Origin of the sequence: Salipiger mucosus DSM 16094 (assembly GCF_000442255.1) — a bacterium.
GTDB lineage: Bacteria > Pseudomonadota > Alphaproteobacteria > Rhodobacterales > Rhodobacteraceae > Salipiger > Salipiger mucosus.
On sequence record NZ_KE557279.1, the window covers coordinates 1 to 54,869 of the forward strand.

The window sequence follows — 54,869 nt, forward strand, 5'->3', positions numbered from 1 at the left end:
CGGGCGTCTCGGGGGGCGTCTCCGGCGCCGCAGGCTCGGGCGTCTCCGGCGCCTCGGGCGGGCTCGCCGGGGCGGGCTCGGCCTCGGGGGCCGGGACCTCGGGCGGCTCGTCCCCGGTGCCGCCCTCCTGCACGATGGCATCGAGGCCCTCGTCGAGCTTCGAGGAGGATTTGAAGAGCTTGCTCTTGAGCTTGCCGAAGAAGGACATGCGCCGGACCTTTCGCTGCGTTGCCCTTGACGTAATACGTCCGCGCCGCGCTTGAAAGTGTGAGTTGACGACGGACGGGGCCCGGGTGTTGATGACGGCCATGTTGAGGGTTGCCCTGCTTTGCGGACTGATGGCGCTGGCGGTGCCGGTCCCGGCCGGCGCCCTGCCGCCGGGGGCGGCGCCCGGCACGATGTGCTCGGCCGGCGCCTTCGGCCCGGTGCAGTGCATCCGCCCCGCCCACGTCGTGCACGACACCTGCCAGGCCATCGCCCATTTCGCCGACCGCCACGGCCTCGACCGGGGCTTCTTCGCGCGGCTGCTCTGGCAGGAAAGCCGCTTCGACCCCAACGCGCGCAGCCACGCCAACGCCCAGGGCATCGCGCAGTTCATCCCCTCGACGGCGGCGCTGCGCGGGCTGGCGGATGCCTACAACCCCGCCGAGGCGCTGGAATACTCCGCGCAGTACCTGGGCGAGCTCACCCGGCGCTACGGCAACCAGGGGCTGGCGGCGGTGGCCTACAACGGCGGCGAGCGCCGCGCCGACGGGCTGGTCGCGGGCACCGGGGGGCTCGCGCGGGAAACCATCAACTACGTGCGCATCATCACCGGCCTCAGCGCCGAGACCTGGCGCGACGCCCCGCCCGAGGACCCCGACTTCCGCCTGCAGGAGGACAAGCCCTTCGACGAGGCCTGCACCGAGCTGGCGCGCGACCGCCGCCTGACGGCCTACCCCGAGCCCGAGCCGAAGCTCTCGCCCTGGGGCATCCAGGTCGCCTATGGCACCACGCAGGACCGCGCGCTCGCGCAGTTCCGCGACCGCGCCCGCAGCTGCCGCGCCGTGGTGGGCGACGAGACGCCCGAGCTGGTCTGGCAGAAGAGCCGCGCCAGCCCGCGCGGCGGCTACTGGATGGCGCGCCTCGGCCGCCGGGACCGCGACGGCGCCTGGAGGGACTGCGCCCGCCTCAAGCGCGCCGGCTGCGCCTGCGCGGTCTACGCCAACCGCTGACCCCGCGCCCCGNGTCGTGCACGACACCTGCCAGGCCATCGCCCATTTCGCCGACCGCCACGGCCTCGACCGGGGCTTCTTCGCGCGGCTGCTCTGGCAGGAAAGCCGCTTCGACCCCAACGCGCGCAGCCACGCCAACGCCCAGGGCATCGCGCAGTTCATCCCCTCGACGGCGGCGCTGCGCGGGCTGGCGGATGCCTACAACCCCGCCGAGGCGCTGGAATACTCCGCGCAGTACCTGGGCGAGCTCACCCGGCGCTACGGCAACCAGGGGCTGGCGGCGGTGGCCTACAACGGCGGCGAGCGCCGCGCCGACGGGCTGGTCGCGGGCACCGGGGGGCTCGCGCGGGAAACCATCAACTACGTGCGCATCATCACCGGCCTCAGCGCCGAGACCTGGCGCGACGCCCCGCCCGAGGACCCCGACTTCCGCCTGCAGGAGGACAAGCCCTTCGACGAGGCCTGCACCGAGCTGGCGCGCGACCGCCGCCTGACGGCCTACCCCGAGCCCGAGCCGAAGCTCTCGCCCTGGGGCATCCAGGTCGCCTATGGCACCACGCAGGACCGCGCGCTCGCGCAGTTCCGCGACCGCGCCCGCAGCTGCCGCGCCGTGGTGGGCGACGAGACGCCCGAGCTGGTCTGGCAGAAGAGCCGCGCCAGCCCGCGCGGCGGCTACTGGATGGCGCGCCTCGGCCGCCGGGACCGCGACGGCGCCTGGAGGGACTGCGCCCGCCTCAAGCGCGCCGGCTGCGCCTGCGCGGTCTACGCCAACCGCTGACCCCGCGCCCCGTCCTTCATCTTTCTCCAAATACGCAAACCCCGTCCCCGTCCCGGCACCCCGCCCCAAGAGATGCCCGGAATCGCCCCCGTCCCGCCCCGCGCGTGACGCAAAGCCCGCGTAGTGCTACGCCCCCGAAGACCCCCGGAGACCGCCATGGCACGCTTCGTGATCGCGACATCGGGCATGGTCGCCCTGCTGGCCCTCGCGCTTGTCGCGGGGGGCGTCTTCGCGTGGCTGGCGCTGCTCTACATCACGGTCGTCACCTATGTCCTAGACCGCATCGCGGCGCTGGCCGCGCCCGACCATCCCGAGCGCGAGTTTCCGGCGGGTGAAAGGCTCTCGGTGGCGCTGGGGCTGGCGCATTTTCCGCTGCTCCACGCGGGCGCCGCGGTGGTCGCGGGCGCCGGGGATCACGGCGCGGCCACACGGGGTGTGCTCTTCTTCGCGCTGGCGCTCTTCCTGGGGCAGGTGAGCAATTCCAACGCGCACGAGCTGATCCACCGCTCGGACCGGTGGCTGCGGCGGCTGGGGATGGCGGTCTATGCCTCGATGCTTTTCGGGCACCATGTCTCGGCGCATCTGCGGGTGCACCACGTTCATGCCGCGACCGCGCGCGATCCGAACTCGGCGCCGCTGGGGCGCAGTTTCTGGGCCTTCGCGCCGCGTGCCTGGATCGGGAGTTTCCGCGCGGGCCTGCGGGCCGAGACCGCGCTGCGCCGGCGCGGCCGCGCGCGCGGGATGCACCCCTACCTGGTCTACGCGCTGGGGTCCGCGGCCTCGCTGGCGCTGGCGGGGGCGCTGGCGGGCTGGGCGGGACTGGCGGCGCTGCTGGGGCTCGCGCTCTACGCGCAGGCGCAGCTGCTGCTGTCGGACTACGTCCAGCACTACGGGCTGCGCCGGAGGCTGCGCGCGGACGGCCGGCCCGAGCCGGTGGGGCCGCAGCACAGCTGGAACGCGCCGCGGGGGTTCTCCTCGGCGCTGATGCTGAACGCGCCGCGCCATTCGGACCACCACGCGCATCCGGGCCGCCCCTACCCGGGGCTGGACATCGACCGCGCAGCGATGCCGATCCTGCCGCAGTCGCTGCCGGTCATGGCGGTGCTGGCGCTGGTGCCGCCCGCCTGGCACCGGCTGATGGACCGCCGCGCCGCGCGTTGGCAGGCGCGCTGAGACATGTCGCACGCCGCTCCGTGCCGGGCGGTGTGGCGGTGCATGCCCCTTCCCTCGCGGCGCGCGCTCTGGCAGGCTCGGGCCATGAGACGCCTGTTCGCCCTGCTCCTGGTCCTTGCCGCCGCGCCGCTCGCGGCGGCGCAGCCGATGAGCGGCGCCGAGTTCCAGTCCTACGTCGAGGGCAAGACGCTCTACTTCGGGCAGAACGGCGAGGCCTACGGGGTCGAGGAATACCTGCCGGACCGGCAGGTGCGCTGGTCCTTCCTGGACGGCAAGTGCAAGGAGGGGTTCTGGTACGAGCAGTCGGAGATGATCTGCTTCGTCTACGAGGACCAGGAGACGCCGCAGTGCTGGAGCTTCTTCCGCGAGGGCAGCAAGCTGCGCGCGGTCTTCCGGAACGATCCTTCGAGCACGGTACTCTACGAGGCCAAGCAGGACGACGAGCCGATGGTCTGCCTCGGGCCGGAGGTCGGCGTCTGAAGCGCTTTTCCTGTAAGGGTTCAGAGGGCTCTGCCCTCTCTTGCCCCTGCGGGGCAATTCACTCCCGGGATATTTGAGGCCAGAAGATGCTTCGGGGGCGCGCGGTCCCGCGCGGCTGCGTCAGAAGAGGCTGCCCTGTTCGGGGGGCTTTGAGGGCGTCTTCTTGGCACGTGTGGGGGTGCCGGCGCTGCCGCCGAGGCGGAAATGGCCGTCGGCGAATTCGATCTCGAGACCGCTGGCGGCTTCGGCCTGGACCTTGCGGGTCAGGACCTGGCCCTCGCCGCTGCGCACGACGGCGTAGCCGCGGTCGAGCGTGCCCTTGTAGCTGAGCGTTTCCAGCAGGCGGCCGGCGCCTTCGAGCCGCTGGCGGGGGGTGTCGACGCGGCGGGTGCCGGCCTCGGCGAGGCGGCGGGTGAGCGCGTCCAGCGCCTCGCGGCCGCGGGTGAGTTCGCGGCGGATGGGGTGCAGGCTGAGGCGGTCGGCGCGGCGGCCGAGCGATTCGCGGCGATGCGCGATGGCGCGGGTGAGCAGCGAGGGACGCAGGGCGCCCGCGCCCTCGGAGAGCGCCACGCGGCGGGTCTGCACGCCCCGGATCAGCGCCTGCGGCAGGCGCTCGGACTGCAGATCGAGGCGCTGGCGGGGGCCGTCGAGCAGGGTCTCGGCGCGCGGCAGGCTGCGGGCGAGGTCGCGCAGGCGCTGGCCGCGCGTCTCAATGCGCTGGCCCATGGCGCGGGTCATGCGCGACTGCGCCTCGCCCGTCCAGGAGAGCAGCTCCATGCGCACCGGCACGGCGATCTCGGCCGCCGCCGTGGGCGTGGGCGCGCGCTTGTCGGAGACGAAGTCGATGAGCGTAGTGTCGGTCTCGTGCCCCACGGCGGAGATCAGCGGGATCTGCGAGGCGGCGGCGGCGCGGGCGACCGCTTCCTCGTTGAAGCCCCAGAGGTCCTCGACCGAGCCGCCGCCTCGGGCGACGATGAGCAGGTCGGGGCGCGGCAGCGCGCCGCCGGGGGTGAGGCGGTTGAAGCCCTCGATGGCGCGGGCGACCTCGGGCGCGCAGGCGGCGCCCTGCACCGCGACGGGCCAGATCAGCACCTTGCGCGGGAAGCGTTCGCGCAGGCGGTGCAGGATGTCGCGGATCACCGCGCCCGAGGGCGAGGTGACGACGCCGATCACCTCGGGCAGCCAGGGCAGCTCCTGCTTGCGCTCGGGGGCGAAGAGGCCCTCGGCGCGGAGCTGTTCCTTGCGCTTTTCCAGCATCGCCATGAGCGCGCCGAGGCCCGCCGGGCGGATGTCGTCGATGACGATCTGGTACTTGGACTGGCCGGGATAGGTGGTGAGCCGGCCGGTGGCGACGACCTCCATGCCCTCCTCGGGCTGGGTCCGGAGCTGGGCGGCCTTGCCCTTCCACATGACGCCGGAGATGACGGCGCGGTCGTCCTTGAGGTCGAGGTAGATGTGCCCCGAGCGCGGGCGCGAGACGCGGCCGACCTCGCCGCGGATGCGGACGTGGCCGAACTCGCCCTCGATCATGCGCTTGACCGCCCCCGAGAGCTCGGAGACGGAGAATTCGGGGGTGTTGCCGGCGTCGTCGTCGATGAGGTCCATGACGCGCAGACTAGCCGGGCGCGCGGGGGAGCGAAAGGCGTGGCGTGACCCGGGATGCGCCTGCGCGGCGGCCGCGCGGGCGGCGTGCGTTCCATGGCTTGCGCGGGACGGGGCGCGCGGCTAGGACACCGGCATTCTCGGAAAGGGGCGCGGACATGAACATCCTCATTCTCGGCGGCGGCGGGCGCGAACATGCGCTGGCCTGGGCGGTCATGCAGAACCCCAAGTGCGACAAGCTGATCGTCGCGCCGGGCAACGCGGGCATCGCGCAGATCGCCGAATGCGCCCGGCTCGACATCGAGGACGGCGGCGCGGTGGCCGAGTTCGCCGGCGAGAACGCCATCGACCTGGTGATCGTGGGCCCCGAGGCGCCGCTGGCCGCGGGCGTGGCCGACCGGCTGCGCGACGCGGGCCTGCTGGTCTTCGGGCCCTCGGAGGCGGCGGCGCGGCTCGAGGTCTCGAAGAGCTTCACCAAGGAGATCTGCGACGCGGCAGGCGCGCCGACCGCGGCCTACGCGCATTTCACCGAAGCGGAACCCGCGAAGGACTACGTGCGGGCGCAGGGCGCGCCGCTGGTGGTCAAGGCCGACGGGCTGGCCGCCGGCAAGGGGGTGATCCTCTGCGACACGGTGGAACAGGCGGAGGCGGCACTCGACGGGATGTTCGGCGGCGCCTTCGGCGGGGCCGGCGCCGAGGTGGTGATCGAGGAGTTCATGACCGGCGAGGAGGCCTCGTTCTTCGTGCTGGTCGACGGCGAGGACGTGCTGCCCGTGGGCACCGCGCAGGACCACAAGCGCGTGGGCGACGGCGACACCGGGCCCAACACCGGCGGGATGGGGGCCTATTCCCCTGCCCCGATCATGGACGCGGCGGTGACGCGCAAGGCGCTGGACGAGATCGTGCGGCCGACCATGGCCGAGATGGCGCGGCGCGGGACGCCCTATTCCGGCGTGCTCTACGTCGGGCTGATGATCGAGAACGGCCAGCCGCGGCTGGTGGAATACAACGTGCGCTTCGGCGACCCGGAATGCCAGGTGCTGATGATGCGGCTGGGCGCGCAGGCGCTGGACCTGATCCATGCCTGCGCCGAGGGGCGGCTGTCGGAGGCGCAGGTGAACTGGGGCGACGATCACGCCATGACGGTGGTCATGGCGGCGGCGGGCTATCCCGGGGCCTACGAGAAGGGCTCGGTCATCGGGGGGCTGGAGGCGCTGCCCGAGGACAGTTTCCACCAGGTCTTCCATGCCGGGACCGCCGAGCGCGACGGGCGCATCGTTGCGAGCGGCGGGCGCGTCCTGAACGCCACGGCGCGCGGCGCGACGCTGGCCGAGGCGCGCGCGCGCGCCTATGCGCTGGTCGACGGGGTGGACTGGCCCGAGGGGTTCTGCCGGCGGGACATCGGCTGGCGGGCGCTCTGAACGGGCGGTTCGCTTGCGGAGCGCGCCTGCGGCGCGCGCGGGTGTGATTGCGCTCGGGCCGCGCAGGCCCCGGGGCGCTGCCCCGGACCCCGGCGTACTTGGCCACAAGAAGAAGCTCAGGACGGGGTGATGACCTCGGTCTCGGTCACGATCAGGTCGAGCGGCTGGTCGGTGGGCTCCATCGGCAGCTCGGGCGCCTCCTGCGCGGCATAGGCGAAGCCCACGGCCCAGGTGGGGCGGCGGGCGCGGAGCTGTTCGAGCGTGCGGTCGTAGAAGCCGCCGCCGTAGCCCAGCCGGGCGCCCGCGCGGGTGAAGGCCACCAGCGGGACGATCAGCAGCTCGGGTTCGATCCAGTCCGGCGTCTCGGGGATGCGGGCGCCGAAGGGGCCCTCGATGAGCGGCATGTCCGGCTCCCACCGGGCGAAGCGCAGCGGCGCGCCCTTGGCCTCGATCACCGGCAGGCCCACGGGGCCGTGGGCCGCGGCCTCGGCCATGGCCGGGAGCGGGTCGATCTCGGAGCGGATCGGCATGTAGCCCGAGAGCGGCACGCCCCGGTGGCCCGCCAGCACCTCGGAGAGGCGCCCGGCGCCGGTGCCGGGGTCGGCGGCATGGGCCGCGGCGCGGCGGGCGAAGGCGGCCTTGCGGGCGGCGGACTTGTCGATGCCGCTCACAGCAGCACCAGCTGGGCGAGGCCGAGGAAGGCGAAGAAGCCCACCACGTCGGTCACCGTGGTCACGAAGGTGCCGGAGGCGAGCGCGGGGTCGACCTTGAGCTTGTCGAGCACCACCGGGATCGCGATGCCGGCGAGGCCGGCCACCGCGAGGTTGATGACCATCGCCGCAGCGATCACCAGGGCCAGCACCATCGAGCCGAACCAGACGTATTCCAGCACCCCCATGACCAGCGCGAAGGTGCCGCCGTTCACCAGCCCGACCGCGAGCTCGCGGCCGATGACGCGCCAGAGGTTGGACGAGGTGAGGTCCTTGGTGGCGAGCGCGCGCACTGCAACGGTCAGCGACTGGGTGCCGGCGTTGCCGCCCATGGAGGCCACGATGGGCATCAGCACGGCGAGCGCCACGACCTGGGCAATGACCTCCTCGAACTGGGAGATCACGAGGCTTGCCAGCACCGCCGTCAGAAGATTCACCGCCAGCCACGGCAGGCGGCGGCGCGTGGTTTCGAGCACCGTGTCGGAGATGCGGCTCTCGTCGCCCACGCCGGCGAGGCGGAGGATGTCCTCCTCGTGTTCCTCGTCGAGCACGGCCATGGCGTCGTCGATGGTGATGACGCCGACGAGGCGTTCGTTCTCGTCCACGACGGGCGCCGAGATCAGGTGGTACTGGTTGAAGGCATAGGCCACCTCGCCCTCGTAGCGGGTGACCGGGATGACGTGGAAGGTATCCGAGGCGATGGACTGCAGCATGACCTCGCGGCGCGAGGCCATGAGCCGGCCCAGCGCGACGTTGGCCACCGGGCGCAGCCTGGGGTCGACCAGCACGATGTGGTAGAACTGCTCCGGCAGGTTCTCGGTCGCGCGGAGGTAGTCGATGGCCTCGCCCACGTTCCAGTGCTCGGGGGCCATGACCACCTCGCGCTGCATCAGGCGGCCGGCGGAATACTCCGGGTAGGTGAGCGATTTCTCGACCGCGATCCGGTCGCTGTCTTCCAGAACCTCGAGGATGGCGTCCTGCTGGCGCTTGTCGAGATCCTCGAGCAGGTCGACCACGTCGTCGGATTCGAGGTCGCGGACCGCGTCGGCCAGCACCTGCGGGTGCAGGACGTGGATGATCTCCTCGCGGATGGTCTCGTCGAGCTCCGACAGGATGTCGCCGTCGAACTCGCGGTCGTAGAGCTTGACCAGACGCATCCGGTCGAAGGCGTTGATCTGCTCGAGCAGGTCGGCGATGTCGGCCGCGTGCAGCGGCTCCATGAGTTCGATGAGCTTGTCGCGATCACCGGTGTCGACGGCGTAGAGAATCGATGCGACGGCCTTGCGGTCGAGCGCATAGGCGTCGTCTTCGGGTGTCTCTTCCGGTGCTGTGATCTGCTCTGGTTCGCTCATGCCTGTTCCCGATGTCTGCGCGTTGCACAGAAGGTAGGACAATGCGCCGACAGGCAACAGGGCGCATTGCCTTGTCGGGCCCGCGTCCGCATTCTCCGCCCGTCATGACGAGGAGACAGGCACGATGGCCGAACTGCACCTGGGACAGGTCCTGAGTTTCACCGCCTCCCCCTTCGAGGCGGGCCCCGGGGCGGTGCGCCACGAGGCCGAGGGCGCGGTGCTGGTCGAGGACGGGCGGTTCGCCGCGCTGGGAACGGCGCAGGCGCTGCGCGCGGCGCATCCCGGCGCACGGGTGGTGGATCACGGCGGCGGGCTGATCGTGCCGGGATTCGTCGATGCCCATGCGCATTACCCGCAGACCGCGATGATCGCGAGTTGGGGCAAGCGGCTGATCGACTGGCTGAACGCCTATACCTTTCCCGAGGAGATGCGCTTTGCCGATCCCGCCCATGCCGCCGAGGTGGCCGGGCGCTATCTCGACCTGCTGCTGGCGCATGGCACCACGAGCGTGTGCAGCTTCTGCACGATCCATCCCGCCTCGGTCGAGGCGCTTTTCGAGGCGGCCGAGGCGCGGGGGATGCGCGTCTTTGCGGGCAAGACCTGCATGGACCGCGACACCGCGCCCGAGGGCCTGCGCGATACCGCGCAGGCGGCCTACGACGACAGCCGCGCGCTGCTGGCGCGCTGGCACGGGCGGGGGCGCGCGGAATACGTCATCACGCCGCGGTTCTCGCCCACCTCGACGCCGGGACAGCTCGAGGCGCTGGGGGCGCTCTGGGCCGAGAACCCGGGCTGCCTGATGCAGACCCACCTGAGCGAGCAGACCGACGAGATCGCCTGGGTGAAATCGCTTTACCCGGAGGCGCGCGACTACCTCGACACCTACGAGGCGCACGGGCTGCTGGGCGCCGGCGGGCTCTACGGCCACGCGATCCACCTGGAGCCGCGCGAGCGCGCGCGGTTGCGCGAGGTGGGCGCGGGGCTGGTGCATTGCCCGACGTCCAACACCTTCATCGGATCGGGGCTCTTCGACATGGAGGGGCTGAGCCGCGAGGGGCAGATCATCGGGCTGGCGACCGACACCGGGGGCGGGTCGTCGTTCTCCATGCTGCGGACCATGGCGGCGGCCTACGAGATCGGACAGCTGCGGCACCGGGCGCTGCATGCCTCGGAACTTCTGTGGCTGGCGACGCAGGGCTCGGCGCGGGCGCTGCGGGCGGAGGACCGGATCGGCAACATCGCCCCGGGGCTGGAGGCGGATTTCACCGTGCTCGACCTGGCCTCGACCCCCGCCATCGCGCAGCGCGTGGCGCAGGCGGACGACATCTGGGAGGCGCTGTTCCCGACGATCATGATGGGCGACGACCGGGCCGTGAGCGGCACCTGGGTCGCGGGGCGGCGCGCGGGCGCGGCCTGACGCCCGTGACGGGGGCGGCTCCGGCGCTAGCTCTCGCGGAAAGACCACGAGGAGTTTCACCATGTCCCGCATCCTGCTGATCGGCGCCACCGGCGGTGTCGGCCACCGCCTGCTGCCCATGCTCATCGCCGGGGGCCACGCCGTCACCGCGCTGCACCGCAAGCCCGAGCAGGCCGAGGGCCTGCGCGCGGCGGGGGCGGACCCGGTGCAGGCCGACCTGATGGAGATCACCGCCGAGGAGATGGCGCAGGCGGCGCGCGGTCACGACGCCATCGTCTTCTCGGCCGGCGCCGCGGGCAGCGGCATGGACCGCACGGCCGAGATCGACGGGCGCGGGCCGGTCAAGATGGTCGAGGCGGCGTGGGCCAACGGGATCTCGCGCGCCTACCTCGTCTCGGCCTTTCCCGAGTCCCGGCGCGATGCCGAGCCGAGCGAGGGCTTCGAATTCTACATGAAGACCAAGAAGGAGGCCGACGTGGCGCTGGCGGGCCGTGGCTGGACTACGTGATCCTGCGCCCCGGCACGCTGCTGTCCGAGGAAGCCAACGGGCAGGTCGCCCTGTCGCGCGCCCTGCCCTACGGCTCGGTCAGGCGCGGCAACGTGGCCGCCGTGCTGGCGGCGCTGATCGCGCGGCCGGAGATCCGTCAGGAGATTCTCGAGCTCACCGACGGCGAGACGCCGGTGGCCGATGCGGTGGCGGCGCTGGCGCGCTGAGACGGGGTTACTTCGGCCGGCCGACCACCAGTGCCCAGTAGTCGCCCGAGCGCGCGATGCCGTATTGCGTGACGTTGCGCTTGAGCATGTTGGCGCGGTGGCCGGAGGAGTTGTTCCAGACCTCCATCACCGTGGGAAAGCCGCGCGGGGTCCAGGCGACGTTCTCGGCCACGGTGGCGTAGTCGTAGCCCTGCGCGCGGGCGCGGTCGCCGACGCTGCTGCCGTTGGCGCCCTCGTGGGTGAGCTGGTCCATGCGGGCCATGTCACGCGCCTGTGCGGCGGCGGCGGCGGTCAGCTGGCTCGACCGCGCGAGGCGCGGCAGGCCGTTGGCGGCGCGGTAATCGTTGAAGGCCTGGCCCGGGTTCACCTGCGCGTCCGGGGCGGCGCCCTGCTCGCGGTAGAGGTATTCGGCGTGGGCCGATTCGCTCGAGGACACGGCGGGACGGGAAGAGCTGCCTGTCGGCGCGTCGTCGCGGACGTCGACCTCGACGCAGGCGGCGAGGGGGATCATCACGAGGGCGGCAAGGGCGAGGCGCATCGTCAGGTCTCCTCCGGGGTGGCATGAACGGGCCGGTTGCGTGCCCTCCGGTTTAGCAGAGCGCGGGCGCCGCGCCAGCGTCGCGGCGGCGGTCGGCGGGGACCCGCCCGTGCGCGGGGCGACTGGCGCCCTGCCCTGTCGGTTCTGTCAGGTCGCCTCGGAGAGCGCGCGGGCCAGCCGCGCCTGGTGGGCGACGGTGCCGGGCAGATCCACGGTGGTCAGGTGCCCGTCGCGCACCACCTGCCGGCCCTCGACGAAGAGGTCCCGCACCCGGCGCGGGCCCGCGAGCAGCAGCGCCGCCGGGTCCCAGCTGCCGGCGCTTTCGACGCCCGAGACATCCCAGAGCGCCAGGTCCGCCCGCATGCCGACAGCCACCTGTCCGCAGTCGTGGCGCCCCAGCACCTCGGCCCCGCCGCGGGTGGCGAGGCGCAGCGCCTCGCGCGCGCTCATGGCGTCGGCGCCGCGGGTGACGCGCTGCAGGAGCATGGCCTGCCGCGCCTCCTCGACCAGGTTCGAGCCGTCGTTGCTGGCCGAACCGTCGACGCCAAGGCCCACCGGCACGCCCGCGTCGAGCATCGCCCGCATCGGCGCGATGCCCGAGCCGAGGCGGCAGTTGGAGCAGGGGCAATGGGCGACGCCGGTGCGCGAGGCGGCGAAAAGGTCGATCTCGGCGCCGTCGAGTTTCACGCAATGGGCGTGCCAGACGTCGGGGCCGGTCCAGCCCAGCTCCTCGGCATACTGTCCGGGGCGGCAGCCGAACTGCGCCTCGGAATAGGCGATGTCCTCGGCGTTCTCGGCAAGGTGGGTGTGCAGCATCACGCCCTTGTCGCGGGCGAGGATGGCCGCGTCGCGCATCAGCTCGCGGCTGACCGAGAAGGGCGAACAGGGGGCCACACCCACGCGGATCATGGCGCCCTCGCGCGGGTCGTGGAAGGCGTCGATCACGCGGATGCAGTCCTCGAGGATCGCGGCCTCGCGCTCGACGAGGGAATCGGGCGGCAGGCCACCGTCGGTTTCGCCGATGCTCATGGCGCCGCGCGTGGCGTGGAACCGCAGCCCGATCTCGCGCGCGGCGTCGATGGTATCGTCGAGCCGCGCGCCATTGGGAAAGACGTAGAGGTGATCCGAGGTCAGCGTGCAGCCCGAGAGCGCCAGCTCGGCGAGGCCCGTGAGGGCCGAGACGCGGATCTCCTCGGGGCCGAAGCGGGCCCAGATCGGGTAGAGCGTCTTGAGCCAGCCGAAGAGCAGCGCGTCCTGCGCGGCGGGCACCGCGCGGGTGAGCGTCTGGTAGAGGTGGTGATGGGTGTTCACCAGCCCGGGCGTCACGATGCAGTTCGCGGCCTCGACGACCTCGCCCGAGGTCTCGAGCCCCGGGCCGATGGCGGCGATGACGCCGTCCCGCAGGAGGATGTCGGCGCCTGCCAGCTCGTCGAACGCGTCATTCATCGTCAGCACGCGGCGCGGCGCGCGCAGCAGGGTCTCGCTCATGGTCCCGTCCCTTTTCCGGCTCCGCGCAGTCTTGCCCGGAGTTCACCGCGAAGGGAAGGCGCACCCGAGGGCGCGGGGTGTCGTTTCAGCCGTTGAGGCGTTCGAGCGCTTGGCGATGCAGTTCGGGCGAGCCCGCCGCGATGGCGCGGCCGCCCTCGTGGGCCGGGCCGCCCTGCCAGTCGGTGACGACGCCGCCCGCCGCCTCGATGGCCGCGATGGGCGCCTGGATGTCGTAGGCGTGCAGCCCGGCCTCGATCACGAGGTCGATCTGCCCCGCCGCCAGCAGCGCGTAGGCGTAGCAGTCCATGCCGTAGCGGGTGAGCCGGGCGGTCTGCGAGACGCGCTCGAAGGCGGCGCGGTCGTCGGGGGTTCCGACCTCTGGAAAGGTGGTGAAGAGGATCGCCTGGTCGAGCGGCACGTTCCGGCGCGTGCGCATCGGGCGTTGGCCCAGCGGGCCGGTCCAGTCGGAGCGGCCGAGCCCGCCGCAGAAACGCTCGCCGGTGTAGGGCTGGTCGATGAGGCCCAGCAGCGGGCCTTCGGGGCCGGTCCAGGCGACGAGCACGCCCCATGTCGGAGTGCCGCTGACAAAGCCGCGCGTGCCGTCGATGGGGTCGAGCACCCAGGAATATCCGCTGTCGCCCGCCCGGTCGGCCAGCTCCTCGCCGAGAATGGCATCGGAGGGGCGGCGGGCGGCGATGATCTCGCGCATGGCGGCTTCGGCAGCACGATCGGCCACCGTGACGGGATCGAATCCCTCGGCGGCCTTGTTGTCGGCGCTCAGCGTCTCGCTGCGAAAGTGCGGCAGGATGGCCGCGCGTGCCGCATCTGCCACGGCCTCGGCCGTGGTCCAGATCTCGTCTGCCAAATCCTGGGTAATCCGTGACATCCTGCCTCCGCTGCCGCCCGTGTCAGGCGGCTATCGCAGAGGCGGGAGCGACTCAAGCCACGTCGGACAGGACGCGGGCGAGTTCGAAGAGGCGGCGGCGCTGATTCTCGGGGATGGCGTAGTAGGACCGCACGAGATCGAGCGCTTCCTTGTCGCCGAGAAGGTCGGCCGGAACGGAGGCGGCCTGCTCGGGCGCTTCGACGGGTTCGCTGCCCTGCTCGGCCTCGATGCCTTCGAAGAAGAAGCTGACGGGAACGTCCAGTGCATCCGCGATGTCCCAGAGCCGCGAGGCGCTGACGCGGTTGGCGCCGGTCTCGTATTTCTGGATCTGCTGAAACTTGATCCCAACACTCTCGGCGAGTTGCTGCTGGGTCATGCCCACGAGCCAACGGCGATGGCGAATGCGTTTGCCCACGTGGACATCAACCGGATGCGTCATTCCTCGTTCCTTCTTCATCGCCCCGACACAGGACCCAATCTCCGCGTGCAGGTCACACGCGCCTAATCAACCTAGCCTCGTATGTGGCAGAAAGTACTTCCAGTCCAAGTGCCTAATCAAGATGTTTTTTCACCACACGCTGAACGTCCGCCAGATGACACAGCTCTAAGTTGCATTCATCATGAATAATTTGGCGATTTGGCGTGGAATTTCCGAGGGTTCCGTAATGGACCTGACCTGTCGATATCCATATGTTTACTCAAGCACAGGTTCTGTTCCGGAGGACACATGCGCGCATACCGAGTCGAATCCACCGAGGCGAAGCCGGCCCTGCAGGATATTCCCGTTTCCGAGCCCGGACTTGGCCAGGTGAGGCTGCGGATCGAGGCCTGCGGCCTGAACTTCGCGGATCTCCTCATGATGAAGGGCACCTACCAGGAAACGCCCCCTGCCCCCTTCACCCTGGGCATGGAAGTCGCCGGCGAGATCGACGCTGTCGGCCCCGGCGTCGAGGGATTCGCCCGCGGCGACCGGGTGGCAGTCTACGGCGGACAAGGCGGGCTGGCCGAGTACGGCGTCTTCGACGCGAAGCGCGCGGTGAAGCTGCCCGAGGGCACGGACCCGGTTGCGGCGGCGGGCTTCCAGATCGCCTATGGCACCAGCCACCTCGCGCTCGATCACCGCGCCCGGCTGCAGCCGGGCGAGACGCTGCTCGTGCTGGGCGCGGCCGGCGGCGTGGGGCTGACGGCGGTGGAGATCGGCCGTTTGATGGGCGCGCGCGTGATCGCCTGCGCGCGAGGGGCCGACAAGCTCGAGACCGCGCGGGCGGCCGGGGCCGACCACCTGATCGACGCCGAGACGCAGGATATACGCGAGGAGGTCAAGGCGCTGGGAGGCGCCGATGTCGTCTACGATCCGGTGGGCGGCGAGCAGTTCACCGCGGCCTTCCGGGCCTGCCGCCCCGAGGCGCGCATCCTGACCATCGGCTTCGCCAGCGGCGAGGTGCCGCAGATCAAGGCCAATCACCTGCTGGTCAAGAATCTCACGGTCATGGGCCTCTACTGGGGCGGATACCTGGGCTTCCGCCCCGAGGTGCTGACCGGATCGCTCGACCGGCTGCTGGGCTGGCTCGCCGAGGGCCGGATCAAGCCCCATGTCAGCCATGTCCTGTCGCTGGACGAGGTGGACGAGGGGCTCGAGCTGCTGCGCAGCCGACGCTCGACCGGCAAGGTGGTGATCCGCATCGGCGGGTGACGCCAAGTCGCACCGCCCTGTTCACAAGCTGGCGAAACAGCCCGTTTCGGCCCGTTAGTGACTTGAATTGCGGGCCCGCTCTGCCAATATCTGACACTAATTGTGAATGACCCCACGGGACTTCTTGGAGGCTTGAATGGCAGAATACAGAACGATCCGGACCGCCGGCGCAGCCGGCGCCCGCGCGGGCCAGGTTGACGAGGGCCTGCGCGCCCACATGAACAAGGTCTACGGCACCATGTCCATCGGCATGCTGCTGACCTTCCTGGTGGCATGGGCCGTCGGCACGAGCCCCGAGCTCCTGGCCGTCTTCCGCGACCCCGCAACGCTGCAGCCCAACATCCTGGGCTGGATCGTGATGTTCGCGCCGCTGATCATGGTTTTCGCCTTCGGCGCCATGATCAACAAGCTGTCGGCCTCGGGCGCACAGCTGTTCTTCTATGGCTTCGCGGCGGTCATGGGCCTGTCGCTGAGCTGGATCTTCGTGGCCTTCACCGGCTACTCGATCGCGCAGGTCTTCCTGGTGACCTCGATCGCCTTCGCGGGCCTGTCGCTCTGGGGCTACACCACGAAGAAGGACATCTCGGGCTGGGGCTCGTTCCTGATCATGGGCGTGATCGGCATCCTCGTGGCGTCGATCATCAACATCTTCCTGCAGTCGCCGGCCATCATGTTCGCGATCTCGATCCTGGGCGTGCTGATCTTCGCAGGTCTCACCGCCTACGACACGCAGCAGATCAAGAACGAGTACATCGAGCATGCGCGCCACGCGGACACCGAGTGGCTGGGCAAGTCGGCGATCATGGGGGCCCTGCGCCTCTACCTCGACTTCATCAACATGTTCATGTTCCTGCTCCAGCTGCTGGGCAACCGCGAGTAAGCACCGGACATCCGGACAAGACAAAGGCCGCCCCTCGGGGCGGCCTTTTTCGTTGGGCGTGGCGCTTGCGCTCAGTTCAGCGCGAGCTGCGTGCGGGTGCGCGCGGCGGTCACGGTCACGGCATCGGCCTCGCGCGAGAAGCGGTACTCGGTGCCGCGCTTGCCCGGCAGGCCGAAGACGACGTTGTCGCCATCGTTCAGCAGCATGACGAGGCGCTGGGGCGCCGCGTCGCCCGGCTCGGCGTAGTGGGCGACGACCTTGTGGGCCTCGCCCTCGGGCTGCCAGAAGACCGACATGTCGACGGTGCCGCCGTGCACGGTGCCGCCGGCCAGCGGCGTCTCGAGGGTCAGGCTGTCGGCCAGCGCGGCCACGGGGGCGGCGGCCAGGAGGGTTGCGAGCGTGAGGGCTTTCATCGGGATATCTCCGGTTCGAATGCATTGGCGGGCGCCCGGACGGCACCCGTTTCTGCAGTGCAGCATTTCATGCCTGCCGGTGCGATGGAATCACCGATCCGGCATACCGGCCATGCAACAAGTGCAGAAAATCAAAGGGTTAACTGAATACCACGGTACACGATATGCCGGCCCGCCCGGTGGCGCGCGGTGCAAACCCTTGGCCCCAAACGTGAAAAGACCGCCCGGGCGTCGCCCGAACGGTCAATCACTGTCCCGTCGAAGGAAGGCTTACTTGATCTTGCCTTCCTTGTATTCGACGTGCTTCCGCGCGACCGGGTCGTATTTACGAACGGTCATTTTCTCGGTCATCGTGCGGGCGTTCTTCTTGGTCACGTAGAAGTGGCCGGTGCCCGCGGTCGAGTTCAGGCGGATCTTGATGGTGGTCGGCTTCGCCATTGTACGTCTCCTGCACCGGAGGCGCGGGCCTCCGTGAAATCTCTCGGAGCCCGCCTTTTACTCATGCGGGCGTGGGAGTCAACCGGCTCCGGGCCGGAAAAGCGCGCGGAGGGCCTGTAAGCCGGATTCTGTTGCCGGACGAGTTGCCCCGCCCGACAGGCGACCATTCATCTCGGCCCGCGGTCGCCCGCGGGCTCATGCTGCCAACCCGGATCCCTCGGGCCGAAGCGGCCCTGCGGCGATATCGCCGAAGCGATCAATCCCGCGCGGGATCCCTATTTGGCATTGCTCCCGGTGGGGCTTGCCATGCGGCGACGGTTGCCCGCCCCCCGGTGGGCCCTTACCCCACCGTTTCACCCTGACTCCGGACGCATCCGGAGCGGTCTGTTCTCTGTGGCGCTTTCCGTCAGGTTGCCCTGCCCGGGCGTTACCCGGCACCGGCGCTTCGGCGAGTCCGGACTTTCCTCTGCCCTTGCAGGCAGCGGCCGCCCGGCCCTCCGCGCCGGATGCACATAGGCGCCGCGCGCGGGCGCGTCAACGGTGGGACTAGCGCAGCAGCATCGGGGTTGCGAGCCACTCGTGCAGGGCCTCGTTCACCGCCTCGGGGGCCTCAAGCACCGGCAGGTGCCCGGCCTCGTCGATGACGCGCAGCACGCCGCCCGGGATCAGCTCGGCCGTGACCTCCTGCCGCTTGACCGGGTGCAGCGTGTCCTCGGCGCCGCAGAGCACCGTGGCGGGCACGCGCAGCTTGCGCATCGCCGCCTGCTGGTCGCGCCGCTTCTGGAGGGCGCGGACCTGGCGCACGAAGACCTCGGGGCCCAGCCCCGCCGCCATCTCCTGCACCAGCGCCTGGATCTCGGCGCGGTAGGGCCCGGGCGCGAGGCTGTCGGGCGGCAGCAGCGCATCGACCGCATCCGAGAGCCGCCCGGCGCGGGCCTTGATGATGAGCGTATCGCGCTCGGCGGCCTGCTGGGGCGTGTCGGCCAGCGGCGAGCTGCCCATGAGCATGATCCGCAGCACGCGGTCGGGCGCGCGGCGTTGCAGCTCCATGGCGACCATGCCGCCCAGCCCCATACCGGCCAGGGCGAATCGCCGCGGCAGGCCGTCGAGCAGGGACGAGGCGACCTCTTCGATCCGCTCACCAAGGTGCACGGGCGCGGCAACGACCATGCGCTCACGCGAGAATTCCGCGATCTGCGGGCCGAAGAGCCGCGCATCGCACATCGCTTCGGGAAGAAGCACGAGCGGTTCAGTCATGCCTTGTGCCGTGCCCGGACGTCTTGGCTTCGCCCCCTGCGGGATGCGCCATGGTCCGCCTCTGCTGATTTGTCTGCCTCGGCGCGAAGCCTATCAAAGCGGCCGGCGAGCGAAAGGCCTGTGTCGGGGCACCGGCATGGCTCCGCCGGCCGGATCAGACGGCGGCCAGCTCGGGCCCCCGGTGGCGGCTTCGGACGGCATGCGCGCCGGTGTGGCGGTGGATCTGCATCCAGATGGCTGCCTCGTCGAATAGCGTCCATTCGCGCCGAAGGCCCTCGGGGCCGAACTCGGCATGGGTGAAGCCCATGACGTGCAGCGGCGCGCCGGTGGGGCGGCCGAAGGGCCCCCAGCCCTCGTGCCGCCCGGTGAGCGACCAGCGTAGCGCGGCGCGGGGCGGCATCAGCCGGTCCTCGGCGCCGATGCGGTGGTGGATCGCGAAGACCCCCGAAGGCAACGCCGCGCGCAGCCCCAGCCAGAAACGTTCCGCCGCGCCCGGCCCCTGCCCCGCGACGCCGCCCGGGTAGGCCAGCCGCGCGCAGGGGTCGTACTGCGCCGGGATCTCGGAGTGTTCGCCCGCCATGACCTGCGACAGCAGGGCCGCCAGCGCCTCGCCCCACTGGTTGCTGTTGCCCTGCCCGGTATAGGGGCCGGGCGTGTCGATCTCGGGGCGGAAGGGCGCGGCCTCGGGGTCGGAGAGCGAGAGCCGGTCACGCGCCCAGTCCGAGACGCGCAGGCCCAGCTGGCGCAGGAGCGCGCCGCTGTCGATCACCGCCCAGCCGTCGCTGATGCGGTTGTCCTTGGCGTAGAGCTCGGCCATGGCGCGCAGTCGCACGGGACGGCCGGTCGGGGTGCCATAGGGTCCCGCCCCCTCGTGGACGCCGCGCAGGTGCAGACGCTGCGCGCCCAGGAAGCCGACCGGCGGGGCGCCCGAGGCCAGGATGTCCTCGCTCACCGCGCGGAGCGAGGGCAGCGCGACGGCAAGCTCGGAAACCTCGGCGCGCAGCGCCTCGGGGCCGTGGTCGATGCCGGCGGCGCGGCGCAGCACGAGGCCGGGATGCCCGAAGCGCCGCAGCGTGGTGGCGGCGCCGCGCTGGTTCCAGATCGCCTCGGTCGCCGCGCGCAGATAGTCGGGATAGCTCCGGAAGCCGGGCTCGAATCCCCTCATGTCAGGCCCTCCGCTTTCGGGCAGGCTGCGCGAAAGCGGTTAGCGAAAGGTTGAGAGGCACGGGGACCGATACGCGCATGAGCGAAGGTGCCGCCTTTTCAGCGGCTTGCCGTCGCGCGCTCAGGTCTTGGGGAAAGAGACGGCCCGCGGGTCGGAGCCGGGCGAAGAGCGCCCGGCAGGCCATTGGCGACAAAGGTGCTTTGCGCTCGAACTCAGCCGAGAATGCCGGTGATCGCGTCCTCGATCATCGCGAGGTTCGCGGGCTCGGAAAAGCGGTGGTCGGCGCCCTTCACGAAGCTCAGCCGGACGTCCGGTCCCTCGATGTGGTCGAGCAGGCGCAGCGCGGTCTCGCGGGTGACGGCCTCGTCCTCGGTGCCCTGCATCAGGCGCACCGGGTAGGGCATCGGCAGCGGCGACCGCAGCACGAGGTTCTCGCGCCCGTCCTCGATCAGGCGGCGGGTGACGGCGTAGGGATCGCCGTAGGCGGAGGGGAGATAGATCACGCCCTCCTCCATGACCTTGCGCTTTTCCTCGTCCGAGAAACCGGCCCAGAAGCCGTCCTCGGTGAAATCGGGGGCCGCGGCGATGCCGACGAAGCCCACGACCTGTTGCAGCCGCCGGGTCAGGATGCAGCCGATCCAGCCGCCCATCGACGACCCGACGAGCAGCACCGGGCCGTCGGTCACATGCTCGATCACCGCCTGCGCGTCAGCCGCCCAGTCGCCGATGCAGCCGTCCTCGAAGGCGCCGCCCGATTGGCCGTGCCCGGCGTAGTCGAGCCGCAGGAAGGCCCGGCCGCGCGCCTGCGCCCAGGCCTCGAGGTGCACGGCCTTGGTGCCCTCCATGTCGGACTTGTAGCCCGGCAGGAAGACCACCAGCGGCCCCTCGCCCGGCGTGTGGGCATAGGCCAGCCGGGCGCGCGGGCCGTCGAGAAACGCGACCCCGGCCATCAGAGCTGGGCCATGACCTCGTCCGAGGCCTCGAAGTTGGTGGTGACGCGCTGCACGTCGTCGTCGTCCTCGAGCGCGTCCACCAGCTTCATCAGCGACTGCATGGAGTCGAGGTCGAGCTCGGTGGTCGTCGTGGGCTTCCAGATGAGCTTGGTCGACTCGGATTCGCCCAGCTGCTCCTCGAGCGCGTTGGAGACGTCGTTGAGGTCGGTGTCGGCGCAGTAGACGACGTGGCCCTCCTCGGAGCTTTCCACGTCCTCGGCGCCCGCCTCGATCGCGGCCATCATGACGTCGTCGGCATCGCCCGCGTCGGCGGGATAGACGATCTCGCCCTTGCGCTCGAACATGAAGGCGACCGAGCCGGTCTCGCCCATGTTTCCGCCGTTCTTGGTGAAGGTCGAGCGCACGTTCGAGGCGGTGCGGTTGCGGTTGTCGGTCATCGCCTCGACCATCACCGCCACGCCGTTGGGGCCGTAGCCTTCGTAGCGGATTTCCTCGTAGTCCTCGCCGTCACCGCCGGTCGCCTTGGCGATGGCGCGCTGGATGTTGTCCTTGGGCATGGACTGGCTCTTGGCTTCCTTGACCGCCAGCCTCAGGCGCGGGTTCTTCTCGGGATCGGGGTCGCCCATCTTGGCGGCGACGGTGATCTCCTTGGAGAGCTTCGAGAAGATCTTCGCCCGGAGCTTGTCCTGGCGGCCCTTTCGGTGCTGGATGTTTGCCCATTTGGAATGGCCGGCCATGGCTGCCTCTTGCCTCGTCTGTCGGTGAAAGTCTGGAGGTGTCCATAGCCCAGCCCCGGCCCTGCCCGCAAGTCTGCGCGGGCGGGTCCGGGGGCCGCGCGGGGCGCGGGGCCTATTCCCAGCAGCTCACCTTGACGGTCATGGCCGAGGCCGAGGCCGTCAGGTCGGCGGGGTCCATCGCGCCTTCGCCGCGCGTCTCGGAGACCTGCACCCCGGCACCGCGCAGGAAATCGAGGATCGGCGCCGCGTTGGCGGCAAAACTCACGTCCTCGGGCAACTGGCGGCCGTCCTGCTCACGCGGGAGGAGCATGCCCAGCACCGCGCCGCCCGTGTCGAGCACAGGGCCGCCCGCATCGCCGGGCTCGGAGGCGAGCGCGAGGCGCTTGAGCCCCTCCTCGCCCGAAAGCCCGCGCACGTCCTCGAGCGAGCCGAAGGTCAGGGTGGGCGCCGGAAGCACGCCGCCGAAGGGGTAGCCGGCGACGGCCACCTCGGACTTGATGCGCGGCGGGTCGGCGCGGAAACTGGCCACGGCGCGCGGGGCGACGCGATCGGTCGCGCGCAGCACGGCGAGGCCGAGCTCGGCGTCGGTGGCCACGATCTCGGCCTCGTGCACCTCGTCGAGCGTGACGCGGCCGCAGCTTTCCACGGCAGGTGCCGAGGTCAGCACCGCGCCGCGGTCATCGACGAAGAAGCCCGAGACGCTGGCGATGGGTTCCCGGATCTGGAGCCCCGAAACGAGGTCGACCGCCTGCCCTGCATCGCTGATCTGCGCCGGGTCGAGCACGCCCGCGACGGGGCGGAAGCTGGCCTGCATTTCCTGCAGCACGCGCGAGCGGCGCTCCTCGTCCCCGGCGGGCCAGATCAGGGTGAAGCCCTTGATACGGCCCTCGCGCAGGGTGACCTCGGTGTGACTGGCGATGCGGGCGTTCTCGCCGGTCAGGGTAAAGCCGTCGCGGCGCCGCTCGCGCGGGCCCTCGAGCGGCACGATCTCGAGCGTCTGCATGATCTCGTAGAGCCCGCCCAGCGTCTGGCGGTCGCCGGGCTGGCTGATGAGCAGAACGCGCGCGCCAAGGTCGGTGGTCGGCTCGTAGATCGAGAACGGCGCCTCGACGCGATCCTGCGCGACCACGCCGGTGGGCATCTCGATCTCGATGCCGGCGCGGGTGTCGGTGACCAGCTGCATGTCGAGGCCATCCAGCACGGCGTTGTACTGGTCGAGCAGCGCGCCGCGCTGCGTCGTGGTCAGCACGCCGGTCGGCTGGAAGCCGTTGGCGCTCTGCCAGTCGGCCATGGCCGCGCGGGTGCCGCGGCCGAAGGCGCCGTCGATGGCGGCGCCGTAGTGGCCGGCCCACTGCAGGGCGATCTGAAGCTGCTCGCGCTCGGCGCGCGAGAGCTGCCGCTCGTTTCGGCGGGCCTCGGCCGGGGTCTCCTGGGTGACCTGCGGCTCGGGCTCGGGCTGCGTTTCGGCCTCGCCGGTGGGCTGTTGTTCGGTCTGCGGCGCGGGCACGGTGACGGTATCGCCCTCGCCCAGCTCGGCGCCCACGGGCCAGAACTGGCGGCCGTATTCGTCCTCGGCCACGAGGTAGGCGTCGCGCGGCACGCGGCCCTCGCGGCGCAGGTCGCGCAGCAGCTCGGTGGCGTTCAGCGGCGAATAGGGCCCGAGCGCGATGGCGTACCAGCCTCCGCCCAGCGAGAAGCCGTTCACGTTGGCCAGTCGCCCGGCGTAGCCGCGCAGGCTCCGTTCTGCGGATGTCAGGCTGGGTTGCGCCTCGATCTGAATATAGACGATGTCGTCGCCGGATTGTGCCAGCGCCGCGCCGGTCAGGGCCAGCGCCGCGACGCCGGCCAAGAGAAATTTGCGCACCATACCTGTCCTTGCCTTGCGGGCCTCGTGTCCGCCGGGCTTTTGCGCCCGGTCCGCCTGATGTTCTAGCATGCGACCGCCGCCGGTCACGCCAAAATTGCCGTGAGGCGCGATTGACCCCCGTGGCTGTGGCGCATAATCAAGCCTCGATCGTCACACGGGGCTCTCGCATGACCGAACACCGCAGCAAACCGCGCAGTTTCCAGGAGATCATCCTGCGGCTTCAGACCTACTGGGCCGGCAAGGGGTGCGCCGTGCTGCAGCCCTACGACATGGAAGTGGGGGCCGGGACCTTCCACCCCGCGACCACGCTGCGCGCGCTGGGATCGAAGCCCTGGGCCGCGGCCTACGTCCAGCCCTCGCGCCGGCCGACCGACGGGCGCTACGGCGAGAACCCCAACCGGCTGCAGCACTACTACCAGTTCCAGGTGCTCATCAAACCCTCGCCGCCGGACCTGCAGGCGCTCTACCTGGGCTCGCTCGAGGCCATCGGCATCGACATGGCCATGCACGACGTGCGCTTCGTCGAGGACGACTGGGAAAGCCCGACGCTGGGCGCCTGGGGGCTGGGCTGGGAGGTCTGGTGCGACGGCATGGAAGTGTCGCAGTTCACCTACTTCCAGCAGGTCGGCGGGCACGACTGCAACCCGGTCTCGGGCGAGCTGACCTACGGCCTCGAGCGGCTGGCGATGTACGTTCTGGGCATCGACCACGTGATGGAGATGCCGTTCAACGATCCGGGCAGCCCGCAGCCGCTGACCTACGGCGAGGTCTTCCGCCAGACCGAGGAAGAGTATTCGCGCTTCAACTTCGACATGGCGAACACCGAGGTCCTGCTGCGCCACTTCGAGGAGGCCGAGGCCGAATGCGCCGCGATCCTCGATGCGCCCGAGATCGACGCCAAGACCGGCCGCCGCATCGTCATGGCGCATCCCGCCTACGACCAGTGCATCAAGGCCAGCCACATCTTCAACCTGCTGGACGCGCGCGGCGTGATCTCGGTCACGGAGCGGCAGGCCTACATCGGCCGCGTCCGCGCGCTGGCCAAGCGCTGCGCCGACGCCTTCGTGCAGACCGAGGCCGGGGGCGGCGCCGTCTGATGGCAAGGCGCGACACGCCCCTCCGCCGGCTGAAATACCGCCTGCTGTCGCGCCTACCCGGCCAGGCCGGGCTGAACTACGCCCGCAAGCTTCGCAAGCTCGACGCGCCCCGGGCCGAGGCGCAGATGCGCGCCGCGCTCGAGGCCTCCGCGGGCGGGATCTGCATCGACCTTGGCGCCAACATGGGCGTTCACAGCCGCACGATGGCGGCGCGGGCCGGCAAGGTCTACGCCTTCGAGCCCGACCCCTGGACCGCCGCCCGCCTGCGCGAGAACCTGTCGGACCTGCCGAACGTGGAAGTCATCGAAGCGGCCGCCGGCCCCGAGGCGGGCACGGTGCACCTTTACCGCACGCCGGATTTCGACAGCGACCGCGAGACGCAGTCGCAGTCCTCCTCGCTGCTGGCCGAGAAGCGCAACATCGACAGGGAACACGCGATCGACGTCGAGATGGTGGATTTCCCCGCCTTCCTGGAAGGGCTGGAGGGCGAGATCTCCGTCATCAAGATGGATATCGAGGGCGCGGAGGTGGCGCTGATGGAAGCGCTGCTCGACCACCCCGTTCTGGAGCGCATCGGCCATATCTTCGTCGAGACGCATGAAAGCCGCATCCCCGAACTGGCCCCCCGCACCGAGGCGTTGCGCGCCCGCGCGCGCGGCCTGAGCCGTCCCGTCATCAACCTGGACTGGAAGTGATCCGATGAGCGGCAAGATCCTGGCCATCGCCATCGTTGCCGTCGCGCTGATCTTCGGCGCGGTGGTCTACTACGCGCAGGTCTACTACTATTACACCGAGGTGCCGGCGGCAGAAGCGCAGGTCGTGCTGACGCCCGAGGACGGCGGCGCGCCGCGGCCCATCGAGTTTTCCGACTACCAGGGCATCGACGCGACCTCCTCGCCCATCCGCTACCGCGCCTGCTTCAGCACGCCCGAACGTCCCGAGACGCTGAACGGCCGCTTCGAGCGCTACGAGGGCGCGGAGCCGCGCAACGCGCCCTTCTGGTTCGGCTGCTTCGACGCCGAGGCCATCGGCGAGGCCATCGCGGCCGGAGAGGCCGTGGTCTATACCGCCCGCCGCAACTTCGAGTTCGGCATCGACCGCGTGGTCGCCGTCACCCGCGACGGACGGGGCTACGTCTGGCAGGAGGTCAACGACTGCGGCGACAAGGCCTACGACGGCACGCCGCTGGGCGATCACTGCCCGCCGCGCGACCAGTAGCCGCCCTGCCCTTCGGCGGCATCCGCCGTCAGGCCAGCCCGTTATCCGACAGGAACCTGCGCAGCGTGCCCTGCTGCGCCTCGGTCAGCGGCCATGCCGAGGGCGGGCGCGTCGGACCGCAGTCCTGCCCCAGCGCATGAAGCGCGGCCTTCACGCCGGTGACGTTGGTGCCGTTGAGCTCCTCCGCGCGGATCTCCTCGAAGGGGCGCATCTCGGCGATGAGCGCGTTGGCGCGGGCGAAGTCGCCCTTGGCCAGCGCGCCGTGGATCGCCATGGAGCGCTCCGGCCAGACGTTGATCAGCCCCGAGGTGAAGCCCCGCGCGCCGACCGCGTAGAGCGGCGGCGCCCAGACCTCGGCCAGCCCGGCGACCCAGACGATCGAAGGATCGCAGGCCTCGATCGCCGCGGCGAGCTTCAGCGGGTTGGGCGTGGCCCATTTCACGCCCTTCACACCGGGGATGTCGCAGAGCGCCTTGATCCCCGCCGTGCCGATGGCGTCGTTGCGCAGGTAGAGCATGATCGGCAGGCCGCCGCCCGCCTCGCTGACCGCCTCGACGTAGTCGACCGTGCCGCGCGGCGACACGAAGGGATCGGGCGGTTGGTGGATCATCAGCGCCGTGGCCCCCGCCTCGGCCGAGGCGCGGGCGAGCGTGCAGGCGTCGCGGATGCCGCGGCCCACGCCCGCGAGCAGCGGGGCCCGGCCGTCGACCAGCCCCGCGACCTCGCGCACCATGGTGCAGGCCTCGTCGGTGGTCAGCGCGTAGAACTCGCCGGTGTTGCTGTTGACCACCGGCATGTGCATGCCGGCGCCGAGCGCGCGGTCGAGGATCGGTGCCAGCTTGGCGGGCGCGATCTCGCCCGCCTCGTCGTAGGGCGTGACGAGGATGCCCGAGATGCCCGTGAGCGCGGTATCGAGGTCGAGAGCCATGAAGCCTCCGTTCAGAAGATGTCGGGTTCGCCCGCCGCCGGGCCGAAGCTGCGCTGCAGGTAGTCGAAGTCGCAGCCGGTATCGGCCTGGCCCACGTGGCGCGAGAACATCCAGCCCCAGCCGCGCTGGAAGCGCGGTTCCGGCGGCGTCCAGGCCTTGCGGCGGCGTTCGATCTCGTCCTCGTCGACCAGCATGTCGAGCCGCCGGCCCGCGAGGTCGAGCCGCACGATGTCGCCGGTCTGCAGCAGCGCGAGCGGCCCGCCCACGAAGCTCTCGGGGGCGACGTGCAGCACGCAGGCGCCGTAGGAGGTGCCCGACATGCGCGCGTCCGAGATGCGCAGCATGTCGCGGTGGCCTTGCCGTACCAACGCAGTCGGGATCGGCAGCATGCCCCACTCGGGGAAGCCGGGCCCGCCCTGCGGGCCTGCGTTGCGCAGCACCATGACGTGGTCCGGCGTCACCTCGAGGTCGGGATCGTCGACCGCCTTCTTCATCTCGGGGTAGCTGTCGAAGACCAGCGCCGGCCCTTCGTGGTTGTAGAACTTCGGATCGCAGGCGGCGGGCTTGATGACCGCGCCCGAGGGGCAGAGGTTGCCCTTGAGCACCGCGAGCGACCCCTCGTGGTAAACGGGGTTGTCGATCGGGCGGATCACGTCGTCGTTGTAGACCTCGGCCCCCTCGAGGTTCTCGCCCAGCGTCTTGCCGGTGACGGTGACGCAGGAGGTGTCCAGCCGGTCTTCCATCTGCTTCATCAGCCCGCGCAGCCCGCCGGCGTAGAAGAAGTCCTCCATCAGGTAGTCCTTGCCGGAGGGCCGGACGTTGGCCACGAGCGGCGTGGTGCGGCCCAGTGCGTCGAGATCCTCGAGCGTGAGGTCGACCCCTGCCCTGCGCGCCATGGCAATGAGGTGGACGACGGCATTGGTCGAGCAGCCGGTCGCCATGGCGACGATGGCGGCGTTCTGAACCGAGGCATCGGTGATGATCCGGTCGGGGGTCAGGTCCTCCCAGACCATCTCGACGATGCGGCGGCCGCATTCCGAGCCCATGCGCTGGTGGCCCGAATCCGCCGCCGGGATCGACGATGCGCCGGGCAGCGTGAGGCCCAGCGCGTCGGTGATCGCGGTCATGGTCGAGGCCGTGCCCATGGTCATGCAGGTGCCCGCCGAGCGTGCGATGCCGCCCTGCACGCCGAGCCACTCCTCATCGGTGATGTTGCCGGCGCGGCGCTCGTCCCAGTATTTCCAGGCGTCCGAGCCGGAGCCGAGGATCTTGCCCGCGTAGTGACCGCGCAGCATCGGACCCGCCGGCAGGTAGATGAAGGGCACGCCCGCCGTGATCGCCCCCATCACGAGACCCGGCGTGGTCTTGTCGCAGCCGCCCATGAGCACCACCCCGTCGAGCGGGTGCGAGCGGATGATCTCCTCGGTCTCCATGGCCAGCAGGTTGCGGTAGAGCATCGATGTCGGCTTGGTGAAGCTCTCGTCCACGCTGAGCGCGGGCATCTGCACCGGGAAGCCGCCGGCCATCTGCACGCCGCGCTTCACGTCCTTGACCCGCTCGGGGAAGTGGCTGTGGCAGGAGTTCAGTTCCGACCAGGTGTCGAGCACGCCGATGATCGGGCGGCCGCGGAACTCCTCTTCCGAGTAGCCCAGCTGCATCATCCGCGACCGGTGACCGAAACTGCGCAGATCGTCCGGCGCGAACCACCGCGCCGAGCGCAACGTCTCGGCCGTCTTGCCTGTCGAATCCTTCATGGAGACCTCCCTATTCTGAGGCTTTGTATGCGCTTACATGACAAGCTGTCAACGCGGCCTGATGGAGAGCAAGACTGCATTCGAACGCGGCGGATTGCGCACCGGGACGTTGCCGCGTAACATGGCGCGCAATGTATGCGCTTTCAGAACAAGCTCGAGGAACGGCCCGTCGAGGACACCGGGACCCGCGCCCTTGCGGCGCGTTGCGGGGAACGACATCATGGCGCGGATGAGCGCGAAGACCGGAAGCAGCGACGCCCCCGGTGGGCGGGGCGGCAGGAGCGTCACGATGGCCGCGGTCGGGCGGCTGGCCGGGGTCAGCCAGGTGACGGTGTCCCGCGCGCTGAGCGATCCGTCGAAGGTCTCGCCAGAGACGCTGGCCCGCATCCGCGAGGCGATCGAGGTCACCGGCTTCGTGCCCAATGCCATCGCGGGCGCCCTCGCCTCGCGGCGCTCGATGCTGGTGACCGCGCTGGTGCCCTCGATCACGAACATCGTCTACGCGACCATGGTCAAGGCCTTCAGCAACCGCATGCGCGAACACGGCTACCAGTTCCTGTTGTCGGAAACGGGCTTCGATCCCGAGGAGGAGGAACGGATCATCGCGACCGTGCTCTCGCGTCGGCCGGACGCGATGCTGCTGACCGGCATCCACCACACCGCGCAGGCGCGCAAGATGCTGCTCGGCGCCGATATCCCGGTCGTCGAGGTCTGGGACATCACCGACTCGCCCGTCGATCTCTGCGTCGGCTTCTCGCATGCCGAAACGGGCCGCGCGGTGGCCGAATACGCCGTCGCGAAGGGTCACCGCCGCGCCGGAACGGTCACGGCCGGGGACGCCCGCGCGCTGCGGCGCAAGGAGGCCTTCTCGCGCCGTTTCACCGAGCTTGGCGGCACGGTGCTGGCCGAGATCGACCACGACGGACCGGCCACGCTCGCCCGCGGGCGCGAGGGGCTGGCCCGGCTGATCGACATGGCGGGGTTCGCGGGCGGCTTCGTGCACTGCAGCTCGGACGTGCTGGCCCACGGCGTGGTGATCGAGGCCCACGCGCGCGGGATCGACGTGCCCGGCACGGTGGCCGTGTCGGGCTTCGGCGACCAGGATTTCGCCGCGCAGATCGAGCCGCCCATCACGACCGTGCGCGTCGACCGCGACGTTCTGGGGCGCAGCGCGGCCGAGGCCGTGCTGGCCCGGATCGGGAAACGCCCCGATGTGCCGACCGTCACGGACGTGGGCTTCGAGATCATCACGCGCGGCACCGCCTGAGCGCGGATCGCCGGGCGGCGGGCCCCGTGCCGGTCAGGTTTCGTCGTCTCTGGCGAGGTCGGCCGCCGCCTCGCGCAGCAGGAACTTCTGCACCTTGCCGGTCGCGGTCTTGGGGATCTCGCCGAAGACGAAGCGCCGGGGCCGCTTGAAGCCCGCGAGATGCTCGCGGCAGAAGGCCTCGAGCTCCGCCGCCTCGAGCGGCTCGCGCGCCTCGACGAAGGCGCAGGGCGTCTCTCCCCACCTGGGATGGGGCGCCGCGACCACCGCTGCCAGTGCCACGGCGGGATGGCGGTGGAGCATCTCCTCGATCTCCAGAGACGAGACGTTCTCGCCCCCGGTGATGATCACGTCCTTGGCGCGATCGCGGATGTGGATGCGCCCGTCAGGGCCCATGACCGCGATGTCGCCGGTGCGGAACCAGCCGCCCTCGAAGGCGGCCTCGGTGGCCTCGGGGTTCTTGAGGTAGCCCGACATGATGGTGTTGCCGCGCAGCACGATTTCGCCCTGGCTCTCGCCGTCGGCTGGCACGTCGGCGCCGGTCTCGTCGATGACGCGGAGCGCGGGCACGGTGGCATGCGGCCGCCCCTGCGAGGCGAGGTAGCGCGCCTTGTCGGCCACGGACGCCCCGGCCATGTCGGGCGGGAGCGGGTTGATCGTGCAGGGACCGTAGCACTCGGTCAGCCCGTAGAGATGCGTGAGGTCGAACCCGATGGTGCCCATGCTTTCGATGAGCGAGGTGGTCGGCGCGGCGCCGCCGGTGCCCACCATGACGCGGGGCGATTCCGCGTTGCGGCTTTCGCGGGCGGGATGGTCGAGCAGCATGTAGAGGACCACCGGCGCGCAGGCGAGATCGGTCACGCCGTGGCGCGCGATGGCCTCGAAGATCGCCTCGGGGTTCACGCCGTCAAGGCAGACATGCACGCCGCCCGCCGCGGTCACCGCCCAGCCGTGGCACCAGCCGTTGCAGTGAAAGAGCGGCAGGGTCCAGAGGTAGACGGTGCCGGGCCCGAACCCGAGGCTCGAGCGGTTGCCCATCGCGTTCTGCCAGGCGCCGCGATGATGCAGCACCACGCCCTTGGGGTTGCCGGTGGTGCCCGAGGTGTAGTTCAGCGCGATCGGCTGTGCCTCGTCGGTGATGGCCTCGCGCCAGTCGCGGCGCGCCTCCGGCAGCGGGCCGCGCATCACCTCGAAGGGCGCGCCGGCGGCGGGCGCCCCGTCGAAGACCAGGAACGGCCGATCGCCCGCGACCTCGGCTGCGAGCGGGGCGCAGGCGGCATCGGCCAGCACGACCTTCGCGCCCGAATGGTCGAGGATGTAGCGCACCGCCTCGGCGTCGAGCCGGGTGTTGATGGTGTTCAGCACCGCGCCCAGCAGCGGCACCGCGAAATGCGCGATGATCATCTCGGGCCGGTTGCCCGCCAGCACCGAGACCACGTCGCCCCGGCGCACGCCCTGCGCGGCCAGGCCCTCGGCCATGCGTTGCACGGCGGCGTCGACCTCCGCCCAGGTGTAGCGGTCGTCGCCGAAGAGCACCGCCGTCTCCCCGGGCCGGTCGGCCACGGTCTTGTCCAGCAGGTCGAGCGGCGTCAGCGGCGCGCGGTTGGCCGCGCGCGGTGCCAGATGTGGCGCGTCGAACATGAGGTCCTCCCTTGCCTCCGATGCACAGGCGTCGTGGTCCTCCTCCGCGCGCCTGCGGCTTGGCACCCTGCGGTGCGCCTCGTCGGCGCGCACCACAGGGCGCACGGTGCCCGTGCCCCGCGCCCGCGAGTATTCTCGGAGAGATGGCTGGCTGCAAGGATCGTCCACGCGCGGGCGATCCGCCCCGCCGCGCCACCGGAGGCAGAGAGGCCCGTTACTGGGCGAGCGCCTCCTGCACGATCTCGTCCAGCAGGGTCTGCACCTCCTGCATCGGGCCCTCCGGGTAGGTGCGGAAGCCCACCGTCACCTCCTCGCCGGTATCGGCGACGAAAATGCCGTAGGGACAGTAGGCGATGTTCATCGGGTCGGCCTCCATCACGCTGCGCGAGGTGACCGCCGAGCAGAAGATGAAGACATCCGCCGCCTCGAACAGCTCGACATCGCTGCCGACATCCTCGCCGGTGCGCTCCAGCATCGCGCCCACGTGGCTGGTGTAGTCGACCACGAGGCCGCGTCCGACGATGGCGCTTTCGACGGCGAAGGCGGTATCCTCGAAATTGGCATTGCTGGTGTAGCTGGTGACGTCCTGCGCGGCGGCGGGCGCGGCGAGCGCCAGGGCTGCAAGGCATGCTGCAAGGTATTTCATCTTGTCCTCCCGGGATGAGTGATCCCGCAAGGATGCCAGCCTCGCGGCTCCATGCCTTGATGCAAGTCAACGGCGCCTCGCGGCAGGCACGGTCCGCTCCGGCGAACGGTGCCTAGAGTCCGGCCCGGGCGCGCAGGATGTCGCGGAATTCCAACGCGGCACCGCCGAGTGGCTCCTTGCGGCGGGTGACCAGCCCGAAGCCGCCCAGCTTGATCTCGGGGCGGATCGGCAGCTTGGTGAAGAGGCCCGCCCGGCGGTGCGCCTGGACCACCGGCTCGGGCAGCAGCGCCACCGAGTCCGAGACCTGCACGAGATGCAGGATCAGCAGGATCGAACTGCATTCGACGCTGTCGGTGGGCCGGCGCAGCCCCTCGGCATCGAAGGCCGCATCGAGCACCTGTCGCGAGGGGTTCGAGGGCGGCTGAAGCGCCCAGGAACAGTCGACCAGATCCGCCAGCCGCGTCGCCGCGCCCGCCAGCGGGTGCCCGGTTCGGGCCACCACGGTCAGGCGCTCCTCGGCCAGCGGCTCGAACGCGAAGATATGGCGGTGCCGCTCGGCGCTGAACCGGCCCACGGCAAGGTCGATCCGCCCGGCCTCGAGCTGCTCGAGGATGCCGTCGCTGGTCTCGCCGTGCAGCGAGAGCAGGAGCTGCGGTCGCTTGCGCTTGATCTCGGCCACGGACCGGGCCACGAAATCCGGCGCGGCGCCGGTGATCGCCCCCACCGTGAGCGTGCCGTAGCCGCCGGCGCGGCGGGCGTGGAACTCGTCCGAGAAGCGCTGCAGGCGCGAGAGCTGCGCGCGCACGTTGGAGACGACGAACTCTCCCAGCGGCGTCGGCGTCAGGCCGCGGGGATGACGCTCGAAGAGCGTGGCGCCGAAGATCTCCTCGACGTCGCGCAGCATCTTGGAGGCGGTCGACTGCGTCATGTTGAGCGCATCGGCGGCCTGGTGCGTCGTGCCCCGGTCGGCCAGCGCCACGATCAGCGACATGTGCCGGACCTTGAGGCTGGCGGTGATATCCTGCTCGACCATCGGCGCCCTCGTCACGCGGCTTTCCTGCGTGATCGCGTTTCGCGATCGCAGAGCCATTATTCTTCATTGGAACGTTATCAGCGGGCTGGTTAGCGTCAATCCCGAGGAGAGGGTCCGAGGGGGGCCGGCAAATTTCGCAGACGCGGCGACAGGGCCCGGCGCACCAGCGGCGCGGGGCCTGTCGCGCCGCCCCCGCCCGGACCCATGCGGGCGCCATCACCGCCGCATGCGTCCATCGAGGACGCAAGCGGGTGGACCGCCCAGACATGCAAAGGAGGAGGATTCGCATGCATTTCGTGAAAACCGCCGCGGCCATCGGCGGCCTCGTGGCCATGACCGGCGCCGCCTGGGCGCAGGAGTATCCCGAGCGCCCGATCCAGCTGATCGTGCCGTGGGGCGCGGGCGGCGGCACCGACGCGGTGGGCCGCCTGCTGGGCGCCGAGATCCAGAAGGAGATGGGCGTTCCGGTCAACGTGGTGAACCGCACGGGCGGCTCGGGCGTGGTGGGCCACAGCGCCATCGCGAACGCAGAGCCCGACGGCTACACCATCGGCATCATGACCATCGAGATCGACATGATGCACTGGCAGGGTCTGACCGACCTGACCTACGAGGACTACGACATCCTGGCCATCGTCAACGCCGATCCGGGCGGGGTCATGGTCTCGGCCGATTCCGAGTGGGACAGCGTCGAGGGGCTGCTGGAGTCGATCAAGAACGAGCCGGCGGGCACCTACAAGGCCTCGGGCACCGGCCAGGGCGGCATCTGGCACGTCGGCCTCGCGGGCTGGCTGCTGTCGGAAGGGCTGGCGCCCGACCACGTGACCTTCGTGCCCAGCCAGGGCGCGGCACCGGGCCTGGCCGACATGGTCGCGGGCGGCGTGGACATCGTGCCCTCGTCGCTGGCCGAGGGCCGCTCGATGATCGAGGCGGACCGCGTACTGCCGCTGGCCACCATGTCCGCCGAGCGTCAGGATGCCTTCCCCGACGTGCCGACGTTGGCCGAGACGACCGGGTCCGACTGGACCGTCGCGGTCTGGCGCGCGGTCGCGGCGCCCGACGGGCTGCCGGACGACGTGAAGACAAAGCTCATGGACGCGGTCGAAACCGCCTACAACTCGGAAGAGTACAAGCAGTTCATGACCGACCGCGGCTTCGGCCTTCGCTGGGCGCGGGGCGAGGACGCCACCGAGATCGTCGCCAATGACGACGCCGCCTTCGGCGAGGTCATGAAGGAAGCCGGGCTCGCCGCCGAGGAGTAAGGGCCAGCCCTGAAGGCGGGGCCGGGTGCGGGCAGAAGCCCCGCCCGGCCCCGTTCCCGTCCGCGGGGGCCGCGACGGCCCCCGCGTCGACACGACAGACACCCTCGCCTCGCGCGGCCGCAGCGACGAGCGCGACAGACAGGACACCGCCGATGCGCGTCACCGACCTGACCCTGGGATTGCTGACCCTGCTGGGGGGGATCGCGATCTACATCTCGGCCCTGGATTTCCAGGCCATCCCCGGCCAGTCCTACGGCGCCGGCACCATGCCGCGCGCGATTTCCTTCGTCACCGTGCTGCTGGGCCTCTTCATCGTGGTCAAGGCCGTGATCGCGGGCGAGCGCATGCCCGGCCTGCGCCTCGAAGAGTGGACCCGCAGCGGCCCGGCGCTGCTGCGCATGCTCTCGGTGCTGGTGCTGATCGTGGTCTATATCGTCGTCTCGCCCCTGCTGGGCTTCCTGCCCACCGCCTTCGGCGTGATGGTCGCGGCGATGCTGATCCTCGGCGTGCGCTGGCCGCTCGCGCTGATCGTCTCGGCGCTGGCCGCGCTGGCGATCCAACAGAGCTTCGGCCGCCTGCTTCTCGTGCCGCTGCCGCGCACGGACTTCCTGACTTTCCTTTGGTGAACGCCCCATGTCGACCGTGATGGAGGCCGCGGGCCTCGTCTTCCAACCCTACGTCCTGCTGGTGATCCTGGGCTCCGCAGCCTTCGGCATGTTCGTGGGCGCCATCCCCGGGCTGACCGCGACCATGGCGACCGCGCTGCTGGTGCCGGTGACCTTCTTCATGGAGCCTGTCCCCGCCATCGCCACCATCGTCACGGCGACCGCCATGGCGATCTTTGCCGGCGACATCCCGGGCACCATGCTGCGCATGCCCGGCACGCCCGCCAGCGCCGCCTACGTGCAGGACGGCTACGCGCTGACGCGGCAAGGGCGGCCGGAATCGGCGCTTGGCGCCTCGCTGGTGTTCTCGTCCATGGGCGGGATCTTCGGGACGCTGGTGCTCATCAGCGCCTCGCCCGCGCTGGCCGAGATCGCGCTGAAGTTCTCGTCCTTCGAGTATTTCTGGCTCGTGGTGCTGGGCCTGTCCTGCGCTGTCTTCATCTCGCCCGGCTCGCCCGCGCGGGGGCTGATCTCGCTCATGGTGGGGCTCTTCGCCGCCACCATCGGGCTCGAGAACCCCGCCGGCGCGCCGCGCTACACTTTCGGCTCGGTCGAGTTGATGGGGGGCATCCAGTTCATCCCGGCGATGATCGGCCTCTTCGCCGTCTCCGAGGTCATCCGCGCCTTCATCAAGCGCGGCGGCGAGGTGCGTCCGCCCGCGACCTCCGGCAGGGGGATTTTCCGCGAGCAGGCGCATAACCTCGTGACCTACCCGGTGCAGGCGCTGCGCGGCAGCGCGCTCGGCACGGCCATCGGCGCCCTGCCCGGCGCCGGCGCGGACATCGCGGCCTGGATCTCCTACGCGATCAGCAAGAAGTTCTCGAAGACGCCCGAGAAGTTCGGCACCGGCCATGTCGAGGGGCTGGTGGAATCCGGCGCCTCGAACAACGGCGCGATGAGCGGGGCCTGGATCCCGGCGCTGGTCTTCGGCATTCCGGGCGACTCGATCACCGCGATCGTGATCGGCGTGCTCTACGTCAAGGGGATCAACCCCGGCCCGATGGTCTTCATCACGCAGCCGCAGATGATCTACGCGGTCTTCATCGTCTTCCTGCTGGCGAACCTGATGATGCTGCCGCTGGGCTGGGTCGCGATCAAGGGCGCGCGGCAGGTGCTGTCGATCCCGCAGAAGGTGCTGATGCCGCTCATCCTGATGTTCTGCATGGTGGGCTCCTTCGCGATCAACAACTCGGTCTTCGGCATCGGCATCATGCTGGTCTTCGGCATCATCGGCTTTCTCATGGAGGAGAACGACATCCCCATCGCCCCGGCGATCCTGGGGCTGGTTCTGGGGCCCATGCTGGAGCAGAACTTCGTCACCTCGATGATCAAGTCCGAGGGAAGCTTCATCGCCTTCTTCGAGCGCCCCATCGCGGCAGGCCTGGGCCTCTTCACCATCGCGGTCTGGTCGATCCCGCTGGTGATGTGGCTGCTGCGCCGCCGCCCCGGCGCAGCGAGCCGTCCGCAGGACAGCTGAGGCGCCGTTTTCAACATATGTCAGTCAAGGGAGCCTACGAGGCATGACCAAACCCGACCTGCTTCTCGTCGCCGACCTCGCCCCGCGCGTGGTCGAGCAGCTGGACAAGGACTTCACCGTGCATCGCTACTGCGATGCCGACGACAAGGCGGGATTTCTCGCCGCCCTGCCCGACGGGGTGCGCTTTGTCGCCACAGGCGGCGGCACCGGCTGTTCTCGCGAGATCATCGAGGCGCTGCCGGCGCTCGAGATCATCTCCTCCTTCGGGGTGGGCTACGACGCGGTCGACGTCGGAGCCGCGCGCGAGCACGGCGTGCGCGTGACCAACACGCCCGACGTGCTGAACGATTGCGTGGCCGAGGTCACCATGGCGCTGATGCTGGCGCTGGCGCACCGCCTGCCCGAGGCCGAACGCTACACCCGCGAGGGCCGTTGGGAGCGCGAGGGCAGCTTCCCGCTGACCGAGGAGCTGACCGGAAAGACGGTGGGCATCATCGGGCTGGGCCGCATCGGCAAGTCCATCGCGCGGCTGGCGCAGGCCTTTTCCATGCGGGTGGTCTACCACGGCCGCAGCGAGCAGGCGCATCAACCCTTCGAATACTACGCCGATGTCGAGGCGATGGCCCGCGATGTCGACTGGCTGGTGGTGATCGCGCCCAGCACGCCGCAGACGCGCGGCATCGTGAGCCGCGGCGTGCTGGAGGCGCTGGGGCCCGAGGGCCGGCTGGTGAACGTGGCGCGCGGCGACCTTGTGGACGAACCGGCGCTGATCGAGGCGCTGTCCTTGGGCGCCATCGCGGGCGCGGCGCTGGACGTCTTCGCGCAGGAGCCGCATGTGCCGGAGGAACTGCTGAAACTGCAGAACGTGGTGCTACTGCCGCACCAGGGCAGCGCGACGCACAAGACGCGGGCGGCCATGGGCGATCTCGTCGTGCGGAACCTGCAGGCCCACCTGCGGGGCGATCCGGTGCCGACGCCGGTGGTCTGAGACCCGCGCCGGGCCATGAACGGCCCGCGCCAGCCGGTGCGGGCCGTCGCCCCTTGCGCTTGGGGCTTTCCGCAATGGCGGCGCTCCTCCAAGCGCCGCCGGTTGCCTGGTCGCGAGGACGTCAGGCGGTTTCCTTCACCCACTCCTCGACCACCTCGAACCCTTCGGGCTTGGGCTGTGCCTCAAGGAGATCGGCGAAGTTGCCCCAGATCTCCTTGACCCGCGGCTTGTTCGCTTCGAGGTCGTCCTTGCTGGAAACCAGTGACACGATGTACCCACTGCCGTCGTCGTTCATGGTGCACAGGAAGTGCTGCATGCCCTGAAGCCCCATGATCTGGTCCTTCACGCGTGCCATGATCGCCTCGGCCTCCTTGCGGCTGCCCGGCTTCATCTTGAACGGTGTGATACGTGCAAACATGGCCTTCTCCTCCCAGCGGGATCGCCGGCTACCAGCGTCCGGCTCCGCCATGATACCACGAGTCGGCCGCTTTCGGAGGCTGCAGGTCGTATCAGGCGGCGCGCGGTGTCCGGCAATGCGCCGGGATCGATCCCGCGGCGATGGGAACGCCCTGGCGCCCGCCGCATGAGCCAGTCCCAGGCCGCGCTGCGACGGGTCGCATCCTTCGGTGTATCGCGCGACGCCCCTGAGAGCGCCGGCACGTGCACCTTGTCTCGACCTCCCCCGCCGTATCGGAGGTGTCCGGGCCATCCGGCAGGCGATTGACGAGCGGAGTGGTTCCGTGGTTAACGAGCTGCGATGGTTCCCGGAACGCCGAGTGCACTCCGGGATGAAATGGGAACACGGTGAGGTATCGCCCGAAAGGCGCCAAGTCCGTGACTGCCCCCGCAACTGTGAGCGGAGAGCGATCCCGAGAACACCACTGGGCCATGAACCGGCCCGGGAAGGTTCGGGAAAGCCGTGACCCGCAAGTCAGGAGACCTGCCATCTCCGGCGCGTTTCGCGCCGCAGTCACTTTGGACCGGGCGGGGTTGTCCGGCAGGAGATGTGCCATGACAGGACGGCGAATATCGCCCGATGACATTGCTGGTCTGCCCGCCCCGCATTTGTGCGGAGGGCACGATGGTAGATGCGCGGATCATCCCGTTAAGACGACACGAAGACGGCCGGGGCTCCGGCCAGGCTGACAAGGCCCGGGGCGAGTGGGTCCTTTTCGCCTGCTCCTCGAGCAACCTCAGCAAGGGCGGCTTCCAACGGCTGGAGGCGATCTGCGCCGCCGCGACGGAGCGGCCGCACATGCTGATCCGGCTCGAGGACATGGGCCAGAGCCTTTTCGAGGCGATGGACGAGATGCGCCGCGGCGGGGCCGGAACGATCCGGCTGCAGCCCATCGGCCTGCCCTTCCCCGAGAGCCTGCTGAGCTGGCTTCCCGGCGTGCTGGCACACTGGAAGAGCCGCCCGGTCAACGCGGGGATCAGCGTGTCTCTCGGCCCCGAACCCTCGCGCGCCGCCAGTGGCCCGGCCGGCATGCTTCGCGAGCTGCTGGACGCGCCTTCGGCGTCACTCGCTGGCGTGCCCCCCGCCCTCGGCAAGCCGGGATGGGACAGCCCGCCGGATTTCGACTTTCACCTGCTGGTCTGTACCGGGCCGCGCTGCCAGATGCGCGACGCGGCAAGCCTGAGCCATGTCCTGAAAGCCGAGTGCGCCGCGGCGGGGATCGCGAAGCGCTGCCTGACCACGACCACCGGCTGCATCTATCCCTGCAACAAGGGCCCTGTCGTCGCGGTCTATCCGCAGGGCGACTGGTTCCGCGTGCCCGATCGCACCGCAGCCCGGCGGCTCGTGCACGAGGTGCTCTGCGCGGGCCGCAACCTGCCAGACCTGCAGTTCCATTCCGCCCGGCGCGCCCGGGCCGATCACTGACCGACGCCGACAAAGGACACCCCGATGAAATCCCTTGCGAGCACGCTTGCCCTTGCGCTGACCCTTGGCCAGCCCACCCCGGCGCAGCAGACCGACCAGCCGATCCGCATCATCACGTCGTTCAGGATCGACGGCATGGACCCCGAGACCGAGGGCTTCTGGTTCCAGGAGTTCGGGGTCGCCGAGTTGCTGATGGAGTTCCGGCGCGACGGCTCGGTCGCGCCGTGGCTGGCCGAAAGCCTCGAGCGGGTGGACGATCTGACCTGGGTCATCACGCTCAACGAGGGCGTGACCTTTCACAATGGCCGGCCGGTGGATGCCGCGGCGGTCAAGCAGCTGATGGACTTCCGGCTGGCCAGCAAGGCCTCGCTCCGGGGCGTGGTTCCGGCGGAAACCACCTTCGAGGTCACGGGCCCGCTGGAGATTACCGTCTCCACGCCCGTGCCGCTGCCGGAGTTCCCGAACGTCCTGGCGCACGAAAGCTACTTCCTGATCTACGATCTCGACGCCGCCCGGGCCGCGGGAGAGGACCAGGAGGCGCTGCAAGATGCCGGCATCTACACCGGCCCCTACGAGGTTACGGATCTGACCGACACCGCCCTGACCGCCACGCGCAACGCGGACTACTGGCGCGGCGCGCCGGCCATGCCCGGTGTCACCGTCAGCTTCGTGACCGATCTCAACGCCCGTGCCCTCGCGGTCCAGAACGGCGAAGGCGACATCGCGCTCTACCCGCAGATCTCGGCCAAACCGGTCTACGACGCCACGCCCAACGTGAACCTTGCCCTGGGGGATCTGTCCACCGGCGGCTACGCCGCCTTCATGAACACCGAAGACGGCGCGTTTTCGGATGTCGCGGTCCGGCGCGCCGTGATGAAGTCCATCGACTACGCCGAGGTGGCCGGGTCGGTGTTCCGCGGCGCGACGGCAGAGGCGGAGGGGCTCTATTCCGGCGCCTTCCCCTGGGCCGTGACGAATTACGAGCACGACCCGGCGGAGGCCGCGCGCCTGCTGGACGAGGCCGGATGGACGCTGGAGGGCGACGTCCGGACCAAGGACGGCGTGCCCCTGACGGTCCGGATGGTGATCTACCCGCAGCAGCCAGACCTCGTGCCGATGTCGAATGCGCTCCAGGCTTACCTGCGCGAGGTCGGCATCGGCTCCGAGATCGTCGTGGTGGACAGCGTCAGCGATGCGATCGCCTCCGGCTCGATCGAATGGGACATGGCGCTGCTCGCCAACGGCTCTGCCACGGTCGGCGCGGTTCAGGGCTTCCTTGCCCGTTACCTCGCCACGGACGGCAACCGGAACTTCGCCGGCTACTCCAACGCCCGCATGGACGAACTGATCGCGGCCCTCGCCACGGAAGTTGAGGGCGCCGCGCGAAACGACATCCTCGCCGAGATCCAGGATATCCTCGTCGAGGACGATCCCTACGTGTTCAACGTGACCATGCTGCGCCCCCGGGCGCTGGTCTCGGATGCTTGGGCATCCTACCGGCCCGGCGTCGCATGGCGGCACATCGGCTGGCAGACCGCGCCCGACGCGGTGAATTGAGGTGATCCGGTCCACCCTACGCCGACTCGCCCAGGCCGGGCTGACCGCGCTTGCGGCCAGCCTGCTGGTCTGGGCCATGCTGCCGCTCGCGCCGGGTGACCCGGCTTACCGGATCCTGAAATCGCAGGCACCGGAACACGAGCCCTACCCCGCCGAAATCGCGGAACTGCGCGCCGACATGGGCCTCGACCGCCCCTTGCCGGTGCAGTACCTGGCCTGGCTCGGGCGCGTGGTGCAGGGCGATCTCGGAACCTCGTGGCGCACCGGTCAGCCGGTCTCGGACGAGATCGCGCGGCGTCTGCCCGCGACCCTCAGCCTGCTGGGCCTCGCGCTGGTCGTCTCGGTCTCGGTCGCGCTGCTGCTTGCCCTGATCTCGGCCGCCTTCCGGGATCGATGGCCCGACAAGATCATCCGCGCCTACGCGCAGATCGGCGCGGCGCTCCCGACGTTTCTCTTCGGCCTTCTGGCACTGCAGTATGTCGTCGTGGGCGCGGGCGTGGGCAAGGTGCTGTCGGGCGGCGCACTTGGCATGGCCCTCCTGCCCGCGCTGATCATCGGCGTCGACCGCGCGGCGGGCTGGACGCAGCTGCTGCGGGCTTCGCTGATCGACGCGATGAACAGCGGGTATGCCCACATGTCCCGGGCCCGCGGCTCGCGGCCGTGGCGCACCCTGCTGATCCACGCGCTGCCCAATGCCGCCCTGCCGTTCCTGACGGCGATCGGCGTCTCCGTCGGAGCGTTGTTGGGCGGCTCGCCGATCATCGAGGACCTCTTCACCTGGCCCGGCCTCGGCAGCTACACGCTGTCCGCACTGGCCGCGCGGGACTTTCCGGTGATCCAGGCCTTCGTGCTGGTCTCGGCATTGCTCTATGTCGCCGCCAGCCTTGCGATCGACCTCGCTGCCATCGCCATCGACCCGCGCCTGCGGGAGGCGCGGGCATGAGCGCCACCTGGTCCCGCCTTGCTGCGGCGCGCGCTCGTCCACCGGCGAGCACGCCGACCCGAGGGCTGCTGCCCCGGCTGTGGTCGCACCCCAGCGGGCGGACCGGACTGATCCTCGGCGGGCTGCTGCTTGCCTTCGCCCTGATCGGCACGGTCTGGACGCCCCACGAGCCGAACTGGCCCGACTACGCCGTGGCGCTGCGGGCGCCGGATACGGAATACCTGCTGGGCACCGACGACACCGGGCGCGACCTGCTGTCCCGGCTGATGGAGGGCGCGCACCGCTCCCTGGGCGCGGCGCTGCTGGTGCTGGGCGGGGTCTTCGCGGTCGGGCTGGTCTACGGAACCGTCTCGGGCCTCGCCGGAGGCTGGGCGGACATCGTGATGATGCGCCTGGCCGACGTGATGATGAGCCTGCCGGGCCTTGTCCTGGCCTTTGCCGTCATCGGCATCCTCGGCCCCGGCTTCCTCAACCTGCTGGTGGCGCTGATCGTCGCGGACTGGGCCTGGTACGCGCGGCTGGCCCGCTCGATGGCGATTGGCAGCCGGAACCGACCCGACGTGATTGCGGCGCGAATGGCCGGGGTGCCGGGCTGGCGGATCGTGTCGAGCCACATCCTGCCGGGCCTCGCGCTGCATCTCGGCGTGGTCGCCTCCCTCGCGCTTGGCAGCACGGTCGGCGCGATATCCGGCCTGTCCTTCCTCGGCCTCGGCGTGCAGCCGCCGCTGGCGGAATGGGGGGCGATGCTGTCAGACGCGCGCCTGTTCTTCTCCGTGGCGCCCTGGCTGCTCTGGGGACCGGCGGTGATGATCTTTCTCTCCGTCCTCTCGGCGAACCTGATCAGCAACGGGCTTCGCGACATCCTGGCCGTGGAGGGACGGCGATGACCCCGATCCTCGACTGCCGGAACCTGACCGTCGCCTACGGGCCCGCCCCCACCGTCTCGGATGTCAGCTTTGCCCTGAAGGCGGGCGAATGCCTCGCCCTCGTGGGCGCATCGGGCTCCGGCAAGTCCACCATCGCGCGGGCGGTGCTTGGGCTGCACGGCCCCTCGACGCGTGTGTCGGGCCGCATCGGCCTGTCGGGCCATGACCTGCGGGCCACCGGAGAAGTCACCCTCTCCGGCCTGCGTGGCCGCCTTGTCGGCTACGTCGCGCAGGATCCCTACGCGGCCTGCGACCCGCTGCGGACCGTCGGCCACCACGTGGGCGAGGCCTGGCGCAGCCGGGGCATGAACCCCGCACCGGGCGAGGTCGTCGAGCGCCTGCGCATGGTCGGGATCGACAACGCGCCTCACTTCGCTTCCAAGGCCCCGCATTGCTGGAGCGGCGGCATGCTGCAGCGCGCCTGCATCGCGGCCGCGAGTGCCCATGCCCCGCCTCTCATGGTTGCCGACGAGCCGACGAGTGCCCTCGACCCCCGCCGAGGTGACGAAATCCTGACGACCCTGCGGGCCGGGCGGCTCTGCCACTCCTCGCTCATCAGCCATCACGTCGATCTCGTGCGCCGCCATGCGGACCGGGTGGCAATCCTGCACGAGGGCCGGCTTGTCGACGACTTTCCGGTCTCGCGGCTCGATGACAGCCATCGCCATGCCGTGACCCGCCGGCTGACCCGGACGGCGACAAGGTGGGTCAGCAAGGAGGCGCGCGCGCCGGGGGAGGTCCTGCTGACAGCGCGCAACGTGACCCGCAGCTACGCCGGAACCGGCCGGACCATCGGGCCCTTCAGCTTCCGCGTGCGGGCTGGCGCCGCCATCGGGCTGAGCGGCTCCTCCGGGTCGGGCAAGTCCACGATCCTGCGCATGATCGCCGGGCTCGATGCGCCCGACGAGGGACAGATCGACCTCGCCCCTGCCCTCCGCCGTCGCGGGGCGATCATGCCGGTCTTCCAGAACCCGGCCGCCAGCCTGAACCCCTTCTGGCCGATCTGGCGCACGATCAGCGAGCCGGCCTCGGCCTCCAAGCGCATCCGAACCGCGGACCGCAAGGCCCTCGCGCGTCGCCTGCTCGGACAGGTCGGGCTGGAACGGGTCGACATCGAAGCCCGCCCCGACGAGGTCTCCCTCGGTCAATGCCAGCGGATCGCCATCGCCCGCGCCATTGCCGCGAACCCGCTGCTTCTGGTCGCCGACGAACCGACGAGCGCGCTCGACACGGTCGCGCGCGCGCAGGTTGCCGATTTGCTCGCCGCCCTGGTGCGCGATGGAATGGCGCTGGCCATCGCCAGCCACGACCCCTGGATCCACGACCGGCTGAACGCCGAGGTTGTGAGCGTCCACTGACGGCACCAGCCTGCGTTGCCGATGCGGAGGCACGATCGTTCAGATGGTTGGTCCGAGACCGGCCGGGAGCCCTTTGCTCGAGGAGCTGCCGCCACCGGCAAAAGTCCTTGCACCATCAGGCGATAGGGCTTTGTTGCGCAAAGGGCGTGAAGCCCGGCCCTCCCCTTTCCCCGGACGCACTTATCCCACGGGCTCCGTGACAGGTATGCCGAGCGCGGTGTCGCCGTTGAGCACGGCGGCGCGGATCTGGAGTTCGGCGACCTGGCGATCGAAATCGCGTGCCATGCCCCGCCCGGCAGCCCATTCGGAGAATCTGTGAGAGGAGGGCTTTGCCCCGGCAGTTTCACGCAATGCATGCACTGACCGGCAGGGCATTTCCGAAGGAAATGTCCCGATAGGTTTTGTCTCGGCGCGGCTTCGGCGGTGGTATCCGCTCCACTTTCGCCAGATGGCGCCGTCCAGGGTATTTCGATGCGCGCAGGGCCTCGTTCCGGGCGATGGCGGCTGCGGTCGAAGGCTTCCAGGGCCTGGCGTTCCTGCACGGCGGGATGACGGCATGGGCGCCAAGGTCGGCGATGGCGTCGTGGCACCTGCGCGTGTCGCAGGCACCGTCGGCGGTGACCGCCCCGATCTCCACGTCGTCAGGGATCTGGCTGAGCAGTTCGGGCAGCATGGGCGCGTCCGCTGCCCGACAGGGCATTGCGCAGCAATGTCCCGAAAGGGATCGGCAGGTTCAGTGGCCCCAGCGAGCCGCGGTATGGAATGGACATGGCCAAGGTCTTCTGGCGCCGGCTCGGCGTGCTGAAATCGGGCACCGCCCAGTCGAGGCCGACGAGACGTAGAAGGCTTTCAGGCAGCGCACGCTCGCCGGATCGGCATGGGCGCGCGCGGTGCTCCGCTACGGCATCACGCTCTCGCGATCCTTCTGTTCCTGCGGGCCCTGCGCCGCTCCGGCGAGCGCGCCGGCCGGCTGGCCGAGCAACTCGAGACCATGGAGAACACCCATGACGCGCTACGACGGATGCTCGAAGCGGCGGCGCGGCCGCGAACTCGCGAGGAACTGGCTGAGAGGCTGCGCAACGGTCGGCTCTGACAATGGCAGCTTCGCGACGTGCCCGCGCTTCGTCGAGCATGGCTTGGAGTTCCAAGCGGGGTCGGGCGAGCAACCATGCCGACTCCCGGAGAGATCGATGATCGCGAAGATGCTGAGCGACCACGCTCTCATGCGAGACCTGGCGCCGACGCGTCGACGTCAGGTCCACCCGCCGAACACTATGCCACAACACTTCCTTTTCTTTCGCAAATTTTACAATGAATTCGGTAACCTAGGAGAATCTACTTCTTGGTTGCCGCCCAATTCTTGATGTCTGCAGGCAGTCTGGAAAGAGGGCGTGCCAGAGTGGCGGCCCCGATGGACAGCGCCTCGTACGGCATTCCGAAGACCACGGATGTCGCCTCGTCCTGGACAAGCGTCTCGGCGCCGGCCTGTCGCATTTCCAGCAATCCGCGCGCGCCGTCATCCCCCATGCCGGTCAATACGATCCCAAGGGCCTGGCAGCCTGCGGCCTGTGCGACCGAGCGGAACAGCACGTCGACCGAGGGGCGGTGGCGAGACACGCATTCCCCGGCCACGATCTCGATGGCGTAGCCGGCCCCGTTTCGCCGGACCAGCATGTGGCGGTTGCCCGGCGCGACCATGACCAAGCCGCGCGCCAGGCGGTCTCCCGACTGGGCTTCGGTGACGCGCGGGCGGCAGAGCCCGTCCAGCCGTTCCGCAAAGGTCCGCGTGAAATGCTCTGGCATGTGCTGGACGATCACGATCGGCGGCAGGTCGGGCGGCAGCGGCGACAACACCTGCACCAGCGCCTCGGTTCCGCCGGTGGAGGCTCCAATGGCGATGATCTCTCCATGCGGCGGGCCCGCATTCGCGCGCGGCGGCAGCGGCGGCAGGATGACATCCGCAGTCAGCTTCGGGCCAGGGCTGAGGGTCTTGGCTGCCGGTTTCGCGCCGCGCCGTGGTCGCGTCGATGCGGCGGCATGGACGGCATCGCTCAGGCGCACCTCGGCCTCGGCCCAGTCCGCCTTTGAGGTGAGCCGGGGTTTGGAAACCACCTCGGCCGCGCCGCTTTCAAGCGCCAGCATCGCGTTTTTCGACCCCTCGGCCGTGAAGGCCGAGCAGACGACCACCGGCATCGGCCGTTGCGCCATGATCCGGCGCAGGAAGGCGAGGCCGCTCATCCCCGGCAGTGCCAGGTCCAGCATCAGCACGTCGGGCAAGGCATTGCGCATGGCGGCGGCGGCCTCGTAGGCGTCGCCGGCCTGGCCCATGACCGTGATCCCGGGGTCGGCCGACAGAAGCCGGGTCAGGGCCGACCGGGCCGAGGCGCTGTCGTCGACGATCATCACCGAGATGGGCGTCGCCGATCTGGGCTGCGGGCTCATGCGTCAACCTCTTGTCTGCGGAAGGCGGCTGGGGCGTGCTGTTTCAGGCGCGGGTCGTCGACGATCATCGATTCCGCGTGGCCCACGAAGAACCAGCCGCCGACCCGAAGGTGGTTCACGACATCCGAGACCACGCGGGCCTGCTGCGCGGCATCAAAATAGATCAGCACGTTGCGCAGAAAAATCGCATCCAGGTTGTGCGCCACCGGGAAAGGCGGGTCGATCAGGTTGAGTTCGGCAAAACGGGCGCGGCGGCGCAGTTCCGGCACGATCCGCACGTCTTCCCCGGCGGATCGACCGCGCCCCATCATTACATAGCGCGACCGCATGTCCGGCGGCACAGGCGCCATCTGCATCGAGGGATAGATCGCGCGAGTCGCCTGTTCCAGAACGGTGCTGGAAATGTCGGTCCCGAGGATCGCCCAGTCGAGCCGGGCATCCGCCAGCGCCGCGTCGGCAAGGACCATCGCGGCGGACCACGCCTCGGCCCCGGTAGAAGAGGCGGCGCTCCACAACCGGAACCGGCAGGCGGCGCCGGGGCGGGTACGGTTCAGCGCCTCCGGGATGACCTTTCGAGCGAGGATATCGAAATGGGCCGGTTCACGGAAGAAGTCGGTCTTGTTGGTCGTGACCTTATCGACAATCAGCTTCCATTCGTCGTTGAGTGCGCCGCCCGAAAAAAGATGCGCGAGATAGTCGTCGAGATCGCGGAACCCACCCTCCAGCAGCCGCCGCTGCAGGCGCGAGGCCAGAAGGTGGTCCTTGTTCGCCGGCATCCTGATCCCGGTTTCGGCGTAGATCAGGTCGCGGAAGCGACCGCGCAGGTCCGGCTGGCTCAGTCGCGACACGGCACGTCATTCGGGGCAGTCCGACGCGGCCGGGCCGCGGCCATGACGGCGGGATCGAAGACCGCGTTCACGTCCAGCAATGCGGTGATCTGGTTGTTCCGCCGCCCGATCCCGTGCAGCACGCGCGGGTCCCAGGCCAGCATCTCGGCCTCGCTCACCGGCGCGATGAGGCCACCGTCGTCGAGCCCCGCTACCTCGATCACACGATCAACGCGAAGCGCGACCCGGTGGTGGGTGCCGGCGCGGTCGAAGCTGAGGAGCAGGATGCGCGTACCCTCATCCTCCGCCCGGCTCGCCTCGCCCAGAAGGCGACGCAGGTCCACCAGGGCCACCGAAGCGCCCCGCACGTCGATCAACCCAAGCAAGTGTTCCGGCGCGTTTGGCAGCCGCACTGGCTGCTGCGGCGACAGGATCTCCTGTACCATTCCAACCTCCACCGCGAAGAGGCTGCCGGCGACGGCGAAGGTCACGACGGTCTCCGCCCGCTCGATCCGGGGTGCTTCCACAGACACTTCCATCCCCTCACCCCGTCAGGCTGCGTTGCGCCTGCCGGAGGGGCGCATGAAATCGGCGTCCAGTTCGTCCTCGCCCCCGCTCATGTCGAAGTCGAAGCCGCCACCGTCGAGCTTGTGCGCGGCCTTCGACACCCTCTTCGCGGGCCGCCGGGCAGCGACAGGAGCAGGTTGCCCCTGCTCGTCCGTGCGGAAGTAGGAGATGGCAGAGCGCAGCGTCTCGGACTGGGCGGACAGTTCTTCGGCGGTTGCGGACATCTGTTCCGAGGCCGACGTATTCTCCTGCGTCACCTTGTCGAGCTGCTGGATCGCCAGGTTGACCTGGGTCGCGCCGGAGGCCAGTTCGCGGCTGGCCGAGCTGATCTGGCTGACCAGTTCCGAGGTCCGCTCGATATCCGGCACCAGGCCATCGAGCATTTTCCCAGCCTGTTCCGCGGCCTGCACCGTGTTGCCGGACAGCGAAGAGATCTCTCCCGCCGCCGTCTGGCTGCGCTCTGCAAGCTTGCGCACCTCCGACGCCACCACGGCGAAGCCGCGCCCGTGTTCGCCGGCCCGCGCGGCCTCGACCGCTGCGTTCAGCGCCAGAAGGTCGGTCTGGCGGGCGATCTCCTGCACCACCATGATACGTTCGGCGATGGTCTTCATCGCCTCGACCGCCTCGGCCACGGCGCGGCCGGAATCTCGGGCGTCGGAGGCGGATTTCCGGGCCATTTCCTCGGTCTGAGTGGCGTTTTCGGCGGTCTGTTTGATGTTGGCGGTCATCTGCTCCACCGAGCTCGACGCCTCTTCGGTCGAGGATGCCTGTTCCGTCGCGCCCTGGCTCAGCTGTTCGGCGGTCGAGGCCATTTCGGACGACCCCGACGCCACCTGGCCGGCTCCCCCCGTGACCTCGCCCACGACGCGGCGCAGGTTGTCGGTCATGTCGTTGAATGCCCTCAGAAGATCCGCAATCTCGTCGTTGGTCGTGATATTGGCGGTTTCGGTCAGATCGCCGGCCGCAACCTTGCTGGCCAAGGCATTCGCGCGATGAAGGCCACGGCTGATCGTCAGGATGATCCAGGCCGCCGCGATGGTCCCGATCGCGAGCATCCCGACGATCATCGCGATGGCGAGCGCGCGGGACGAGCCATAGTTCTCATTCGAGCGTGCGTCGGCCGCGGCAAGGCCTTCCATGTTCAACGCGAGAACTTCTTCAAGCAATGTCTCCATGCGGTCCCACATGACCTGGCCCTCGCGGGAGATCAGGCGATAGGCCTGAAGCTTGTTCCCGTTCTCGGCCATCGCCATTGCCCTGTCGTTCATCTCCGTAAGCGTCGTCAGTTCCTCTTCGAAATTTTCCAGTAGACGCTTACCGTCCTCGGACGCCAGGTCGGTGAATTCGTCGAAAATGTCCTGTCCGATGCCTCGGGTTTGCTCCAGACGCTGCTGGACGAGGGCCTCCTGCTCAGGGTTTTCCGCCAGGATGTATTCCCTGACGTCACGTTGCGCCCGCAACTGATTGGCCGTCAGTTGTTCTGCCAATTGTACGCGTTGCGCGTCCTCTTGGACGATACTGGTCAGATTGCCGCTCATCGTGCCGAGCGAGCGCAGACCCATGACCATCCCGAAGACGGCAACGGCGATCAGGACCGCGAATGCGGATGCGAGCTTGAGTTTCAGTGTAAATCTCATGGCGCTGTCCTCAGGGCTGGAGTGCAGGAAGCTCGAACCCGCTCAGATGGGTCGAAAATATCCCGTCTAGATCGGGAATGATGAAGAAACGGTCGTTCTTGCGGCCGATGGCCTCGACCAGATGACGCGGCCAGCGGGTGCCGACGCTGGGCACATCCTCTAGCGCGGCGCCGGTCACGTCGGTGACCTCGTGCACCTGTTCGGCCAGGATCCCGACGACCGAAGGCGCGCCGTCGAGCATCAGGTCGAGCACCAGGATGCGTGTGTCGGCATTGGGCGGGCGGATCGGCATACGCAGGGGAATGCGTAGGTCGGTTAGCGGCACGACCATGCCGCGCACGTTGATGAGCCCGCTGGCGAAGCCTGGCGCGTTCGGGACGCGGGTGATGGTGCCGGGCTCGATCACCTCGCGCAGGATCGCGGTCGAGATCGCCACCAGCTCCGCCCCGAGGCTGAGCGTGACCATGGTGCGGTTGCGCCGAGCGTGGGACGGCATTCCGGCGGGCGGGCGCCGTTCGGTGGTTGCGGACATCATGCGGCCTCCGTGCTGTCGCGCGTCTGGCCGAAGGCCACCAGTTGCGGCACATCTAGGATCAGCGCGACCGAACCGTCGCCCAGCACCGTCGCGCCGGAAAAAGTCTTAAGCGCGGCATGCAGCGGCGTAAGCTGCTTGATGACGGTCTGGCTGGAGCCGATGATCCGGTCGACGGTCAGCCCGACCCGCAGTTCGCCGGCCGTCACCACGACGACCTTCTGCCAGGGTCCGGCCTGTCCCTCGCAGCCCAGCAGGTCGCGCATTCGCAGAAACGGCACCAGCTGGTCGCGAATGTTGAGGAAGCGGGAGCCCCGGCTACCGTCCGCATGCGCCTCGGGCAGTTCGCTGATGTGTTCGACGGCGGCCAGCGGGATCGTGTAGCGTTCGCCGCCGATCTCGACCAGCAACCCGTCGATGATCGCGAGCGTCAATGGCAGTCGCATGTCTATCTGCGTGCCGTGCCCGGGCTCGCTGTCAACCTCGATGGAGCCGCGCAGCTGTTCGACGGTGCGTTTCACCACGTCCATGCCCACACCGCGGCCCGACAGTTCGGTCACCGTTTCGGCGGTGGAGAAGCCGGGGTGCAGGATCATCGCCCGCAGTTCGGACTCCTCCAGTTCGGCGTCGGGGGCCACCAGCCCGCGCTCCTCGGCCCGGGCGCGGATGCGGCCGAGATCGAGGCCGCGCCCGTCGTCCGACAGGCTGATGACCACCTCGGCCCCGGAATAGCGGGCGCTCAGGCGGATCGTTCCGGCGTCGGGCTTGCCGAGCGCGCGGCGATCCTCGGCTGCCTCGAGGCCGTGATCGGCAGAGTTGCGGATCAGATGCAGCAGCGGATCCGCCAGCAGTTCGATCACCGTCTTGTCGAGTTCTGTATCCTCGCCCTCGATCTCCAGCACGATCTGTTTGCCGAGGCTGTCGTTCAGATCGTGCACGAGGCGTCGGAACCGGCCGGTGATCGTTTCGATGGGTGTCATGCGGATCGACATCGTCGTCTCGCGCATCCCGGTGGCGAGGCGCTGAATCTCTTCGGCAACGCCAACAAGTTGCGGATCGCCTGAACGCAGGGCGAGTTCCGCCAGCCGCGCCTCGGCGATTACCAGTTCGCCGACGCGGTCCATCATCTCGTCCAGCCGTTCGGCCGGGACGCGCATCATCGCGCGGTCGCGTGAGGGTGCAGCGGACGGGCCGGTGACCGTAGCGGGGTCATCGGGCGCCCCGGCTTCGGGCACGCCATCGCGCTGCAAGTCGAGGTCCAGCCCCCCGTCGTTGAAGATGAAGACCTCACGGATCTGGTCCTCCGTCAGGTTGCCGGGCAGGCGCATCCGCCAACCGAGCCATAGCCGGTCGGGCTCGATCGCGGCCAGGTCCGGCAGGCGATCGGTCAGCACCTCGACATCGGTGGCGCCCAGGGTGCGCAGTTCGTCCAGCAGCCCTTGCGGCCGGGCGCCGAGGATCAGGCAGTCGGGCGCCAGATGGAAGGACAGTCGCCAGCCGTCCGATGCGTCGGCCGCGCCATCCCCGACGCTTGAGACCATCGCGCCAAGTTCCGCCAGCAGGGGCGCCCCGGCTTCAGGCCCGCCGCCGTCCAGCAACGCGACGACGTGATCGCGCGCCCTCAGGCACAGGGCGATCAGCGCGGGGGTGACGGGAAAGGCGCCTTCGCGCACAGCCTCGAAGGCGGTTTCGAAATGATGCAGGAACTGCGACAGTTCGACATGGCCGAACATTGCGCCCGAGCCCTTGAGCGTATGCAGATCGCGGAACACGCGGTCTATCAGCGCCTTGTCGTCGGGGCGGCTCTGCATGTCCAGCAGTCCGGCCTCAAGGCTTTCGGCAAGCTGTTGCGCTTCCATCAAGAAAAGTTCGTCGGCGTCCCCCCGGCCGTTCGTCCCCGTCATCGGCCCAGCACCTTCTGCACGACGCCCAGCAGCTTGCGATCGTCGAATGGTTTGGTCATCCAGCCAAGCGCCCCGGCCTCGCGCGCCTTCTGTTTCAGCGTGTCGGCGTTTTCGGTCGACAGGAAGATCACCGGCACCCCGGCACTGCCCGGCATCTTGCGGAAGGCGCGTATGAAGCCGAGTCCGTCGAGGTTCGGCATGTTCTGATCGGTGATCACCGCCGCGGGCATGGACGCACGCACCTGGCTCAACGCGGCCTGGCCGTCGCTCGCCTCGACCGTGTCGTAACCGGCCATCCGCAGGGTCGAGGTGATCATTCTGCGCACCGAGTCGGAATCGTCGACGACAAGCACCCGCCCGCTCATTCTGACACCTCGGCTACGGGGGCCACCGCGACTGGCACCGGTGTTGCCACGGTATCGAGCGCGAGAGATTGCCACAATTCGACCGCAGGGCCGTCCTCCGGCATTTCGACGGTCAGCGTCCGCCCCTGACCCTCGGCCGTGCGGATCGCACAGGCCAGCAGCTGCGCGCCGCAGGCGTCGAGCGTGTCGTCCGGCGACAGCCTGACGACGGACCCGCCATCGGCCAACAGGCACGCCAGGCGATCCCGTGCGTCGGCAATTTCGCTGATCGTCAATGAGGCCATGCGCTCGCTCCTTCCCCTTCGGACAGGGTCGGAGAGTGGAGATAAAGAGTTTCCCGTTGGTAAAACCCGGACCAGATTTTCCGAGGCGCGGTGTAACCTCGTGTTAATGTCCCAGCGCCTATCGTCCACTCGTTACCCGCCGCCGCCTCGGCCGCGGCGTTTTCGGGAACGAGGTGGGACAGCCCGCATGGCGCAACTGGACAGCCCCATCGAAAGCACGACCACCCTGACGTCGCGGCTGGCGGCCGAGGGGCGTGCCGTCGAAACCGTCTTCACTGCCGCGGCCGATGCGCTGTTTGCGGGGCGCGAGGATCTGGTCCGCCTCGTCGCGACGATCCAGGCCTATCGTACTGGCCTGTCGCGGCTTTCCACCGACGAACTGATCGCCAGCAGCACCGCGATGACCGAACAGATCGCCACGGTGGAGGCATCCTTTGCCGAAGAATGCCGCGCCATTGCCACCATGGAACAGGCGCTGCGCGCCACGAAGAGCCCGTTCTCCAGCCTGCGCCAACGGGTCCAGACGTTGCAGGTGTTCACCAGCACCGTGCGCGTGGTGGAGATGGAAGTCGGCTTCGACGAAGGCCACAGCTTCTCGCAGCAGATCAAGGACCAGTCGACCCGGAGCATGGAGGGCCTCGAGGAACTGGGACGACTTGCGCGCAGGATCCGCGAGCAGACGGCCGAGATCTCGGCCCGGCAGACGGCCTTTACGGACACGGGGGGGCGGTCGCTGTCCGCGATGCGCGGACAGCTCGACGCGATGGTAGCCCGGATCGCGCCCGGGGTGAAAAAGGCCCTTGAGGACGGCGCCCGGACGGAGGATGCCGCCCGCCAGGCAAGCGACCGCCTTGGCGGCGCCATCTCCGCGCTGCAGGTTGGCGACAGCTTCCGGCAGCGGATCGAGCATGCGGGCGCCGCGCTGGCCCTTCTTCCCGACGCCACCGAGCATCGGGCGGCCCACGCCTTCCTGCGCCATCTGGTCGCCACGCAAATGACCGCAGCCGCGACGGCATTGCGGCGCGACATCGACCGCGCCGCCGACACCATGGCGACTGTCTCCGCAGGAACGGCGGACCTGGTCGCCTGGTCGGGCGAGCTGCTTGAGTCGTCCGAGATCGCGGAGCTTCTGGGCACCTTGCAGGATGTCTCGGGCGCCGGTCTGGCCCGGCTCTATTCAGCGCAGGCCGAACGTCGGCTGCTGGAGACCCAGCTGCGCACCCTGCGCGACGCTCTGGGCGACATCCAGAAGGTGACCCGCGAACAGCTTGAAGTCGACGGCCTGATGCGGATGGGCAGTTACAACGTGACCCTGCGCAGCCAATCATCGCGTGGCAAGGGCACGACGATGACCTATGTTGCGAAGCAGATTGGCGAATTGACCGACCAGTGCCTTGCTGCGCGGCAGGACGTCATGCGCCATCTGGACGTGGTTCGCCGCACCATCGCAGACAATTTCCACACGAGCGCGGGCCGGGTGTCGGGCCGGCTGGACAGCATCGCTGACGGCATGTCGGGTCTGGGCGACATGCTGCGTCTCTGGCGCGACCTCCATGCCTCGCTGTCTGATCTGCGCACGGCAGGCCCAGAGGCCGTGGCGGAGTTTGACCGCTGCGCAAAACAGATGCGGGCGCAGCTTGCGACCGCGCAACGGCTGGAAGATATGGCAGACCGCCTGCGCATCGACCCGTCCGTGCCCCAGGCCTTTCCCGCGGACGACCCCACAGCGCGAGAGATCGCGGCGCAGATACGCGCGCTTTATTCGGTCCCCGAAGAACGCGAGATCCACGATCGCCTCTGTGCGCCCGGTTCGTCAGGCGCCGCGCTGCCCGCGCGGGCTCCGGCGGAAGGCATCGCAGGGGGGGCACCCGCCGAGCCCGGCGGGGCGCCCGCGGAAGAGGCCGAGTTCGAATGGTTCTGAATCCGGCCTGTGGGGCTCTTTCAGAAGGATATTGCACAGGATGCTGACCCAAGGGGAGATCAAGGCGATCCGCGCCAGTTGGCTGCTGGTCGCAGCCAATCGCGCCGAATTGGGCGAGCGTTTCTACAAGAACCTGTTCCGCGCCGCCCCCGAGGTCCGGCCCATGTTCACCAACGGGCCGCGGGTGCAGGGACGCAAGCTGATGGAGACGCTGGCCATCGTGGTCGACAGCCTCGACGACCTCGCTCCCCTGCTGCCGACGATCCGGCAACTCGGCGCCAGTCACGCCGCGCTCGGCGTTCGGCCGGAGCATTTCGATTTGGTGGGGAGGATCCTCCTGCAGACGCTCGTCGAGGCGGCGGGGGAGGAGATGCCGAATGGCGCTACCGACGCGTGGACGAAGGCCTATCAAGCTGTCGCTTCGGCAATGATCAATGAGGAGATGCCAAAGCCGAACCGGTTCTGATCTCAAGAGAATTGCGCGTCGGGGAGCTTTCGGAGTGCATTTTCCCTCTACTGACGCTCAACTGGAGGCCGTTGGACGGCTCTGATGCGCAAAGCCTATGAGGGATTCA

54 protein-coding genes, 1 other RNA gene, 2 pseudogenes and 1 riboswitch are annotated in these 54,869 nt (G+C 69.6%); of the genes and pseudogenes, 26 read left to right on the forward strand and 31 right to left on the reverse strand.

The genetic code is table 11. The annotated features are described in order from the left end of the window. Window positions 1-208 (reverse strand): annotated as a pseudogene (locus tag SALMUC_RS17275) (signal recognition particle-docking protein FtsY); the annotation flags it as partial. 100 nt (window positions 209-308) lie between these two features. Between SALMUC_RS17275 and SALMUC_RS17280 the strand changes: the two are divergent. From SALMUC_RS17280 to SALMUC_RS17295, 4 genes are all read left to right on the forward strand, one after another. Continuing rightward, window positions 309-1,214 (forward strand): lytic transglycosylase domain-containing protein, encoded by a 906-nt coding sequence (locus SALMUC_RS17280; protein WP_037372228.1) that lies wholly within the window; start codon window positions 309-311, stop codon window positions 1,212-1,214. Between the two features lie 16 nt (window positions 1,215-1,230). Further along, window positions 1,231-1,992 (forward strand): lytic transglycosylase domain-containing protein, encoded by a 762-nt coding sequence (locus SALMUC_RS17285; RefSeq protein ID WP_021120560.1) that lies wholly within the window; start codon window positions 1,231-1,233, stop codon window positions 1,990-1,992. Window positions 1,993-2,148: 156 nt separating this feature from the next. Further along, window positions 2,149-3,165 carry an alkane 1-monooxygenase gene (locus tag SALMUC_RS17290; RefSeq protein WP_020040474.1) on the forward strand — a complete coding sequence of 339 codons (1,017 nt, stop codon included), beginning with the start codon at window positions 2,149-2,151 and terminating at the stop codon, window positions 3,163-3,165. Window positions 3,166-3,249: 84 nt separating this feature from the next. Then, window positions 3,250-3,645, forward strand: a complete 396-nt coding sequence (locus tag SALMUC_RS17295; protein ID WP_020040473.1) for a hypothetical protein — start codon at window positions 3,250-3,252, stop codon at window positions 3,643-3,645. 120 nt (window positions 3,646-3,765) lie between these two features. On the opposite strand, the gene xseA is transcribed toward SALMUC_RS17295, so the two are convergent. Beyond that, window positions 3,766-5,250 carry an exodeoxyribonuclease VII large subunit gene (gene xseA / locus SALMUC_RS17300; protein WP_020040472.1) on the reverse strand — a complete coding sequence of 495 codons (1,485 nt, stop codon included), beginning with the start codon at window positions 5,248-5,250 and terminating at the stop codon, window positions 3,766-3,768. A 155-nt stretch (window positions 5,251-5,405) separates the two neighbouring features. Between xseA and purD the strand changes: the two genes are divergently transcribed. Further along, window positions 5,406-6,668, forward strand: coding sequence for a phosphoribosylamine--glycine ligase (gene purD, locus SALMUC_RS17305; protein WP_020040471.1), 1,263 nt, complete (start codon window positions 5,406-5,408; stop codon window positions 6,666-6,668). Between the two features lie 116 nt (window positions 6,669-6,784). Here the strand turns inward: purD and SALMUC_RS17310 are convergent, their stop codons facing one another. Both SALMUC_RS17310 and mgtE read right to left on the reverse strand, forming a co-directional pair. After that, window positions 6,785-7,339, reverse strand: a complete 555-nt coding sequence (locus SALMUC_RS17310; RefSeq protein ID WP_020040470.1) for a 5-formyltetrahydrofolate cyclo-ligase — start codon at window positions 7,337-7,339, stop codon at window positions 6,785-6,787. Then, on the reverse strand, window positions 7,336-8,730 hold the full coding sequence (mgtE, locus tag SALMUC_RS17315) for a magnesium transporter (protein WP_020040469.1): 1,395 nt from the start codon (window positions 8,728-8,730) through the stop codon (window positions 7,336-7,338). Before mgtE ends, SALMUC_RS17310 begins: the two co-directional genes overlap by 4 nt. A gap of 124 nt (window positions 8,731-8,854) precedes the next feature. Here mgtE and guaD point away from each other — a divergent pair, with 124 nt between their 5' ends. From guaD to SALMUC_RS30535, 3 genes are all read left to right on the forward strand, one after another. After that, window positions 8,855-10,147, forward strand: coding sequence for a guanine deaminase (guaD, locus tag SALMUC_RS17320; RefSeq protein ID WP_020040468.1), 1,293 nt, complete (start codon window positions 8,855-8,857; stop codon window positions 10,145-10,147). Window positions 10,148-10,208: 61 nt separating this feature from the next. Further along, window positions 10,209-10,655, forward strand: a complete 447-nt coding sequence (locus SALMUC_RS17325) for an NAD(P)H-binding protein (protein WP_020040467.1) — start codon at window positions 10,209-10,211, stop codon at window positions 10,653-10,655. Further along, on the forward strand, window positions 10,652-10,861 hold the full coding sequence (locus tag SALMUC_RS30535; RefSeq protein WP_020040466.1) for a hypothetical protein: 210 nt from the start codon (window positions 10,652-10,654) through the stop codon (window positions 10,859-10,861). Before SALMUC_RS17325 ends, SALMUC_RS30535 begins: the two co-directional genes overlap by 4 nt. A 7-nt stretch (window positions 10,862-10,868) precedes the next feature. On the opposite strand, the gene SALMUC_RS17330 is transcribed toward SALMUC_RS30535, so the two are convergent. The 4 genes from SALMUC_RS17330 to SALMUC_RS17345 form a co-directional block, all read right to left on the reverse strand. Continuing rightward, complete coding sequence (locus SALMUC_RS17330) at window positions 10,869-11,399, reverse strand: CAP domain-containing protein (protein WP_020040465.1); 531 nt, start codon at window positions 11,397-11,399, stop codon at window positions 10,869-10,871. A 147-nt stretch (window positions 11,400-11,546) separates the two neighbouring features. Continuing rightward, a complete protein-coding gene (locus tag SALMUC_RS17335; protein ID WP_020040464.1) occupies window positions 11,547-12,887 on the reverse strand; it encodes an 8-oxoguanine deaminase in 1,341 nt (446 codons plus the stop codon). Window positions 12,888-12,972: 85 nt separating this feature from the next. Then, window positions 12,973-13,773 carry a histidinol-phosphatase gene (hisN, locus tag SALMUC_RS17340; protein WP_021120562.1) on the reverse strand — a complete coding sequence of 267 codons (801 nt, stop codon included), beginning with the start codon at window positions 13,771-13,773 and terminating at the stop codon, window positions 12,973-12,975. 52 nt (window positions 13,774-13,825) lie between these two features. Continuing rightward, a complete protein-coding gene (locus SALMUC_RS17345) occupies window positions 13,826-14,212 on the reverse strand; it encodes a helix-turn-helix domain-containing protein (RefSeq protein WP_020040462.1) in 387 nt (128 codons plus the stop codon). 288 nt (window positions 14,213-14,500) lie between these two features. Here SALMUC_RS17345 and SALMUC_RS17350 point away from each other — a divergent pair, with 288 nt between their 5' ends. Both SALMUC_RS17350 and SALMUC_RS17355 read left to right on the forward strand, forming a co-directional pair. After that, entirely contained in the window at window positions 14,501-15,466 is a 966-nt protein-coding gene (locus SALMUC_RS17350) for an NADPH:quinone oxidoreductase family protein (RefSeq protein ID WP_020040461.1), read from the forward strand. Window positions 15,467-15,602: 136 nt separating this feature from the next. Then, window positions 15,603-16,346, forward strand: a complete 744-nt coding sequence (locus SALMUC_RS17355) for a Bax inhibitor-1/YccA family protein (RefSeq protein WP_020040460.1) — start codon at window positions 15,603-15,605, stop codon at window positions 16,344-16,346. A 71-nt stretch (window positions 16,347-16,417) separates the two neighbouring features. Here the strand turns inward: SALMUC_RS17355 and SALMUC_RS17360 are convergent, their stop codons facing one another. From SALMUC_RS17360 to SALMUC_RS17390, 8 genes are all read right to left on the reverse strand, one after another. Next, complete coding sequence (locus SALMUC_RS17360; protein ID WP_020040459.1) at window positions 16,418-16,759, reverse strand: hypothetical protein; 342 nt, start codon at window positions 16,757-16,759, stop codon at window positions 16,418-16,420. Between the two features lie 270 nt (window positions 16,760-17,029). Then, window positions 17,030-17,197 carry a 50S ribosomal protein L33 gene (rpmG, locus tag SALMUC_RS17365; protein WP_005630270.1) on the reverse strand — a complete coding sequence of 56 codons (168 nt, stop codon included), beginning with the start codon at window positions 17,195-17,197 and terminating at the stop codon, window positions 17,030-17,032. 101 nt (window positions 17,198-17,298) lie between these two features. Continuing rightward, window positions 17,299-17,698, reverse strand: an RNA gene (gene rnpB, locus SALMUC_RS28350) — RNase P RNA component class A. A 45-nt stretch (window positions 17,699-17,743) separates the two neighbouring features. Beyond that, entirely contained in the window at window positions 17,744-18,454 is a 711-nt protein-coding gene (locus tag SALMUC_RS17370; protein ID WP_020040458.1) for an alpha/beta fold hydrolase, read from the reverse strand. 154 nt (window positions 18,455-18,608) lie between these two features. After that, window positions 18,609-19,619, reverse strand: a complete 1,011-nt coding sequence (locus tag SALMUC_RS17375; RefSeq protein WP_020040457.1) for a nuclear transport factor 2 family protein — start codon at window positions 19,617-19,619, stop codon at window positions 18,609-18,611. Between the two features lie 212 nt (window positions 19,620-19,831). Then, window positions 19,832-20,569: an alpha/beta fold hydrolase gene (locus SALMUC_RS17380; protein WP_020040456.1), complete on the reverse strand. Its 738-nt coding sequence runs from the start codon at window positions 20,567-20,569 to the stop codon at window positions 19,832-19,834. Beyond that, window positions 20,569-21,309: a YebC/PmpR family DNA-binding transcriptional regulator gene (locus SALMUC_RS17385; RefSeq protein WP_020040455.1), complete on the reverse strand. Its 741-nt coding sequence runs from the start codon at window positions 21,307-21,309 to the stop codon at window positions 20,569-20,571. The genes SALMUC_RS17380 and SALMUC_RS17385 overlap by 1 nt, the downstream gene beginning before the upstream one ends. Before the next feature lie 112 nt (window positions 21,310-21,421). Further along, window positions 21,422-23,176, reverse strand: coding sequence for a serine protease (locus tag SALMUC_RS17390; RefSeq protein WP_020040454.1), 1,755 nt, complete (start codon window positions 23,174-23,176; stop codon window positions 21,422-21,424). Window positions 23,177-23,343: 167 nt separating this feature from the next. Between SALMUC_RS17390 and SALMUC_RS17395 the strand changes: the two genes are divergently transcribed. From SALMUC_RS17395 to SALMUC_RS17405, 3 genes are read left to right on the forward strand one after another with little or no spacing between them, the layout of a single operon-like run. Next, window positions 23,344-24,273, forward strand: coding sequence for a glycine--tRNA ligase subunit alpha (locus SALMUC_RS17395; RefSeq protein ID WP_021120564.1), 930 nt, complete (start codon window positions 23,344-23,346; stop codon window positions 24,271-24,273). Beyond that, complete coding sequence (locus tag SALMUC_RS17400) at window positions 24,273-24,968, forward strand: FkbM family methyltransferase (RefSeq protein ID WP_020040452.1); 696 nt, start codon at window positions 24,273-24,275, stop codon at window positions 24,966-24,968. The genes SALMUC_RS17395 and SALMUC_RS17400 overlap by 1 nt, the downstream gene beginning before the upstream one ends. A gap of 4 nt (window positions 24,969-24,972) precedes the next feature. Further along, the gene (locus SALMUC_RS17405; protein ID WP_020040451.1) at window positions 24,973-25,491 is read left to right on the forward strand and encodes a DUF6446 family protein; all 519 of its coding nucleotides are present in this window, start codon (window positions 24,973-24,975) and stop codon (window positions 25,489-25,491) included. Between the two features lie 28 nt (window positions 25,492-25,519). Here the strand turns inward: SALMUC_RS17405 and SALMUC_RS17410 are convergent, their stop codons facing one another. Both SALMUC_RS17410 and araD read right to left on the reverse strand, forming a co-directional pair. Then, window positions 25,520-26,419, reverse strand: coding sequence for a dihydrodipicolinate synthase family protein (locus SALMUC_RS17410; RefSeq protein ID WP_021120565.1), 900 nt, complete (start codon window positions 26,417-26,419; stop codon window positions 25,520-25,522). A gap of 11 nt (window positions 26,420-26,430) precedes the next feature. Then, complete coding sequence (gene araD / locus SALMUC_RS17415; RefSeq protein WP_020040449.1) at window positions 26,431-28,173, reverse strand: L-arabinonate dehydratase; 1,743 nt, start codon at window positions 28,171-28,173, stop codon at window positions 26,431-26,433. Window positions 28,174-28,462: 289 nt separating this feature from the next. On the opposite strand from araD, the gene SALMUC_RS17420 reads away from it, so the two are divergent. Beyond that, complete coding sequence (locus SALMUC_RS17420; protein ID WP_020040448.1) at window positions 28,463-29,440, forward strand: LacI family DNA-binding transcriptional regulator; 978 nt, start codon at window positions 28,463-28,465, stop codon at window positions 29,438-29,440. Between the two features lie 33 nt (window positions 29,441-29,473). Here SALMUC_RS17420 and SALMUC_RS17425 read toward each other — a convergent pair whose 3' ends face one another. The 3 genes from SALMUC_RS17425 to SALMUC_RS17435 form a co-directional block, all read right to left on the reverse strand. Next, on the reverse strand, window positions 29,474-31,078 hold the full coding sequence (locus SALMUC_RS17425; protein ID WP_020040447.1) for an AMP-binding protein: 1,605 nt from the start codon (window positions 31,076-31,078) through the stop codon (window positions 29,474-29,476). A gap of 214 nt (window positions 31,079-31,292) precedes the next feature. Continuing rightward, entirely contained in the window at window positions 31,293-31,724 is a 432-nt protein-coding gene (locus SALMUC_RS17430) for a hypothetical protein (RefSeq protein WP_020040446.1), read from the reverse strand. A 112-nt stretch (window positions 31,725-31,836) separates the two neighbouring features. Next, the gene (locus SALMUC_RS17435; RefSeq protein ID WP_198014616.1) at window positions 31,837-32,772 is read right to left on the reverse strand and encodes a LysR family transcriptional regulator; all 936 of its coding nucleotides are present in this window, start codon (window positions 32,770-32,772) and stop codon (window positions 31,837-31,839) included. Between the two features lie 272 nt (window positions 32,773-33,044). Between SALMUC_RS17435 and SALMUC_RS17440 the strand changes: the two genes are divergently transcribed. The 4 genes from SALMUC_RS17440 (at window position 33,045) to SALMUC_RS17455 (ending at window position 37,149) form a co-directional block, all read left to right on the forward strand. Next, a complete protein-coding gene (locus tag SALMUC_RS17440) occupies window positions 33,045-34,019 on the forward strand; it encodes a Bug family tripartite tricarboxylate transporter substrate binding protein (protein WP_020040444.1) in 975 nt (324 codons plus the stop codon). 152 nt (window positions 34,020-34,171) lie between these two features. After that, window positions 34,172-34,645 (forward strand): tripartite tricarboxylate transporter TctB family protein, encoded by a 474-nt coding sequence (locus SALMUC_RS17445; RefSeq protein ID WP_020040443.1) that lies wholly within the window; start codon window positions 34,172-34,174, stop codon window positions 34,643-34,645. A gap of 7 nt (window positions 34,646-34,652) precedes the next feature. After that, the gene (locus SALMUC_RS17450; RefSeq protein WP_020040442.1) at window positions 34,653-36,161 is read left to right on the forward strand and encodes a tripartite tricarboxylate transporter permease; all 1,509 of its coding nucleotides are present in this window, start codon (window positions 34,653-34,655) and stop codon (window positions 36,159-36,161) included. A gap of 43 nt (window positions 36,162-36,204) precedes the next feature. Continuing rightward, complete coding sequence (locus SALMUC_RS17455; protein WP_020040441.1) at window positions 36,205-37,149, forward strand: 2-hydroxyacid dehydrogenase; 945 nt, start codon at window positions 36,205-36,207, stop codon at window positions 37,147-37,149. 121 nt (window positions 37,150-37,270) lie between these two features. Here the strand turns inward: SALMUC_RS17455 and SALMUC_RS17460 are convergent, their stop codons facing one another. Further along, entirely contained in the window at window positions 37,271-37,567 is a 297-nt protein-coding gene (locus SALMUC_RS17460; RefSeq protein ID WP_020040440.1) for an antibiotic biosynthesis monooxygenase family protein, read from the reverse strand. 323 nt (window positions 37,568-37,890) lie between these two features. Next, a riboswitch (cobalamin riboswitch) is annotated at window positions 37,891-38,111 on the forward strand. Between the two features lie 119 nt (window positions 38,112-38,230). Here SALMUC_RS17460 and SALMUC_RS17465 point away from each other — a divergent pair. Genes SALMUC_RS17465 through SALMUC_RS17485 form a run of 5 tightly spaced genes read left to right on the forward strand, consistent with a single transcriptional unit; the run spans window position 38,231 to window position 43,815 of the window. Continuing rightward, window positions 38,231-39,031, forward strand: a complete 801-nt coding sequence (locus SALMUC_RS17465) for a (2Fe-2S) ferredoxin domain-containing protein (RefSeq protein ID WP_020040439.1) — start codon at window positions 38,231-38,233, stop codon at window positions 39,029-39,031. 24 nt (window positions 39,032-39,055) lie between these two features. Continuing rightward, entirely contained in the window at window positions 39,056-40,588 is a 1,533-nt protein-coding gene (locus SALMUC_RS17470) for an ABC transporter substrate-binding protein (RefSeq protein WP_020040438.1), read from the forward strand. Window position 40,589: 1 nt separating this feature from the next. Beyond that, complete coding sequence (locus SALMUC_RS17475) at window positions 40,590-41,531, forward strand: ABC transporter permease (RefSeq protein ID WP_020040437.1); 942 nt, start codon at window positions 40,590-40,592, stop codon at window positions 41,529-41,531. Continuing rightward, window positions 41,528-42,418 carry an ABC transporter permease gene (locus tag SALMUC_RS17480; protein WP_020040436.1) on the forward strand — a complete coding sequence of 297 codons (891 nt, stop codon included), beginning with the start codon at window positions 41,528-41,530 and terminating at the stop codon, window positions 42,416-42,418. The genes SALMUC_RS17475 and SALMUC_RS17480 overlap by 4 nt, the downstream gene beginning before the upstream one ends. Continuing rightward, complete coding sequence (locus tag SALMUC_RS17485; protein WP_021120568.1) at window positions 42,415-43,815, forward strand: ABC transporter ATP-binding protein; 1,401 nt, start codon at window positions 42,415-42,417, stop codon at window positions 43,813-43,815. The genes SALMUC_RS17480 and SALMUC_RS17485 overlap by 4 nt, the downstream gene beginning before the upstream one ends. Before the next feature lie 180 nt (window positions 43,816-43,995). Here SALMUC_RS17485 and SALMUC_RS29070 read toward each other — a convergent pair. After that, window positions 43,996-44,666, reverse strand: a pseudogene (locus tag SALMUC_RS29070) (transposase); the annotation flags it as partial. A gap of 26 nt (window positions 44,667-44,692) precedes the next feature. Here SALMUC_RS29070 and SALMUC_RS17500 point away from each other — a divergent pair. Next, entirely contained in the window at window positions 44,693-44,908 is a 216-nt protein-coding gene (locus SALMUC_RS17500; protein ID WP_021120571.1) for a hypothetical protein, read from the forward strand. 242 nt (window positions 44,909-45,150) lie between these two features. Here the strand turns inward: SALMUC_RS17500 and cheB are convergent, their stop codons facing one another. Genes cheB through SALMUC_RS17540 form a run of 8 tightly spaced genes read right to left on the reverse strand, consistent with a single transcriptional unit; the run spans window position 45,151 to window position 52,373 of the window. Beyond that, a complete protein-coding gene (cheB, locus tag SALMUC_RS17505; protein WP_020040433.1) occupies window positions 45,151-46,257 on the reverse strand; it encodes a chemotaxis-specific protein-glutamate methyltransferase CheB in 1,107 nt (368 codons plus the stop codon). Next, window positions 46,254-47,105 carry a CheR family methyltransferase gene (locus SALMUC_RS17510; RefSeq protein WP_020040432.1) on the reverse strand — a complete coding sequence of 284 codons (852 nt, stop codon included), beginning with the start codon at window positions 47,103-47,105 and terminating at the stop codon, window positions 46,254-46,256. Before SALMUC_RS17510 ends, cheB begins: the two co-directional genes overlap by 4 nt. After that, a complete protein-coding gene (locus tag SALMUC_RS17515; protein ID WP_198014617.1) occupies window positions 47,093-47,575 on the reverse strand; it encodes a chemotaxis protein CheW in 483 nt (160 codons plus the stop codon). The genes SALMUC_RS17510 and SALMUC_RS17515 overlap by 13 nt, the downstream gene beginning before the upstream one ends. A 60-nt stretch (window positions 47,576-47,635) precedes the next feature. Further along, window positions 47,636-49,288, reverse strand: coding sequence for a methyl-accepting chemotaxis protein (locus tag SALMUC_RS17520; RefSeq protein WP_020040430.1), 1,653 nt, complete (start codon window positions 49,286-49,288; stop codon window positions 47,636-47,638). Window positions 49,289-49,298: 10 nt separating this feature from the next. Continuing rightward, window positions 49,299-49,823 (reverse strand): chemotaxis protein CheW, encoded by a 525-nt coding sequence (locus SALMUC_RS17525; protein ID WP_021120573.1) that lies wholly within the window; start codon window positions 49,821-49,823, stop codon window positions 49,299-49,301. Beyond that, window positions 49,820-51,679 (reverse strand): chemotaxis protein CheA, encoded by a 1,860-nt coding sequence (locus SALMUC_RS17530; protein ID WP_037372236.1) that lies wholly within the window; start codon window positions 51,677-51,679, stop codon window positions 49,820-49,822. Before SALMUC_RS17530 ends, SALMUC_RS17525 begins: the two co-directional genes overlap by 4 nt. A gap of 41 nt (window positions 51,680-51,720) precedes the next feature. Then, entirely contained in the window at window positions 51,721-52,089 is a 369-nt protein-coding gene (locus SALMUC_RS17535; protein WP_037372204.1) for a response regulator, read from the reverse strand. Further along, window positions 52,086-52,373 carry a hypothetical protein gene (locus tag SALMUC_RS17540; RefSeq protein WP_020040426.1) on the reverse strand — a complete coding sequence of 96 codons (288 nt, stop codon included), beginning with the start codon at window positions 52,371-52,373 and terminating at the stop codon, window positions 52,086-52,088. The genes SALMUC_RS17535 and SALMUC_RS17540 overlap by 4 nt, the downstream gene beginning before the upstream one ends. A 187-nt stretch (window positions 52,374-52,560) precedes the next feature. On the opposite strand from SALMUC_RS17540, the gene SALMUC_RS30540 reads away from it, so the two are divergent. Both SALMUC_RS30540 and SALMUC_RS30545 read left to right on the forward strand, forming a co-directional pair. After that, the gene (locus tag SALMUC_RS30540) at window positions 52,561-54,294 is read left to right on the forward strand and encodes a hypothetical protein (RefSeq protein WP_020040425.1); all 1,734 of its coding nucleotides are present in this window, start codon (window positions 52,561-52,563) and stop codon (window positions 54,292-54,294) included. 40 nt (window positions 54,295-54,334) lie between these two features. Continuing rightward, entirely contained in the window at window positions 54,335-54,760 is a 426-nt protein-coding gene (locus SALMUC_RS30545; protein ID WP_020040424.1) for a globin domain-containing protein, read from the forward strand. Window positions 54,761-54,869 lie beyond the last annotated feature (109 nt).

Coding starts and splice junctions, on each gene's coding strand:
- SALMUC_RS17280 (WP_037372228.1), top strand. CDS start 309: ATGTTGAGGGTTGCCCTGCTTTGCGGACTGATGGCGCTGGCGGTGCCG.
- SALMUC_RS17290 (WP_020040474.1), top strand. CDS start 2,149: ATGGCACGCTTCGTGATCGCGACATCGGGCATGGTCGCCCTGCTGGCC.
- SALMUC_RS17295 (WP_020040473.1), top strand. CDS start 3,250: ATGAGACGCCTGTTCGCCCTGCTCCTGGTCCTTGCCGCCGCGCCGCTC.
- xseA (WP_020040472.1), bottom strand. CDS start 5,250: ATGGACCTCATCGACGACGACGCCGGCAACACCCCCGAATTCTCCGTC.
- purD (WP_020040471.1), top strand. CDS start 5,406: ATGAACATCCTCATTCTCGGCGGCGGCGGGCGCGAACATGCGCTGGCC.
- mgtE (WP_020040469.1), bottom strand. CDS start 8,730: ATGAGCGAACCAGAGCAGATCACAGCACCGGAAGAGACACCCGAAGAC.
- guaD (WP_020040468.1), top strand. CDS start 8,855: ATGGCCGAACTGCACCTGGGACAGGTCCTGAGTTTCACCGCCTCCCCC.
- SALMUC_RS17325 (WP_020040467.1), top strand. CDS start 10,209: ATGTCCCGCATCCTGCTGATCGGCGCCACCGGCGGTGTCGGCCACCGC.
- SALMUC_RS17330 (WP_020040465.1), bottom strand. CDS start 11,399: ATGCGCCTCGCCCTTGCCGCCCTCGTGATGATCCCCCTCGCCGCCTGC.
- SALMUC_RS17335 (WP_020040464.1), bottom strand. CDS start 12,887: ATGAGCGAGACCCTGCTGCGCGCGCCGCGCCGCGTGCTGACGATGAAT.
- hisN (WP_021120562.1), bottom strand. CDS start 13,773: ATGTCACGGATTACCCAGGATTTGGCAGACGAGATCTGGACCACGGCC.
- SALMUC_RS17345 (WP_020040462.1), bottom strand. CDS start 14,212: ATGACGCATCCGGTTGATGTCCACGTGGGCAAACGCATTCGCCATCGC.
- SALMUC_RS17350 (WP_020040461.1), top strand. CDS start 14,501: ATGCGCGCATACCGAGTCGAATCCACCGAGGCGAAGCCGGCCCTGCAG.
- SALMUC_RS17355 (WP_020040460.1), top strand. CDS start 15,603: ATGGCAGAATACAGAACGATCCGGACCGCCGGCGCAGCCGGCGCCCGC.
- SALMUC_RS17360 (WP_020040459.1), bottom strand. CDS start 16,759: ATGAAAGCCCTCACGCTCGCAACCCTCCTGGCCGCCGCCCCCGTGGCC.
- rpmG (WP_005630270.1), bottom strand. CDS start 17,197: ATGGCGAAGCCGACCACCATCAAGATCCGCCTGAACTCGACCGCGGGC.
- SALMUC_RS17370 (WP_020040458.1), bottom strand. CDS start 18,454: ATGACTGAACCGCTCGTGCTTCTTCCCGAAGCGATGTGCGATGCGCGG.
- SALMUC_RS17375 (WP_020040457.1), bottom strand. CDS start 19,619: ATGAGGGGATTCGAGCCCGGCTTCCGGAGCTATCCCGACTATCTGCGC.
- SALMUC_RS17380 (WP_020040456.1), bottom strand. CDS start 20,569: ATGGCCGGGGTCGCGTTTCTCGACGGCCCGCGCGCCCGGCTGGCCTAT.
- SALMUC_RS17385 (WP_020040455.1), bottom strand. CDS start 21,309: ATGGCCGGCCATTCCAAATGGGCAAACATCCAGCACCGAAAGGGCCGC.
- SALMUC_RS17390 (WP_020040454.1), bottom strand. CDS start 23,176: ATGGTGCGCAAATTTCTCTTGGCCGGCGTCGCGGCGCTGGCCCTGACC.
- SALMUC_RS17395 (WP_021120564.1), top strand. CDS start 23,344: ATGACCGAACACCGCAGCAAACCGCGCAGTTTCCAGGAGATCATCCTG.
- SALMUC_RS17400 (WP_020040452.1), top strand. CDS start 24,273: ATGGCAAGGCGCGACACGCCCCTCCGCCGGCTGAAATACCGCCTGCTG.
- SALMUC_RS17405 (WP_020040451.1), top strand. CDS start 24,973: ATGAGCGGCAAGATCCTGGCCATCGCCATCGTTGCCGTCGCGCTGATC.
- SALMUC_RS17410 (WP_021120565.1), bottom strand. CDS start 26,419: ATGGCTCTCGACCTCGATACCGCGCTCACGGGCATCTCGGGCATCCTC.
- araD (WP_020040449.1), bottom strand. CDS start 28,173: ATGAAGGATTCGACAGGCAAGACGGCCGAGACGTTGCGCTCGGCGCGG.
- SALMUC_RS17420 (WP_020040448.1), top strand. CDS start 28,463: ATGGCCGCGGTCGGGCGGCTGGCCGGGGTCAGCCAGGTGACGGTGTCC.
- SALMUC_RS17425 (WP_020040447.1), bottom strand. CDS start 31,078: ATGTTCGACGCGCCACATCTGGCACCGCGCGCGGCCAACCGCGCGCCG.
- SALMUC_RS17430 (WP_020040446.1), bottom strand. CDS start 31,724: ATGAAATACCTTGCAGCATGCCTTGCAGCCCTGGCGCTCGCCGCGCCC.
- SALMUC_RS17440 (WP_020040444.1), top strand. CDS start 33,045: ATGCATTTCGTGAAAACCGCCGCGGCCATCGGCGGCCTCGTGGCCATG.
- SALMUC_RS17445 (WP_020040443.1), top strand. CDS start 34,172: ATGCGCGTCACCGACCTGACCCTGGGATTGCTGACCCTGCTGGGGGGG.
- SALMUC_RS17450 (WP_020040442.1), top strand. CDS start 34,653: ATGTCGACCGTGATGGAGGCCGCGGGCCTCGTCTTCCAACCCTACGTC.
- SALMUC_RS17455 (WP_020040441.1), top strand. CDS start 36,205: ATGACCAAACCCGACCTGCTTCTCGTCGCCGACCTCGCCCCGCGCGTG.
- SALMUC_RS17460 (WP_020040440.1), bottom strand. CDS start 37,567: ATGTTTGCACGTATCACACCGTTCAAGATGAAGCCGGGCAGCCGCAAG.
- SALMUC_RS17465 (WP_020040439.1), top strand. CDS start 38,231: ATGGTAGATGCGCGGATCATCCCGTTAAGACGACACGAAGACGGCCGG.
- SALMUC_RS17470 (WP_020040438.1), top strand. CDS start 39,056: ATGAAATCCCTTGCGAGCACGCTTGCCCTTGCGCTGACCCTTGGCCAG.
- SALMUC_RS17480 (WP_020040436.1), top strand. CDS start 41,528: ATGAGCGCCACCTGGTCCCGCCTTGCTGCGGCGCGCGCTCGTCCACCG.
- SALMUC_RS17485 (WP_021120568.1), top strand. CDS start 42,415: ATGACCCCGATCCTCGACTGCCGGAACCTGACCGTCGCCTACGGGCCC.
- SALMUC_RS17500 (WP_021120571.1), top strand. CDS start 44,693: ATGGGCGCGCGCGGTGCTCCGCTACGGCATCACGCTCTCGCGATCCTT.
- cheB (WP_020040433.1), bottom strand. CDS start 46,257: ATGAGCCCGCAGCCCAGATCGGCGACGCCCATCTCGGTGATGATCGTC.
- SALMUC_RS17520 (WP_020040430.1), bottom strand. CDS start 49,288: ATGAGATTTACACTGAAACTCAAGCTCGCATCCGCATTCGCGGTCCTG.
- SALMUC_RS17525 (WP_021120573.1), bottom strand. CDS start 49,823: ATGATGTCCGCAACCACCGAACGGCGCCCGCCCGCCGGAATGCCGTCC.
- SALMUC_RS17530 (WP_037372236.1), bottom strand. CDS start 51,679: ATGGAAGCGCAACAGCTTGCCGAAAGCCTTGAGGCCGGACTGCTGGAC.
- SALMUC_RS17535 (WP_037372204.1), bottom strand. CDS start 52,089: ATGAGCGGGCGGGTGCTTGTCGTCGACGATTCCGACTCGGTGCGCAGA.
- SALMUC_RS17540 (WP_020040426.1), bottom strand. CDS start 52,373: ATGGCCTCATTGACGATCAGCGAAATTGCCGACGCACGGGATCGCCTG.
- SALMUC_RS30540 (WP_020040425.1), top strand. CDS start 52,561: ATGGCGCAACTGGACAGCCCCATCGAAAGCACGACCACCCTGACGTCG.
- SALMUC_RS30545 (WP_020040424.1), top strand. CDS start 54,335: ATGCTGACCCAAGGGGAGATCAAGGCGATCCGCGCCAGTTGGCTGCTG.